General features: G+C 62.5%; 42 protein-coding genes and 1 pseudogene (2 of these 43 running past the window's edge). 30 read left to right on the forward strand and 13 right to left on the reverse strand.

Going from position 1 to position 57671, the window contains the following annotated elements:
• The 4 genes from speA to BFN10_RS22915 all read right to left on the reverse strand — a co-directional run.
• Window positions 1-476: the start of an arginine decarboxylase gene (gene speA / locus BFN10_RS22900; RefSeq protein ID WP_071491593.1), read on the reverse strand. It extends 1438 nt beyond the left edge of the window; the window shows 476 of its 1914 coding nt (coding positions 1-476); it begins with the start codon at window positions 474-476; its stop codon lies beyond the left edge, outside the window.
• Between the two features lie 143 nt (window positions 477-619).
• On the reverse strand, window positions 620-991 hold the full coding sequence (locus BFN10_RS22905) for a translation initiation factor Sui1 (RefSeq protein WP_017849660.1): 372 nt from the start codon (window positions 989-991) through the stop codon (window positions 620-622).
• Between the two features lie 173 nt (window positions 992-1164).
• Complete coding sequence (locus BFN10_RS22910) at window positions 1165-1701, reverse strand: NUDIX hydrolase (RefSeq protein ID WP_071491594.1); 537 nt, start codon at window positions 1699-1701, stop codon at window positions 1165-1167.
• A 2-nt stretch (window positions 1702-1703) separates the two neighbouring features.
• A complete protein-coding gene (locus tag BFN10_RS22915; RefSeq protein WP_371322043.1) occupies window positions 1704-2681 on the reverse strand; it encodes a DUF2333 family protein in 978 nt (325 codons plus the stop codon).
• Between the two features lie 388 nt (window positions 2682-3069).
• Here BFN10_RS22915 and BFN10_RS22920 point away from each other — a divergent pair, with 388 nt between their 5' ends.
• From BFN10_RS22920 to BFN10_RS22980, 13 genes and pseudogenes are all read left to right on the forward strand, one after another.
• A complete protein-coding gene (locus BFN10_RS22920; RefSeq protein WP_071491596.1) occupies window positions 3070-4740 on the forward strand; it encodes a response regulator in 1671 nt (556 codons plus the stop codon).
• Between the two features lie 1499 nt (window positions 4741-6239).
• Window positions 6240-6755 (forward strand): annotated as a pseudogene (locus BFN10_RS30220) (methyl-accepting chemotaxis protein); the annotation flags it as partial.
• A gap of 296 nt (window positions 6756-7051) precedes the next feature.
• Window positions 7052-7507, forward strand: coding sequence for a type II 3-dehydroquinate dehydratase (aroQ, locus tag BFN10_RS22930; protein WP_010213488.1), 456 nt, complete (start codon window positions 7052-7054; stop codon window positions 7505-7507).
• 24 nt (window positions 7508-7531) lie between these two features.
• Window positions 7532-7996, forward strand: coding sequence for an acetyl-CoA carboxylase biotin carboxyl carrier protein (gene accB / locus BFN10_RS22935; RefSeq protein ID WP_010213489.1), 465 nt, complete (start codon window positions 7532-7534; stop codon window positions 7994-7996).
• A gap of 17 nt (window positions 7997-8013) precedes the next feature.
• Window positions 8014-9375, forward strand: a complete 1362-nt coding sequence (gene accC, locus BFN10_RS22940) for an acetyl-CoA carboxylase biotin carboxylase subunit (protein WP_071491598.1) — start codon at window positions 8014-8016, stop codon at window positions 9373-9375.
• 234 nt (window positions 9376-9609) lie between these two features.
• The gene (gene prmA, locus BFN10_RS22945; RefSeq protein ID WP_071491599.1) at window positions 9610-10488 is read left to right on the forward strand and encodes a 50S ribosomal protein L11 methyltransferase; all 879 of its coding nucleotides are present in this window, start codon (window positions 9610-9612) and stop codon (window positions 10486-10488) included.
• Between the two features lie 30 nt (window positions 10489-10518).
• The gene (locus BFN10_RS22950; protein ID WP_071491600.1) at window positions 10519-11721 is read left to right on the forward strand and encodes a DUF3426 domain-containing protein; all 1203 of its coding nucleotides are present in this window, start codon (window positions 10519-10521) and stop codon (window positions 11719-11721) included.
• 185 nt (window positions 11722-11906) lie between these two features.
• Window positions 11907-12920 carry a tRNA dihydrouridine synthase DusB gene (gene dusB / locus BFN10_RS22955; protein ID WP_071491601.1) on the forward strand — a complete coding sequence of 338 codons (1014 nt, stop codon included), beginning with the start codon at window positions 11907-11909 and terminating at the stop codon, window positions 12918-12920.
• Complete coding sequence (gene fis, locus BFN10_RS22960; protein WP_002555375.1) at window positions 12917-13237, forward strand: DNA-binding transcriptional regulator Fis; 321 nt, start codon at window positions 12917-12919, stop codon at window positions 13235-13237. Before dusB ends, fis begins: the two co-directional genes overlap by 4 nt.
• Window positions 13238-13318: 81 nt before the next feature.
• Window positions 13319-14926 carry a bifunctional phosphoribosylaminoimidazolecarboxamide formyltransferase/IMP cyclohydrolase gene (gene purH / locus BFN10_RS22965; RefSeq protein WP_071491602.1) on the forward strand — a complete coding sequence of 536 codons (1608 nt, stop codon included), beginning with the start codon at window positions 13319-13321 and terminating at the stop codon, window positions 14924-14926.
• A 113-nt stretch (window positions 14927-15039) separates the two neighbouring features.
• On the forward strand, window positions 15040-16332 hold the full coding sequence (gene purD / locus BFN10_RS22970; RefSeq protein WP_071491603.1) for a phosphoribosylamine--glycine ligase: 1293 nt from the start codon (window positions 15040-15042) through the stop codon (window positions 16330-16332).
• 100 nt (window positions 16333-16432) lie between these two features.
• Window positions 16433-19204 (forward strand): hybrid sensor histidine kinase/response regulator, encoded by a 2772-nt coding sequence (locus BFN10_RS22975; RefSeq protein ID WP_071491604.1) that lies wholly within the window; start codon window positions 16433-16435, stop codon window positions 19202-19204.
• A gap of 117 nt (window positions 19205-19321) precedes the next feature.
• On the forward strand, window positions 19322-19918 hold the full coding sequence (locus BFN10_RS22980) for a MarC family protein (RefSeq protein ID WP_003171467.1): 597 nt from the start codon (window positions 19322-19324) through the stop codon (window positions 19916-19918).
• On the opposite strand, the gene BFN10_RS22985 is transcribed toward BFN10_RS22980, so the two are convergent.
• The 5 genes from BFN10_RS22985 to cobG form a co-directional block, all read right to left on the reverse strand.
• A complete protein-coding gene (locus tag BFN10_RS22985; RefSeq protein ID WP_071491605.1) occupies window positions 19915-20694 on the reverse strand; it encodes a hypothetical protein in 780 nt (259 codons plus the stop codon). The genes BFN10_RS22980 and BFN10_RS22985 overlap by 4 nt on opposite strands.
• Before the next feature lie 236 nt (window positions 20695-20930).
• Window positions 20931-22568 (reverse strand): precorrin-3B C(17)-methyltransferase, encoded by a 1638-nt coding sequence (gene cobJ / locus BFN10_RS22990; protein WP_071491606.1) that lies wholly within the window; start codon window positions 22566-22568, stop codon window positions 20931-20933.
• Window positions 22568-23299: a precorrin-2 C(20)-methyltransferase gene (locus BFN10_RS22995; protein WP_071491607.1), complete on the reverse strand. Its 732-nt coding sequence runs from the start codon at window positions 23297-23299 to the stop codon at window positions 22568-22570. The genes cobJ and BFN10_RS22995 overlap by 1 nt, the downstream gene beginning before the upstream one ends.
• Window positions 23299-23925, reverse strand: coding sequence for a precorrin-8X methylmutase (locus tag BFN10_RS23000; protein ID WP_071491608.1), 627 nt, complete (start codon window positions 23923-23925; stop codon window positions 23299-23301). Before BFN10_RS23000 ends, BFN10_RS22995 begins: the two co-directional genes overlap by 1 nt.
• Window positions 23918-25264, reverse strand: coding sequence for a precorrin-3B synthase (cobG, locus tag BFN10_RS23005; RefSeq protein WP_071491609.1), 1347 nt, complete (start codon window positions 25262-25264; stop codon window positions 23918-23920). The genes BFN10_RS23000 and cobG overlap by 8 nt, the downstream gene beginning before the upstream one ends.
• Before the next feature lie 38 nt (window positions 25265-25302).
• On the opposite strand from cobG, the gene cbiE reads away from it, so the two are divergent.
• The gene (cbiE, locus tag BFN10_RS23010; protein ID WP_071491610.1) at window positions 25303-26508 is read left to right on the forward strand and encodes a precorrin-6y C5,15-methyltransferase (decarboxylating) subunit CbiE; all 1206 of its coding nucleotides are present in this window, start codon (window positions 25303-25305) and stop codon (window positions 26506-26508) included.
• Window positions 26505-27224, forward strand: coding sequence for a cobalt-precorrin-6A reductase (locus BFN10_RS23015; RefSeq protein WP_071491611.1), 720 nt, complete (start codon window positions 26505-26507; stop codon window positions 27222-27224). Before cbiE ends, BFN10_RS23015 begins: the two co-directional genes overlap by 4 nt.
• A gap of 118 nt (window positions 27225-27342) precedes the next feature.
• Here BFN10_RS23015 and BFN10_RS23020 read toward each other — a convergent pair whose 3' ends face one another.
• Window positions 27343-27549 (reverse strand): DUF6124 family protein, encoded by a 207-nt coding sequence (locus BFN10_RS23020; protein ID WP_071491612.1) that lies wholly within the window; start codon window positions 27547-27549, stop codon window positions 27343-27345.
• 101 nt (window positions 27550-27650) lie between these two features.
• Here BFN10_RS23020 and BFN10_RS23025 point away from each other — a divergent pair, with 101 nt between their 5' ends.
• From BFN10_RS23025 to BFN10_RS23070, 10 genes are all read left to right on the forward strand, one after another.
• Window positions 27651-27944 carry a helix-turn-helix domain-containing protein gene (locus tag BFN10_RS23025; protein WP_071491613.1) on the forward strand — a complete coding sequence of 98 codons (294 nt, stop codon included), beginning with the start codon at window positions 27651-27653 and terminating at the stop codon, window positions 27942-27944.
• A gap of 275 nt (window positions 27945-28219) precedes the next feature.
• Window positions 28220-28615, forward strand: a complete 396-nt coding sequence (locus tag BFN10_RS23030) for a DUF2946 domain-containing protein (protein ID WP_071491614.1) — start codon at window positions 28220-28222, stop codon at window positions 28613-28615.
• A gap of 47 nt (window positions 28616-28662) precedes the next feature.
• Entirely contained in the window at window positions 28663-29145 is a 483-nt protein-coding gene (locus BFN10_RS23035) for a copper chaperone PCu(A)C (protein WP_071491615.1), read from the forward strand.
• A gap of 11 nt (window positions 29146-29156) precedes the next feature.
• Window positions 29157-29546: a DUF2946 domain-containing protein gene (locus tag BFN10_RS23040; protein WP_071491616.1), complete on the forward strand. Its 390-nt coding sequence runs from the start codon at window positions 29157-29159 to the stop codon at window positions 29544-29546.
• 93 nt (window positions 29547-29639) lie between these two features.
• Window positions 29640-31709: a TonB-dependent copper receptor gene (locus BFN10_RS23045; protein ID WP_071491617.1), complete on the forward strand. Its 2070-nt coding sequence runs from the start codon at window positions 29640-29642 to the stop codon at window positions 31707-31709.
• A gap of 123 nt (window positions 31710-31832) precedes the next feature.
• On the forward strand, window positions 31833-33215 hold the full coding sequence (locus tag BFN10_RS23050; protein ID WP_071491618.1) for a PepSY-associated TM helix domain-containing protein: 1383 nt from the start codon (window positions 31833-31835) through the stop codon (window positions 33213-33215).
• Between the two features lie 151 nt (window positions 33216-33366).
• Complete coding sequence (locus BFN10_RS23055) at window positions 33367-35475, forward strand: TonB-dependent receptor (RefSeq protein WP_071491619.1); 2109 nt, start codon at window positions 33367-33369, stop codon at window positions 35473-35475.
• The gene (locus tag BFN10_RS23060) at window positions 35475-36263 is read left to right on the forward strand and encodes an ABC transporter ATP-binding protein (RefSeq protein ID WP_071491672.1); all 789 of its coding nucleotides are present in this window, start codon (window positions 35475-35477) and stop codon (window positions 36261-36263) included. Before BFN10_RS23055 ends, BFN10_RS23060 begins: the two co-directional genes overlap by 1 nt.
• Window positions 36260-37207, forward strand: a complete 948-nt coding sequence (locus BFN10_RS23065) for an ABC transporter substrate-binding protein (protein WP_071491620.1) — start codon at window positions 36260-36262, stop codon at window positions 37205-37207. Before BFN10_RS23060 ends, BFN10_RS23065 begins: the two co-directional genes overlap by 4 nt.
• The gene (locus BFN10_RS23070; protein ID WP_071491621.1) at window positions 37204-38214 is read left to right on the forward strand and encodes a FecCD family ABC transporter permease; all 1011 of its coding nucleotides are present in this window, start codon (window positions 37204-37206) and stop codon (window positions 38212-38214) included. The genes BFN10_RS23065 and BFN10_RS23070 overlap by 4 nt, the downstream gene beginning before the upstream one ends.
• A 5-nt stretch (window positions 38215-38219) precedes the next feature.
• Here BFN10_RS23070 and BFN10_RS23075 read toward each other — a convergent pair whose 3' ends face one another.
• Window positions 38220-42776: a DUF4329 domain-containing protein gene (locus tag BFN10_RS23075; protein ID WP_071491622.1), complete on the reverse strand. Its 4557-nt coding sequence runs from the start codon at window positions 42774-42776 to the stop codon at window positions 38220-38222.
• Window positions 42777-43039: 263 nt separating this feature from the next.
• Between BFN10_RS23075 and urtA the strand changes: the two genes are divergently transcribed.
• From urtA to urtE, 5 genes are all read left to right on the forward strand, one after another.
• Entirely contained in the window at window positions 43040-44305 is a 1266-nt protein-coding gene (gene urtA / locus BFN10_RS23080) for an urea ABC transporter substrate-binding protein (RefSeq protein WP_071491623.1), read from the forward strand.
• A gap of 141 nt (window positions 44306-44446) precedes the next feature.
• Entirely contained in the window at window positions 44447-45949 is a 1503-nt protein-coding gene (urtB, locus tag BFN10_RS23085) for an urea ABC transporter permease subunit UrtB (protein WP_071491624.1), read from the forward strand.
• A complete protein-coding gene (gene urtC, locus BFN10_RS23090; protein WP_071491625.1) occupies window positions 45949-47016 on the forward strand; it encodes an urea ABC transporter permease subunit UrtC in 1068 nt (355 codons plus the stop codon). The genes urtB and urtC overlap by 1 nt, the downstream gene beginning before the upstream one ends.
• Window positions 47013-47846: an urea ABC transporter ATP-binding protein UrtD gene (gene urtD, locus BFN10_RS23095; protein WP_173668599.1), complete on the forward strand. Its 834-nt coding sequence runs from the start codon at window positions 47013-47015 to the stop codon at window positions 47844-47846. Before urtC ends, urtD begins: the two co-directional genes overlap by 4 nt.
• A 149-nt stretch (window positions 47847-47995) precedes the next feature.
• Window positions 47996-48694, forward strand: a complete 699-nt coding sequence (gene urtE / locus BFN10_RS23100) for an urea ABC transporter ATP-binding subunit UrtE (protein ID WP_071491627.1) — start codon at window positions 47996-47998, stop codon at window positions 48692-48694.
• Here urtE and BFN10_RS23105 read toward each other — a convergent pair.
• Together BFN10_RS23105 and BFN10_RS23110 are read right to left on the reverse strand one after the other, a co-directional pair.
• The gene (locus BFN10_RS23105) at window positions 48684-54527 is read right to left on the reverse strand and encodes a DUF4329 domain-containing protein (protein WP_071491628.1); all 5844 of its coding nucleotides are present in this window, start codon (window positions 54525-54527) and stop codon (window positions 48684-48686) included. The two genes, urtE and BFN10_RS23105, sit on opposite strands and share 11 nt — an antisense overlap.
• A 174-nt stretch (window positions 54528-54701) precedes the next feature.
• On the reverse strand, window positions 54702-57671 hold the 3' portion of the coding sequence (locus BFN10_RS23110) for a hypothetical protein (RefSeq protein ID WP_071491629.1). It continues 1602 nt past the right edge of the window; 2970 of the gene's 4572 nt are visible here — the last part of the coding sequence; its start codon lies off the right edge, out of view — the gene reads right to left on this strand; its stop codon occupies window positions 54702-54704.

Raw genomic sequence — 57671 nt, forward strand, 5'->3', positions numbered from 1 at the left:
TCCTTGTAACCGTTGCAGACGATGGTGCCGCCCTTCGGCGCCAGGGCTAGCACGGCCAGCAGCTCGGGCTTGGAGCCGGCTTCCAGGCCGATGGACACGTTCTGGGTGGCGATGATGTTCTCGATCACCGCCTCCTGCTGGTTCACCTTGATCGGGTACAGCGCGGTGTACTTGCTCTGGTATTCCAGGCGTTCGATGTTCGAATCGAAAGCGCCGGTCAGCTGGCGTACACGGTCTTGCAGGATGTCGGGGAAGCGCACCAGCAACGGCAACGACAGGCCGCTCTTGCGCAGCTCGTCGACTTGCTCGTACAGGTCGACGGGCGTGCTGTTCGGGCCGTTCGGACGAACTTCAACGCGACCGGCTTCATTGATCGCGAAATACCCGGCCCCCCAATGGCGGATCCCGTAAACACTGCGGCTGTCCGCAACTGTCCATTGGCTGCCATCGTCTTTGCGTGTGCGTCGTACGGACATCGAAGTCCCCTATAAATGAAGGCGAAAGCGCCGCCTCTGGTTGAGGCTGGCGCAGTCTAAAGAATGAAAATGACGATTTGCCTGCGTGCAAGGTAGGACCCCGCGCGCAGGACAGAGTTTAGACACAGGTTGGGAAGAGGCTTTCAGCCGCCGGACTTCTTGGCCTTGTACCCGAGCTTGATCAGCTCGGCCAACAGCAACTCGACGTGATCGCCCTGGATCTCGATAACGCCGTCTTTCAACGCGCCACCGGTGCCACAGCGCTTTTTCAGCGTGGTGGCGAGCTCCTTCAGCGCGTCTTCGGCCAGCGGCACGCCGGTGATGGTGGTCACCGTCTTGCCGCCACGGCCTTTGCTCTCGCGTCGCACGCGGGCAATACCGTCGCCTTCGGGAATCAGGGTCTGTTTGCAGGTGCAAGCGTCCACGGGCTGACGACAGTCCGGGCAGTGTCGACCTGCGTCGGTGGAAAATACCAGGCCACCAAGGGCGGCGAAGGATGCGGCTTTTTTGGCCACCGGCAATCCTCTTGGGAGGATGAAGACTGATCGATCAGACTGACCGACCGCGAAGCCCCACTCAGGCAGGGGCAGCGCTACCGAACCGCCAAGGCGGTTCGGGTGAAAAGTCGCGCAGTGTAACCACAAAAAGCCGACTTGCTAAGAGCCAAATGGCGCCAATTTATGCAACTTTAGCGACGTGAGGCCAGATAGCGGCGCAAGCCTTCCTGGGCGTCCGGGCAGTACGGCTTTTGCTCAGCCTCCTGCAGGACGGTGTCGATAGGTAAAAAGCGCGCTTCCATGACCTCTTCCGGCTGCAGGCGCAGCGGCCCGTCCCACACGGCTGAGTAGGATTTGCACCAGAGCCGGCTATCGCCATCTTCGAAGTAGAAGTGGTCATGTTCGACCAACACCACCCCACTGACCCCAAGCTCTTCTTCCAGCTCACGGGCTGCCGACACGGCATAGGACTCACCCGCCGCCACCATCCCGCCTGCCGCCGTGTCCCAGTAACCGGGATACAGGGCTTTGCTCAAGGTGCGCCGATGCACACACAACTCACCGGCGCTATTGAAAAGAAAGATAAAGGTGCAACGGCCGATCAGGCCGCGCTGGCGCAGGTCGGACCTGACAAGGTCGCCGAGCAGGTTGTCATGCTCATCGACCCAGCAGATCAGTTCAGCGTCGGAAGCCGCACGGTGGGCGGCCTCCTTTTGAGTAGCGTCCATCATCAACCCTGGTTGAGGAGCTGACGCAAGTCGATCACTGCAGCGTTTGCCCGGGAAATGTAATTGGCCATCACCAGCGAATGGTTCGCCAGCACGCCGAAGCCACTGCCATTAAGAATCATAGGACTCCACACCGGTTCCTGCGAGGCTTCCAGCTCACGAATGATCTGGCGCACGCTGACGGTGGCGTTTTTCTTGGCCAGTACGTCGGCAAAGTCCACTTCGATGGCGCGCAACAGGTGGGACAAGGCCCAGGCCTGGCCACGGGCTTCGTAGAACACGTTGTCGATCTGCATCCATGGAGTTTCCACCACTTCTTCATCGACCTGCGGCACTTCACCCGGCGCCAGCGCTTCGGTTTTCAGCGCAGTGTTCAGCTTCACGCGGCCCACACTGGCCGACAGGCGTTGCGACAGCGAGCCCAGGCGGGTGGCGACATCGCCCAGCCAGTTGTTCAGGTTGTCGGCCCGCGCATAGAACAACGCGCCTTTCTGGTTCGGGTCGGACAGGCGCGCTTCATAGCGGCTCAGGGAGTTGATGCCTTCCTGGTATTCGGACTCGCTGGATGGCAGCACCCAGCTCTTGTTATCGAAGTTGAAGCGCGGCTCGGCCTTGGCCAAGTCGGCGTCTTCGGCCGACTGCGACTGCGAGCGGGCGAAATCCTTACGCAGGGCGCGGGTCAGGTCGCGCACCTGCACCAGCACGCCGTATTCCCAGCTCGGCATGTTGTCCATCCACAGGCCTGGCGGGAAGCGGTCGTTGGAAATGTAGCCACCCGGCTTGTTCAGCAAGGTGCCAACCACCGTCTTGAGGGTTTCGACGGTGGTAAAGCCCACCACCATCTGCTTGCCGTCTTTTTCGGCGGCAATCTGCGCGTTCTGCTGGACCGGGAACAGCGCCGGCTCTTCGCTCCAGTACCAGCCCAAGGCGCCTGTGACCAACAGGTACAGGCCGAGCACACTGAGCACGGCACGGCTCATCAGCAGGGTACGAAAATAGCTGCGGTTGGCCGACTTGGGCTCAGGGGCGGGGCCTTTGGCGCTGCCTGCACGGTTTTTCCAGTCCAGCATGGCGATATCCTTTCAATCACTTGAGTTCATGCACTTGAATTGATGGCGTGCGTTCAAACACTCCGACCACAACCCTAACCCATCGTGCCCGCCCGTGCGGGGCTTTTCGCCAAACTGGCGCACAGAGGGCGTTCGACTATAAAGAATGCACGCTTTTTCCGCCGCGCGACCAGCGGGTCAGCAACTGAATACTCCGCACGCACAGTTTATTGACGTATGACACTCATCCCATGGGAAAGAGGTGCTAGCATAGAGCCATCAGTCGACCTCAGCATGCACCCTCACTAGTAGTCAGGATATGACCGAGCCAGAAGACCCCAGCCGTGAGCGCCTCAAGCAGCATTTTGCCCAGCGGGTAATTCATCAGGCACGTCAAATTCTTGAGATCTGGCAGCGCCTGCAACGCAGCGAGTGGTCCGGCACTGACCTTTCCGAACTCAGCGAGGCCAATCTGCGCCTGCTGCGCTTTGCCGAGCGTTTCGAACAGCCGGAACACAGCCAGTTGGCGCAGCACATCGGCGAATCCCTCAAGGCCGTGGACGAAAACCGCGGGCGCCTGAGCAGCCAACTGATCACCGAACTCAACCGCCTGATGCAACGCCTGTCCCGCACCGGGCTGCGCCAGGGCGACCAGCTTGAGCAAACCTTCCTGCCGCCGATGCGCAAGCCGATCTACGTGATGCTGGCTGATCACGACCGTGCCGAGCGCCTGGCCAAGCAGTTGGAGTTCTTTGGCATGAGCGCCCAGTCCCTGGACAGTGTCGCGGCGTTTCGCGCGTCGATGGCCGAGCGCCTGCCGTCGGCGATTGTGATGGACGTGGACTTCTGCGGTGCCGGCCTGGGCCTCAAGCTCGCCGCCGAGGCCCAGGAAGGCCTGGAGCAGAAGCTGCCACTGCTGTTTTTCAGCCTGCACGAAACCGACACCCCGACCCGCCTGGCCGCCGTGCGCGCCGGAGGCCAGGAATTCCTGACCGGTACGCTGGAAGCCTCCAGCTTGCTGGAAAAGATCGAAGTGCTGACCTGCGTCGCCCAGTACGAGCCGTATAAAGTGCTGATCATCGACGACTCGCGGGCCCAGGCGCTGCACACCGAACGGCTGCTCAACAGCGCCGGTATCGTCACCCGCACCTTGATCGAGCCGATCCAGGCAATGGCCGAGCTGGCGGACTTCCAGCCCGACCTGATCATCCTCGACATGTATATGCCCGCCTGTACCGGCACCGAACTGGCCAAGGTCATCCGCCATAACGACCGTTACGTCAGCGTGCCGATCATTTACCTGTCGGCCGAAGACGACCTGGACAAGCAACTGGACGCCATGAGCGAAGGCGGCGATGACTTCCTCACCAAGCCGATCAAGCCGCGCCACCTGATCACCACCGTGCGCAACCGTGCGGCGCGGGCGCGCAACCTCAAGGCGCGGATGGTGCGCGACAGCCTGACCGGCCTGTACAACCACACCCATATCCTGCAACTGCTCGAAGACTGCAGCTTCCGCGCACGCCGCGAGAACAAGCCGCTGAGCTTCGCCATGCTCGACATCGACCACTTCAAGCGGGTCAACGACAGCCACGGCCACCCCATGGGCGACCGCGTGATCAAGAGCCTGGCGCTGTTTCTCAAGCAGCGCCTGCGCAAGACCGACTACATCGGGCGCTACGGCGGTGAAGAATTCGCCATTGTGATGCCTGACACCGATTTGGAAGCCGCCTGCAAAGTATTGGATGAAATCCGTGGGCGCTTTGCCGAAATCCATTACCCGGCCCAACCCCAGGATTTGTGGTGCACCTTCAGCGCCGGGGTGGTGGAGCTGTGCGACGGCTCCGACAGCCTGATGATGGCCGCCCAGGCCGACGAGGCGCTGTACCGCGCCAAAGACGCCGGACGCAATCGCGTACAACCCGCACGCGCATCAAAGCAAAATGCCATCTTTTCACCGGAATCCACTGAATCCGTCATAACGCTGTAATGGAAACGCAATAACTTCAGGCACTTATCTTTTGCTGTCGGTTGAAACCCCGCATGCGCCTGAAGCTGCTGACCAATCTCAATACCCTTCTTCTGGTGGCCGTGTGCCTGGCGCTGGGGGCGACGTTGTGGTGGTCGCAACGGGCGCTGGAGCGACCCTATTTGCTGATGGAACGCTACCTGGGCCTGTCGCAGACGTTCCAGAATGAAGCCGCACGCAATATCGACGATTACCTGGCCAGCGGCGACGCCCTGCGCTTGAGCAGCGCGGGCCAGAGCCTGGAAAGCCTGTTGCAGCATCTGGACGAGTTGCCTGCGGACCTTGCGCAGAACCTGCGCCCGAGCCTGGTGGACCTGGATGCGTTCAGCAAGACTGAGTTGCTGGCGGCCGGTAAGCTGGCAGGCGACCCGCAAGCCTTGCTGCTACAGGCCGAACGTGAATTGGGCGCGAACCTGGAGCAACTGAGCCAGTACGCCATCGGCGTAAACTCTCCCGAAGCCGCGCGCTATCTGCCGCCGTTGCTGGCCGCCTCCCAGCACCTGGGCAAGTTATCCCTGGCCCGCGACAAACTGGTGAGCAGCGGGCGTGCGGAACTGGCCGACGATGTGGAACGCGAAGTCGGCGCTATCCGCAGCCAGGCCGACCTGTTGGAGCAACTGCCGTTGCTCGGCGTCAAGGCCAGCGCCGAATCCAGCGCCGATGACTTTTCCGCGCTGATGGGGCTGCAGAACAGCGAAAAAACCGAAGCCCAGGACACCGGCGTCGACCTCAAGCGTGAACTCAATAGCCTGCTGACCCGCTACCCCGCCGAACTCAAGCGCACCCGCGACCAGATCCAGCAACGCACCGAACTGGCCGCCAAGACCCACCAGAAAATCAACTCCGTTCAGCAAGCCATCGCCGCACTGGAACCGGTGGTGCGCGCGCAACATGGCCAAATCCAGGGTGAAGTGCGCCTGATGCAAGGGCTGATGATTGGCCTGATCCTGTTGATCGCGCTGCTGATCGACACCTTGCAACGCAAGCTGGCGCGGGTGCTGACCAATCTGGCGCCGGCCCTGTCGACTTGGGCCGAGGGTGACTTCAGCCAGCCGATTGCCCTGGGCAAGACCAACCGCGAACTGCACGATATCGAAGCGTCTCTGAACCGCCTGCGCACCTACCTGGTGGACTTGGTCGGCACCATTCGCGGCAACGCCGAAGAAGTTGCCAGCAGCAGCCGTACCCTCGCCGAACTGAGCAGCGGCCTGCACGACGGCGCCGAACGCCAGGCCGGGGATACTGCGCAAATCCGAGATTCATTGGGTGAACTGGAGGCGACGATCCAGCAAGTCGCCGGTGATGCCAGCCAGGCTGCCGGTGCCAGTCGCAGTGCCGGCCAGGCCGTGGAACAAGGCCAGCGCGTGATCGGCCTGAGCCTCACCGGGCTGCGTGCCCTGGTGGGCGAAGTGCAGCAAAACGCGCAGATGATCGAAAAACTGGCTGAGGAATCCGCCACCATCGGCGGCGTGCTCACGGTGATCCGCTCGATTGCCGACCAGACCAACCTGCTGGCCCTCAACGCTGCCATCGAGGCCGCCCGTGCCGGTGAAGCCGGACGCGGTTTTGCCGTGGTGGCCGACGAGGTGCGCTCGCTGGCCCAACGCACCGCTGGCGCCACCGCAGAAATCCAGACCTTGATCGCCGGGCTGCAGAGCGCCGCCCACCAATCGGTGCAAGGCATGCGGGCCCAGGTCGAACACGCCGAAGCCACCGCCCAGCAAGCCCAGGCGGCGGACGGTGCGCTGGATGAGATTGTCGGCGCGATCCAGACCATATCCGACACCGCCGTGCGCATCGCCGATGTGACCGCGCAGCAGAGTGGTGCCGTCAGCGAGATTCGCGACAACAGTGAGCGGATTCATCAGTTGGGTGAGGACAACTTGCTGCGAATCGGCCAGGGCCGCAGCCAGGGTGAGCACTTGCTGGTGCTAGGTGGGCAGCTCAACACTGCCGTTCAAGCCTTCCGCGTCTGACACGATCTTCAACCTTATAGAGATCAAATGTGGGAGGGGGCTTGCCCCCGATTGCAGTGTGTCAGCCTCAGTGTCTGTAACTGACCCAGCGCTATCGGGGGCAAGCCCCCTCCCACATTTGACCTTCATGGCATTCAGGAGCGTATTACCCATGACCGGATCACCGGCCACAGTCACAAATTTCGCGCTATCCTCGCTAATCGTGCCGCCTACTGCATAGAACTGGACAGTCACAAAGGCTTTGCGGCATAGTCGCCGGGTTCTGCCGTACCCACATCAATAACAAGGAACAGCCGATGGCGACCTTACTGGTTCTTCACGGACCCAACCTGAACCTGCTCGGCACCCGTGAACCGGGCGTCTACGGGGCAGTCACCCTGGACCAGATCAACCTTGATCTCGAACGCAGGGCGCGTGAAGCCGGCCACCATCTGCTCTACCTGCAAAGCAATGCCGAGTACGAATTGATTGATCGCATCCATGCCGCGCGCGGCGAAGGCGTGGATTTTATCCTGATCAATCCCGCCGCTTTTACGCATACAAGTGTTGCATTACGTGACGCGCTGCTGGCGGTGAGCATCCCATTCATCGAAGTGCATTTGTCGAACGTGCACAAACGCGAAGCTTTCCGCCATCACTCCTACTTCTCCGATGTAGCGGTAGGTGTGATCTGCGGCCTTGGCGCCAGCGGTTACCGACTGGCCCTGGAGGCCGCCCTGGAACAACTTGAACAACCGGCCAAGCGCCCCTGACCGACCCTTGGGAGTTGATGATTCATGGATATCCGTAAAGTTAAGAAACTGATCGAACTGCTGGAAGAATCCGGTATCGACGAGCTGGAAATCAAGGAAGGCGAAGAGTCCGTACGGATCAGCCGTCACAGCAAGACCCCGGCCCAGCAGTTCTATGCGCCACAGATGCAAGCGCCGGCTCCGGCCGCTGCTGCTCCGGCCGCCGCGCCTGCTGCCGCCGCTGCACCTGCCGCCCCAGCCGCTCCGGCGCTGAACGGCTTCGTGGTCAAGTCGCCAATGGTCGGTACGTTCTACCGCACCCCGGCACCGACTTCGCCAGCCTTCGTTGAAGTCGGCGCTACCGTGAAAGTGGGCGACACCATCTGCATCGTTGAAGCGATGAAGATGATGAACCACATCACCGCTGAAAAAGCCGGCGTCATCGAATCCATCCTGGTAGAAAACGGTCAGCCGGTTGAGTACGACCAGCCGCTGTTCACCATCGTTTGAACCGCGGAGCGCCTTCGATGTTGAAACCTGCGAAGAAACTGCAAAAAGTCCTGATCGCCAACCGCGGCGAGATCGCGCTGCGTATCCTGCGCGCCTGTAAGGAAGAGGGCATCAAGACCGTCGCTGTTTACTCGACGGCCGATACCGAATTGATGCACGTGAAACTGGCGGACGAAAGCATCTGCATCGGCCCGCCACTGGCCACGAACTCGTACTTGAAAGTCTCGAACATCATCGCGGCCGCGGAAGTGACCGGCGCTGATGGCATCCACCCTGGCTACGGCTTCCTCGCGGAAAACGCCGATTTCGCCGAACAGGTGGAAAAATCCGGGTTTGCCTTCATCGGCCCGAAAGCCGAAACCATTCGCCTGATGGGTGACAAGGTGTCGGCCAAGGACGCCATGATCGCGGCCGGCGTGCCAACCGTTCCAGGCTCCGACGGCCCGCTGCCGGAAGACGAGGAAACCGCGCTGCGCATTGGTCGCGAAGTCGGCTACCCGGTGATCATCAAGGCCGCCGGTGGCGGTGGTGGTCGCGGCATGCGCGTGGTGCACAAGGAAGAAGACCTGATCGAAGCTGCCAAGCAGACTCGCTCCGAAGCGGGCGCCTGGTTCGGCAACCCGATGGTCTACCTGGAGAAGTACCTGACCAACCCACGTCACGTGGAGGTGCAAGTACTGTCCGACGGCCAAGGCCACGCCATCCACCTGGGCGACCGCGACTGCTCGCTGCAACGTCGTCACCAGAAGGTCCTGGAAGAAGCGCCAGCACCAGGCCTGGATGAAAAAGCGCGCCAGGAAGTACTGGCTCGTTGCGTCAAGGCGTGCATCGACATCAACTACCGTGGCGCGGGTACTTTCGAGTTCCTGTACGAGAACGGTCGTTTCTACTTCATCGAGATGAACACTCGTGTGCAGGTAGAGCACCCGGTGTCGGAGATGGTCACCGGTATCGACATCGTCAAGGAGATGCTCAGCATCGCCGCCGGCAACCCGCTGTCCTTCACCCAGGACGACGTGAAGATGCACGGCCACTCCCTGGAGTGCCGCATCAACGCCGAAGACCCGAAAACCTTTATCCCAAGCCCTGGCCTGGTCAAGCATTTCCACGCGCCCGGCGGCAACGGCGTGCGTGTGGATTCGCACCTGTACAGCGGCTACAAGGTGCCGTCCAACTACGACTCGCTGATCGGCAAGCTGATCACCTGGGGCGCTACCCGCGACGAGGCCATGGCCCGTATGCGCAACGCCCTGGACGAAATCGTGGTCGACGGCATCAAGACCAACATCCCGCTGCATCGGGAACTGGTCCGTGATGAAGGCTTCTGCGAAGGTGGTGTGAACATCCACTACCTGGAACACAAGCTGGCCAACCAGTAAGTGCGCCAAACGACACAGCCGCCTCCGGGCGGCTTTGTTGTTTCCGGGCTCCGGATTTCCTGGATGTACAGGGTCCAATGTGGGAGAGGGCTTGCCCCCTCACACAGTTGTCCTGTGTATATTTTGAATACTGCAAATCGCCAGCACAGTCGTCTTCTGACCGCCGCTCGCGTAAACTTGCGCCCTTTCGCAGCCCCACCGCGCTGCACACTCATTTTTTCAAAGGTGCCCGCCATGCCTTGGCTGCAAGTCCGTCTCGCCATCAGCCCAGAACAAGCCGAAACCTATGAAGACGCTTTCCTCGAAGTAGGCGCTGTCTCCGTAACGTTCATGGACGCCGAAGACCAGCCGATCTTCGAACCCGAACTCAACACCACGCCGCTGTGGTCCCACACCCATTTGCTGGCCCTGTTCGAAGACGGCACCGATGCCGCCAGCGTCCTGGCCCATATGGAGCTGCTCACCGGCGGCCCGCTGCCAGAGCACCACAGCGAAGTCATCGAAGACCAGGACTGGGAACGCAGCTGGATGGACAACTTCCAGCCGATGCGTTTTGGCCAGCGCCTGTGGATTGTACCGAGCTGGCATGCCGCGCCCGAGCCCGACGCCGTCAACCTGCTGCTGGATCCGGGCCTGGCGTTCGGCACCGGCACCCACCCGACCACCGCGCTGTGCCTGGAATGGCTGGACGGCCAGGACCTGACCGACAGCCACGTGCTGGACTTCGGCTGCGGCTCGGGGATCCTGGCGATTGCCGCCCTGCTGCTCGGCGCCAAGGAAGCCGTGGGCACCGACATCGACGTGCAAGCCCTGGAAGCCTCTCGCGATAACGCCGGGCGCAACAACATTCCTGAAGGCAAATTCCCACTCTACCTGCCGGAGCAATTGCCCCAGGTACAGGCCGACGTGCTGGTGGCCAACATCCTCGCCGGCCCGCTGGTGTCGTTGGCGCCGCAGTTGTCGAGCCTGGTCAAGCCGGGCGGCCGCCTGGCGCTGTCAGGCATCCTGGCCGAGCAGGGCGAAGACGTCGCCGCTGCCTACGCCAAGGATTTCGAGCTGGACCCGATCGCCAACCGCGATGGCTGGGTACGCATCAGCGGTCGTCGGCGCTAGAATGAGCGCTTGCCTGAATCGGATGGCCGCATGACCGACAGTTTCGTCACCCAGTGCCCGCATTGCCAATCGCGCTTTCGCGTCAACCACGCTCAATTGAGCGTGGCCCGTGGCGTGGTGCGCTGCGGCTCGTGCCTGCAAGTGTTCAATGCGGCTCGCCAGCTGCTGGAGCAACGCGCCCAGGCGCCGGCACCGCAGCCCGAGGCGACTCCCGAGGCGCCGCGCGCCATCAGCCAGAAACAGTGGAGCGCCGAAGAGCTGGACCTGGACAACCTGGACCTGGATGAAGAACTGGCCAAGCTGGAACGCCGCGAGATTCAGCACACGCAGCCTGTTGGCGCGGATCGTCGCCAGCCCGGCACCGACCGCCGCCAAAAGGATGAATCCTTCAGCGCCAGCCGCGACACGGTCAAGGCCGAAGAAGAAAAATGGGCGGCAAGCCTGTTCAGCGAGCCGCCTGAAGAGCGCCTCCACGTCACCGAAGACCAGCCAGAACCTGCGACCAGGCAGCGCACCGAACCGTCCATGTCGTTCCACACCGACGATCGCGACGATGAGCCCCCCCTGCGTTCAACACCAGACGATGACGACATCGACCCACCGTTTACACCGCTGACCAAAGCGGCCGAACCCGACGATCGCCTGCCCCCCCGCCGCAAGCGCCCACGCGCTGAAACCAGCGCCCATGACGACCTGCTGCAGGACCTGGAAGACGATCCGCTGCACCTCTACGCACAAAAACGCCCGACAGGCCTGGGCCGTCGCCTGGTCTGGCTGCTGCTGGTGCTGATCGCCGCCGCCGGCCTCGCAGGCCAATACATCGCCTACCAATTCGACGACCTGGCCCGCCAGGACGCCTATCGCCCGTGGTTCCAGCAACTGTGCCCCACCCTGGGTTGCACCGTGCCATCGCGGGTCGATATTGCCCATATCAAGAGCAGTAACCTGGTAGTGCGCAGCCACCCGGATTTCGCCGGGGCGCTGGTGGTGGATGCGATCATCTACAACCGCGCCACCTTCTCCCAGCCCTTCCCGCTGCTGGAGCTGCGTTTTGCCGACCTGAACGGCAACCTGATTGCCAGCCGTCGCTTCAAACCCGCCGAATACCTCAGCGGTGAGCTGGCCGGCGTTAGCGAAATGCCATCGCAAACCCCGATCCATATCTCCCTGGATATCCTCGATCCGGGCAACAAAGCCGTGAATTACAGCCTGAGCTTCCATTCGCCCGAGTGAATCGGTTCACGCGTTGAAGTTTGACGGCAGGTTATTGACTTTCCCCTGCGTAACCAAACCGCTGGCGATAAAGAAATAACTGTTCAGATTTTATCCAATTCAGCCTTTATCCAGTCATCGAGAGCGGGTATCATGCCAACCCTTTTTCGAACTCTAATGATCCGGCCCCACAACAGGGAAGTCCTATGTCGGCGGTACGCATCGGCCCATACACATTGCAGAACGGCTTGATCCTCGCCCCGATGGCGGGCGTCACCGACCAGCCCTTTCGTCAGCTGTGCAAGCGTTTGGGCGCGGGTCTAGTAGTCTCGGAAATGGTCACCAGCGACATGAGCTTGTGGAACACCCGCAAATCGCGGATGCGCATGATCCACGAAGGTGATCCCGAGCCCCGCTCGGTACAGATCGCCGGTGGAGATGCACAGATGCTGGCGGATGCGGCCCGGGCCAACGTGGAGTTGGGGGCGCAGATCATCGACATCAACATGGGCTGCCCGGCCAGGAAGGTCTGTAACAAGGCCGCCGGTTCGGCCCTGTTGAAAGATGAGCAGTTGGTGGCCGAGATCCTGCAGGCCGTTGTCGCCGCAGTGGATGTGCCGGTTACCCTGAAGATCCGTACCGGTTGGGACCGGGACAACAAGAACGGCCTGACAGTGGCGAAGATCGCTGAACAGGCAGGCATTACAGCGCTGGCGGTGCATGGCCGTACCCGCGCCGACCTTTACACCGGTGAAGCCGAGTACGACACCATCGCTGCGATCAAGCAGGCGGTATCGATGCCGGTATTCGCCAATGGCGACATCGACTCCGCCGAGAAGGCAAGGCGCGTGCTGCACGCCACCGGTGCCGATGGCTTGTTGATTGGCCGGGCCGCCCAGGGGCGTCCGTGGATTTTTCGTGAGATCGATCATTTTCTGCGTACCGGCGAAGTGTTGCCGGCACCGGGGCTGATCGAGGTGGAACGTATTCTGCTAGAGCATCTGGCCGCCCTGCACGCCTTCTATGGGGACGTGATGGGAGTACGCATTGCTCGCAAGCATGTCGGCTGGTATCTCGCAACCCTGCCGGGCGCCAGGGAGTTTCGCGCCCACTTCAATCGTTTGGATGATACGCAAGCACAGGTCGCCACCGTTCGAGAGTACTTCAGCGAGCGTGAAAAGAGCCTGGGGACAGGGGACGGAGAGGGGGTGGCCGCATGACGATGATGACCGAGACTTTAGTGAGTGGAACAACACCCGTGAGCGACAACGTCAATTTGAAACAGCACCTCAACACGCCGAGCGAAGAAGGCCAGACCCTTCGCGGGAGTGTCGAGAAGGCGCTGCACAATTATTTCGCCCACCTTGAGGGCGCTTCCGTCACGGACGTGTACAACCTGGTGCTCTCCGAAGTCGAGGCGCCCTTGCTCGAAAGCGTGATGAACTACGTCAAGGGCAACCAGACCAAAGCCAGTGAGCTGCTGGGCCTCAACCGTGGCACCTTGCGCAAAAAGCTCAAGCAATACGATTTGCTGTAAGCATTCAATCAAACCAGAAAGGCGCCCGCGTAAAACCGGTCGCCTTTTTTGCTGACTCCTTTGCTTTTGATGGAAATTGAAATGACCGACCAGACTACCCGCCTGCCGATCCGCCGCGCCTTGATCAGTGTCTCCGACAAGACCGGGATCCTCGAATTTGCCCGGGAGCTGGAAGCCCTGGGCGTGGAAATCCTCTCCACGGGCGGGACCTTCAAACTGCTGCAGGACAACGGCGTGGCCGCAGTGGAAGTGGCGGACTACACCGGCTTCGCAGAAATGATGGACGGTCGGGTCAAGACCCTGCACCCGAAAATCCACGGCGGTATCCTCGGCCGTCGTGGCACCGACGACGCGATCATGGCCGAGCACGGCATCAAGCCGATCGACCTGGTGGCCGTCAACCTCTACCCATTCGAAGCCACCATCAACAAGCCAGGCTGCGACCTGCCGACCGCCATCGAAAACATCGATATCGGCGGCCCGACCATGGTGCGTTCAGCGGCCAAGAACCACAAAGACGTGGCCATCGTGGTCAACGCCAGTGATTACGCCAACGTATTGGAAAGCCTGAAAGCCGGTGGCCTGACCTACGCCCAGCGTTTCGACCTGATGCTCAAGGCGTTCGAACACACCGCCGCCTACGACGGCATGATCGCCAACTACATGGGCACCGTGAACCAGGCCGCTGAAACCCTCAGCACCGAAGGCCGCAGCCAGTTCCCGCGCACCTTCAACAGCCAGTTCATCAAGGCCCAGGAAATGCGCTACGGCGAGAACCCGCACCAGAGCGCGGCGTTCTACGTGGAAGCCAAGCCTGCCGAAGTGGGCATCGCCACGGCGACCCAGTTGCAAGGCAAGGAGCTGTCCTACAACAACGTGGCCGACACCGACGCCGCGCTGGAATGCGTGAAGAGCTTCGTCAAGCCGGCCTGTGTGATCGTCAAGCACGCCAACCCATGCGGCGTGGCCGTGAGCCCGGACGCTGAAGGCGGTATCCGCCAGGCGTACGAACTGGCCTACGCCACCGATACCGAATCGGCCTTCGGCGGCATCATTGCGTTCAACCGCGAACTGGATGCCGAGACCGCTAAAGCGATCGTCGAGCGTCAGTTCGTTGAAGTGATCATCGCCCCAAGCGTCAGCGAAGAAGCCCGCGCCATCGTGGCAGCCAAAGCCAACGTGCGCCTGCTGGCCTGCGGCGAGTGGTCGGCCGAGCGTGCAGCGGCCTGGGACTACAAGCGCGTCAACGGTGGCTTGCTGGTACAGAGCCGCGACATCGGCATGATCGGCAGCGAAGACCTGAAAGTGGTGACCAAGCGCGCCCCGACCGAGCAGGAGATCAACGACCTGATCTTCGCCTGGAAGGTGGCCAAATACGTTAAATCCAACGCCATCGTCTACGCCAAGAACCGCCAGACCATCGGTGTCGGCGCCGGCCAGATGAGCCGTGTGAACTCGGCGCGTATCGCCGCGATCAAGGCCGAGCACGCCGGTTTGCAGGTGGTGGGTTCGGTGATGGCTTCCGATGCGTTCTTCCCGTTCCGTGACGGCCTGGACAACGCCGCGAAAGCCGGTGTAACCGCCGTGATCCAACCGGGTGGTTCGATGCGTGATGCCGAAGTGATCGCCGCCGCGGATGAAGCTGGCATCGCCATGGTCTTCACCGGCATGCGTCACTTCCGTCACTGATTCAACTCGATCGAAATGTGGGAGCGGACTTGTGTGGCGATCGGGCTTGCCACATGAGTTCGGCTCCACATTGAAGCGCACCCTGAGCGCCTACAGAATTTGAGGTTTTTGACATGAATGTTTTGATCATTGGCAGCGGTGGCCGTGAACACGCCCTGGCCTGGAAAGTTGCCCAGGACCCGCGTGTCCAGAAAGTCTTCGTCGCGCCCGGCAACGCTGGCACCGCCATTGAAGCCAAGTGCGAAAACGTTGCCATCGACGTGCTGGCACTTGAGCAACTGGCGGACTTTGCCGAGAAAAATGTGTCCCTGACCATCGTCGGCCCGGAAGTGCCGCTGGTGGCCGGCGTCGTGGACCTGTTCCGCAGCCGTGGCCTGGACTGCTTCGGCCCCACCGCCGGTGCGGCCCAGTTGGAAGGTTCCAAAGCCTTCACCAAGGATTTCCTGGCCCGCCACAAGATCCCGACTGCCGACTACCAGAACTTCACCGAGATCGAGCCGGCCCTGGCTTACCTGCGCGAAAAAGGTGCGCCAATCGTGATCAAGGCCGATGGCCTCGCTGCTGGTAAAGGCGTGATCGTCGCCATGACCCTGCAGGAAGCCGAAGACGCCGTGCGCGATATGCTCGCTGGCAACGCTTTCGGTGACGCAGGTTCCCGCGTGGTCATCGAGGAGTTCCTCGACGGCGAAGAAGCCAGCTTCATCGTGATGGTCGACGGCAAGAACGTCTTGCCGATGGCCACCAGCCAGGACCACAAACGCGTCGGCGACGGCGACACCGGCCCGAACACCGGTGGCATGGGGGCCTACTCCCCTGCCCCGGTGGTCACGGCCGACGTGCACCAGCGTGTCATGGACCTGGTGATCTGGCCGACCGTGCGCGGCATGGCCGACGAAGGCAATGTGTACACCGGTTTCCTGTATGCCGGCCTGATGATCGACAAAGCCGGTAACCCCAAAGTCATCGAGTTCAACTGCCGCTTCGGCGACCCGGAAACCCAACCGGTGATGCTGCGCCTGCAATCGAGCCTGGTGCTGTTGGTCGAGGCGGCATTGGCCCAGGCCCTGGACAAGGTTGAAGCGCAGTGGGATCCACGTCCGAGCGTCGGCATCGTGCTGGCGGCTGGTGGCTACCCTGCCGACTACGCCAAGGGCGATGTGATTGAAGGCCTGGACGCGGCTGCTACGCTGGAAGGCAAAGTGTTCCATGCGGGCACCGCGCTCAAGGATGGCCAGGTCGTGACGGCCGGTGGCCGTGTGCTATGCGCCACCGCCATGGGCGCCAGCGTCGACGTCGCGCAGCAACAGGCGTACAAGCTGGCCGCGAAGATCGACTGGAAAGGCTGCTTCTACCGCAAGGACATCGGCTATCGCGCCATTGCGCGGGAACGTGGCGAGAACCAGTAAGCAGCTATCCGTTCGGCTAGGCAGGGGCCTCTGGCCCTTGCCGTATGCAGGCCTACCCGCGCATAGTTAACCGTGCATCAACCTACGAAGGGATTTCGCCGTGCGCTGGCTCAGGATCGCCATAGGTTTCACTGTCAGTCTGCTGACACTGCTCTGCTTGTTCCCGGCCCAGGCCGCCGCGCAAGGCAGTGGCTGGGCAGTATTGCTTGATGAACAGGCCGACCTGCAACTGAGCGACATCCGTTCCTCGCGCTACACCAACCAATTCAGCCCCATCGAACTGGACCGCATTACCGCCGCGGAACCGGACGGTGCGTTGTGGGTACGTTTCAAGCTGCAACCCGGCAAGCACGAACAAGTGCTGCGGGTATTCGCCCCGGACCTGTCGCACCTGAGCCTCTACGTGCTGGACGGCGACACCCTGGTGGAACAACAGAGCACCGGCACACGCCAGCCCCAGGCTGAACGGCCGTTGCCCAGCAGTGACTTCATGCTGCCGATGCCCCAGAGCCAGAACCCCCTCGAGGTCTACCTGCGCCTGGTCTCGGAACACGAACTGCGCCCCTACATCACCTTGGAACCGGCCGTGCTCGCCGCCGCCGACCAGACCCAGACGCTGATCTACGGCCTGCTGTTCGGCTGCCTGTTGATGCTGATCCTGCACAACCTCACGCGCTTCGCCTACCACCGCTCGCGCAGCAGCCTGTGGCTGGCGGCCTGCGAAGTGCTGCTGATGCTCAGCCTGGCGCTGCTACTCAACCTGGTGGGCCCATGGCTGCCGAACTGGCATGCGATCCAGACGCCCGGCGCCTACCTGGCGCTATTGCTCACCGCGCCGTGCGGGCTGATGTTTGCCTACCGGTTCTTCATGCCCCTGGGCCCGCACCCGCTGAACAAGCTGTTGATGGCGGACATCCTGTTCATCGTGCTGTGCGGCCTGCTGTTGTTGTTCGTCAACACCCTGCCGCTGAACATCATCACCTACGCCCTGGTGGCCCTGGCCGGCTTGAGCATGTTGTTTGTCTCGGCCTATCACTGGCAGAAAGGCTACCGTCCGGCACGCCTGTTCGTGGTGGCGATGGTGGTGTTCAACATCGGTACGCTGATCATCCTGCCAGCGTTGCTGGGCCTGACGATGGTCTCGCCCCAGGGCCTGATCGTCACGCTGCTGGCGTTTATCTGCCTGAGCGGCCTGCTGATGAGCCTGGCGTTGGGCGAACGCCAGCGTGCGATTGTCGAGGCGCGTTTCAGCCTCAGCCGCGACCTGGCGGCGAGCAATGCCGAAATCGCGGCCAAGGCCGAGTTCCTCGCCAAGATCAGCCACGAAATCCGCACCCCCATGAACGGTGTGCTGGGCATGACCGAACTGCTGTTGGGTACGCCGCTGTCGGTGAAACAGCGCGACTACGTGCAGACCATCCACAGCGCCGGCAACGAACTGCTTACGCTGATCAATGAAATCCTCGATATCTCCAAGCTCGAATCCGGCCAGATCGAACTGGACGATGTGCAATTCGACCTCAATGCGCTGATCGAAGACTGCCTGAGTATCTTCCGCGCCAAGGCCGAGCAGCAGAATGTCGAACTGATCAGCTTTATCCAGCCCCAGGTGCCCCGCGTGATCAGCGGCGACCCGACGCGCCTGCGCCAGGCCATGTTGAGCCTGCTGGAAAACGCCCTGCAAAAGACCGACGAAGGCGAAGTGTTGATCGTGGTGGCCCTGGACGACCGCAGCACCAAGCCACGCCTGCGCATTGCCGTGCAGGACAGCGGCCTGCCCATGGAAGCCTCAGAGCGCGACGCCCTGCTGCACAGTGAGCTGCACAGCAAGAATTTCTTCTCGGCCACCCGGCTGAATGGCCACCTGGGCCTGGTCATCGCCCGCCAGTTGATCCTGTTGATGAACGGCGAGTTCGGCATCAAGAGCGGCAGCCACCAGGGCAGCACCCTGTGGCTGACCCTGCCGCTGGACCCGGAGCGCCTGGAACACCCGACCTCCGACCTCGACGGCCCGCTCAAAGGCGCGCGCGTGCTAGTGGTGGACGACAACGACACCTGCCGCAAAGTGCTGGTGCAACAATGTTCCGCCTGGGGCCTCAACGTCAGCGCCGTGCCCTCGGGCAAGGAAGCCCTGGCGTTGCTGCGCACCAAGGCGCACCTGCGCGACTACTTCGACGTGGTGCTGCTGGACCAGAACATGCCCGGCATGACCGGCATGCAACTGGCGGCGAAGATCAAGGAAGACCCGAGCCTGAACCACGACATCCTGCTGATCATGCTTACCGGCATCAGCAACGCGCCGAGCAAGATCATTGCGCGCAATTGCGGGATCAAGCGCATCCTCGCCAAACCGGTGGCCGGCTATACGCTCAAGACCACCCTGGCCGACGAACTGACCCAGCGCAGCAAAGGCAACGTGCCGCCACGTCCGGTCCTCAGCACTCCGGCCGCCATCACCGTGCCGGCGGATTTCCGCATCCTGGTAGCCGAAGACAACAGCATCTCCACCAAGGTGATCCGCGGCATGCTCGGCAAGCTCAACCTCGACCCGGACACCGCCAGCAACGGCGAGGAAGCGCTGGAGGCGATGAAGGCCCAGCGTTATGACCTGGTGTTGATGGACTGTGAAATGCCGATCCTCGATGGTTTCTCGGCGACCCAGCAACTGCGCGCGTGGGAAGTCAGCCACCAGCGCATCCGCACGCCGGTGGTGGCGTTGACCGCGCACATTCTGTCGGAGCACAAGGAACGTGCGCGCCAGGCCGGGATGGATGGGCATATGGCCAAGCCGGTGGAGTTGTCACAGTTGCGCGAGCTGGTGGAATTCTGGGTCGCCCAGCGGCAACAGCGCCCAGAACACGCACCTTCCTGAACTTGAAATGCAGTCAAATGCGGGAGGGGCGGTGCGACGATTCGACTTGCCCCCTCCCGCATTTGACCTCTTTCGCCTGATAGACTCTCCACACTTTCCTCCTGCGAGCCGCCCCCCATGCTCCACGTGTTATTCAGCGTCTACCTGAAAATGCTGGTGCTCTACAGCCCGTTCTTCGTGCTGTCCTGCTTTATCAGCCTGACTCGTGGTTATTCCAGCAAAGAGCGGCGGCGCCTGGCGTGGAAGGTGGCGCTGGCGACCCTGGTCTCGAGCGTGTTGCTCTACCTGTTCGGCCGGGTGATTTTCAGTGTGTTCGGCATCACCGTCGACGCCTTCCGCATCGGCGCCGGCAGTGTGCTGTTCATTTCCGCCCTGGGCATGGCCCAGGGCAAGTCGGCCGTACAGACCGACAACGTGCAGCAGGATGTGACCATCGTGCCGCTGACCATCCCCCTCACGGTCGGCCCCGGCACCATCGGTGCGCTGCTGGTGATGGGCGTCAGCCAACCGCACTGGGATGACAAGCTCACCGCCATCCTCAGCATCGCCCTGGCCAGCCTCACGGTGGGCGTGGTGCTGTACCTGTCCAACCGTATCGAACGCATCCTCGGTGACCAGGGCTTGCAGATTGTCAGTCGGTTGATGGGATTGTTCGTGTGTGCCCTGGCCGCACAAATCATCTTTACCGGCGTGCGCGGCTACCTGGTGCCCTAGATCCGGTATTTGGCAATTGCCAGTTGTACCTTGTCCCCCGCGCTCTCGCGCATCAGTTGGATCGTCTTTTCATTGATCACCGAGGTATTGAGCACCAGGCACGTCTGCCCGCTGAAGGCCTCGAACGAGGAGCTGTCCCACTCCAGGAAGGGCAAGCCTGTCTGTTTGCTCACGCCGTGAGTGCTGTAGGTCACCAGCACCATCGTCAATTCGCCATCGATTTCGGCACAAGAGGCCAGGCCGAAATCACCGCCCTGGTGCACCGAGCTGTTGCGTTTGAACAATTCAAAAGACGCCGGCGTCTGCTTCAACGCCGCCAATGCATCGGCCGCCAGTTTCGGCAGCATGCCCAGCAGCGGTGCGGACAAGGACGTGGAAGCCAACAGCGTGGCAATAAGATTCAGCGCCGCCAGCTGCACGGTCAGCCCCTTGCCCGAACGTGAGACCCGCTCGAAGCTGCTGCGCACCGGGAGCCATCCCAGGCTGACCATCACCTTGATGAATTCGTCGTACCAGTCCTCGGTACCGCGGTGTATTTTCAATACATCGCTGACGTAACTGCTGGCCAGTAAATAACTCTTACGGACATATTCTCGCTTCAGACCCGACAGGCCTTCGGCAAACGAAATCACGCCGTTGTTGACCACGGCTGCGTTGAAGTCATCTTCGGTGTCCAGCGGTACAGCTGCGTGCTTGCCTGACGCGCCCGGTAATGTGTAGGCGGCAATCAACTTGCGCCTTTTTATAGTGTTGATCCGTCTGTGATGTCGCTCCATTTTGATTCTCCACAAGCACCCCAACGTGGGGCTTGTGTCCACCCTAGTTCACCGGCCGATGGGCTTTCCAGGCGATAAACATCCCTTGGCGCAACGCGTTAAACCGTAACGCCCAGCAATAATGCGGCATGACCGGCTTGCCTCCATATTTCGTTGTAAAAAAAAGAAAAAACGCCGAATAACGCCAGAAAAATCCCTGGGCTATTCGGCGCTTTCAGGCAACCGACAGACCGTTTTCAGGAAGCGGGTTTTTCACCGTACCAGCGAGGTGTGTAGACCCATTCGCCACCACCGGCACGGGGAAATGTGCAGGTGGTAGACGAGCCGATCAACACCATGGTGCGCATGTCCACTTGATCCGGCGTCAGTTGCCCCAGCGTGGTGACACGCAGGGTCTGCCCCGGGCGACCGATATCGCGGCCCAGCACCACCGGCGTTTGCGGCGTGCGATGCAGGGCGATGATTTCCAGGGCACGCCCCAGTTGCCACGGCCGCGCACGCGAGATCGGGTTGTAGAACGCCAAGGCCAGGTCGGCCTGGGACGCGAGGTCCAGGCGTTTTTCGATGATCGACCAGGGTTTGAGGTTATCCGACAGCGACATCACGCAGAAGTCATGGCCCAGCGGTGCGCCCGCCTGGGCGGCAGTGGCCAGGCTGGCCGAGACCCCGGGCAGGATTTCCAGGTCGACCTGATGCCAGGCCGGATCGCTGGATTCGTGCAGCGCCTCGATCACCGCAGCCGCCATAGCGAACACACCCGGGTCACCGGAGGACACCACCACCACCGAGCGACCTTGGGCCGCCAGCTCGAAGGCGTGGCGGGCCCGCTGCATTTCTTCGCGGTTATCGGTGCAGTGTTGCACTTGATCATCGCGGAACGGGCCGGCCATGCGCACATAGGTTTCGTAACCCAGCACATCGGTGCAACGCGCCAACTCAGCCTTCACCGCAGGCACCATCAACTCGGCGGCACCGGGGCCGAGGCCGATCACGGCAAGGCGGCCACGAACACGACCGATCTGCGACAACTCCAGCGGCTGTTCAGCCACGCTGACCACGATATCGGCATCCTGGCAAACGCTGGTAAAACGCAACGGCACACCCAGCGCCAACGCCGCCTCATGCAGCGACGCTTCGGCCATCTGCGTTTCGCTGGCCAGCAGGCACGCCAGGGATTGCACGGCCAGACCCGCTTCATGCAACGCCGTGCGTACACGCTCTGCCAATTGCGCGCCGGGTTTGCAGGTCACACTGACGGTCTTCGGGTAGATCAGCAATTCATTGGCGGTGGGTTGGCGCTCGGCACTGCCGACATGAATCGCCAGGCGCGCTTGTGGGTCCTGCGGCAAGTTGGCTTGGTCCAGCCAAGGCGCTGCGCCTTCGATGCGCACGTTTTCACCGGCCAGCAAGTCGGACACGAAACGCTTGCCCAACTCCAGGTCGGCCAGTTCATAGCCCTGCGGCGGGTTGAGCAGGCAGGTGCCAAAACGCAGTTCGCCACTGGTGGTGATCGCAGCGGCCACATTCAACGCGGCAGCAATTTCGCGCGCCATGACGTTTACACCGCCAAGGCCCCCCAGCAACGGCACTACGGCGCTGCCGTCTTCAGCCACGGCCAGCACGGCCGGCTCTTCGCCTTTTTCCAGCAGCAGCGGCGCCAGGGTGCGGATCACGATACCGGCCGCGCACAGCGCAATCAGCGGCGTGCCTTGCTGGTACAACTGGCGCAGGGTCGTGCCGAACTCGCTATAGGCCTGGTCAGCACCTTCAACGCGTCCGGCAAGACCGTGGATCAGCGCCTCGGGATAAACCTGTTGGATCCTGCGCGCAGTGGCCAGGCTGCCCTGGCCCAGAATGACAATCGCCGGGTTCATCAACCTTGCCACCTTTCACCCGGCACGATGATCAGCGAGAAATAGGGCGAAGACGCCGGGTCGACCTGATCCAGCGGCACGATCTTCTGGTTGGCCATGGTGGCGCGCTCCACATAGAGGGCACGCTCGGCCAGGCCGAGTTCTTCGAGCACCAGGCGCACTTTCGGGAAGTTGCGCCCCAGCTTCATGATCACCGCCGCGTCGGCGTCGGCCAGGCGGCGCTTCAGGTCCTCATGGGGCAACACGCCCGAAAGCACCGACAGGCTCTGGTTGCGATACACCAGCGGCGCCCCCAACACCGAGGCGCCGCCGAGCATCGAGCACACGCCGGGGATGACTTGCGCTTCGTAGCGTTCGGCAAGTCGGTCATGCAGATACATGTAGGAACCGTAAAAGAACGGGTCGCCTTCGCAGATCACCGCCACATCGCGACCGGCATCCAGGTGCGCGGCAACGTCGACACTGGCAGCGTCGTAGAAATCGCTGATCACCTGCTCATAGGACATCGGCGCCGGCAGTACCTCGGTGGTCACCGGGTACACCAGCGGCATCAAGGTCTGTTGCGGCACCAGGTGATCTTCGATGATGCCGAAGGCATTGCCCTTCTTGCCCTTGGCCACGAAGTACGCCACCACCGGCGATTCGCGCAGCAGGCGCAGGGCCTTGAGGGTGATCAGTTCCGGGTCGCCGGGGCCTACGCCCAGGCCGATCAAACGTCCGCGTGCCGGCATTATTCGACCTCCGTGGCCAGGGCATTCACCGCAGCGGCGGCCATCGCACTGCCGCCCAGGCGGCCCTGCATGATCACGAACGGCACGCCACGGCTGTCCGCCGCCAGCATCGCCTTGGATTCGGCGGCGCCGACAAACCCGACCGGGAAGCCAAGGATCAAGGCAGGTTTAGGCGCACCGGCATCGAGCATTTCCAGCAGGTAGAACAACGCGGTCGGCGCATTGCCGATCACTACTACGCTGCCTTCCAGATGCGGGCGCCACAGCTCCAGCGCGGCGGCGGAACGGGTGTTGCCCAGTTCACGCGCCAGCTCCGGCACGCTGTCGTCGCGCAGGGTGCAGATCACCGGGTTATTGGCCGGCAGGCGCGCACGGGTCACACCCTCGGAGACCATCCGCGCATCACACAGGATCGGCGCGCCAGCGGCCAACGCATCGCGCCCGGCCTTGCCCGCGCCTTCGGAAAACTGCAGGCCGTCGATGGCCTCGACCATGCCGCACGCATGAATCACCCGCACCGCGAGTTTCTCCAGGTCGGCCGGAATGCGCTCCAACCTGGCTTCCGCGCGAATAATGGCGAAGGAGTTGCGATAGATCTCCTGACCGTCGCGGATGTAATCAATCATCGGTGTTGCTCCGTGGACGAGCGCGCAAGAGGGCGCCCGCCGCTTCAATGGAAAGGGTGCGCGCGTGCAGCCGGCCGAAACCGGGCTGGGCTGCCTCGCGGAAATAGAGGTCGTAGTGGCCGGGGCTCACCGCCAGCAAGGTGACCGGCGCGACATGCGCGGCGGCACAGGAACGGGGGCAGCCGGACAGGTGCACGTCATGGCCGGGGTTCAGCGCAGCCAGTTGCACGGCGTCAGCCTTGGTGTCGGCCAGGGCCTTGCCGCAACCGCTGGAACCCGTGCAGGCGGTCATGCGCGCCAGGGGTTGGTCGATGGAGCAAAGGAAGCCCAGTTGCGCCAGGCGCTCGGTCACGGCGTGCGGTTTTTCGATGTTGGGCAACAGCACGCCTTGCCAAGGGGTGAAGCGCAAGGTGCCGTCGCCGTACTCACTGGCCAGGTGTGCGGCGCCTTTGAGCATCGTCGCGTCCAGGCGCCCCAAGGGTGCGATGACGGCGACGTAGAACTGATTCCTTTGAACCTGTGGATAAGTGCCGAGGTGCAGCAAAGCCGCGCTGGGCGGGCGTTTGAAGCCTTCAGCCGACAGCAATGGCAGGCGCAGATGCCCCAGCAAGTTATCCACAGCCAAATGCCGCATGCGGGTTTGTTCCGGGCCGGCCAGTTCGAGGAACGCCTCCAGCACGGCCACCACCAGCGCATGACCCTGCTCGAGCGGCACGGCGGCCAGCGGCGCATCCAGCCCCGGGCAACCGGCCAGGCCAAAGGCGAGGAGCGTCTGGCCATTGCGGATAAAGGCCGACAGCCACAGGTCGTGGTGATGTTCGAGCATCGCCAGGGCTTCGCCGCCATCCAGTTGTACGGCGAACTTGGCCGACAGTTCATGGAAACGGGGATGGTTTTGCAGGGTGGCGAGCATCTGCTCAGCCAACGGGCGGGTGTCGAACAGCATCTGCGGGTCGATCCCGGCGCTGGGGCTGAGCATCAGGTTGCGTACATCGTCGCCGGCGGCGTTGTCGGGACCCAGGCCTGCGGCCAGTAGCAGGGCGATCAATGCCTGCTCTTGGGCACCGATCCCGCGAATCTGCAGGTTGGCCCGGTTGGTCGCCTCAATCACCCCGCCCGCATGGGCCTGGGCCGCGTCCGCCACGGCATGGGCTTGTGTAGCGCTGATCGAACCACCGGCCAACTTGATCCGGCAAATGCCGCCGTCCAACGCCTGGACAATGCGCAGCAACCCCGGACAAGCCGAGGGGCGCAAGGTATTCACAGCGGGCGTTGGGTTCACGGGGCTACCGGTTGGTGGGTAAAGGCGCGGTATTATGCCTGCTTTGTCCGGCGGCATGAAAAGCCTGCCCGTCGGATGTCGTTCAAGGAATTCATATGTCGCCCTGGCTGACGGTTGTAGGCATCGGAGAAGACGGCTTCAAGGGACTGGGCAGGAACGCCCGGCATGCCCTGTTGCACGCCACGCGGATTATAGGCGGCCAGCGCCAGTTGGACCTGTTGCCGGTGTGTATCCGAGGCGAGCGCCAGGTGTGGCCGAGCCCGTTTTCCCTGGAACCGGTGCTGGCGCGGCGCGGCGAGCCGGTGTGCGTGCTCGCCAGCGGCGATCCGATGTTCTATGGCGTGGGGGCCAGCCTGGCACGGCAAGTGCCCGCTGAAGAGTTGCTGATTTTACCGGCGCCCTCGTCGGTGTCCCTGGCGGCGGCGCGGTTGGGCTGGCCGTTGCAGGACGTGGTGACGTTGTCCGTGGTGGCCCGACCGTTGGCCGCGATCAACGCGCACCTGGCCAGTGGCGTGCGCTTGTTGGTGCTGAGCAATGACGGTCGCAGTCCTGGCTTGATTGCCTCGTTATTGGCGCAGTCCGGTTTCGGCCAGAGCCGGTTGAGCGTGTTTGAGCACTTGGGCGGCCCGGATGAGCGGCGTGTGGAAGGTATGGCGGATGAGTGGCAGCACGCCTGCGTCGCCGATTTGAATCTGCTCGCCATCGACTGCGTCGCCTCTGGGGCAACACCGCGCCTGTCGCGCCTGGCAGGCCTGCCCGACTCAGCCTTCAAGCACGACGGCCAACTGACCAAGCGCGATGTGCGCGCCATGACCCTCGCCCGCCTGGCCCCCATGCCCGGTGAGTTGCTGTGGGACGTGGGCGCGGGCAGCGGTTCCATCGGTATCGAGTGGATGCGTGCGCACCCGAGCTGCCGCGCGTTGGCGATTGAAGCCGATGAAGGTCGCCAAGGCCTGATCGAACACAACCGCGACGCCCTTGGCGTGCCCGGGCTGCAACTGGTTCGCGGCAAGGCGCCCGAGGCGTTGAGCGGCCTGGAAGCCCCGGACGCCATCTTCATCGGCGGCGGCGTCACCCGCAACGGCGTGCTCGATACCTGCTGGCAACACCTGCGCCCCGGTGGTCGGCTGGTGGCCAATGCCGTGACCCTGCAAAGCGAAATGACCCTGATGAACTGGCGTGCCCAGCATGGCGGCGAACTGACGCGCATCCACGTGGCGCAGGCGCAGCCGTTGGGGGAACTCGATACGTGGCGCCAGGCGTTGCCGATTACCTTGCTGGAAGTGGTCAAGCCGCTATGAAACGCATCCTGCTGTTGGGTGGCGTGACTGAAGCGCTGGCCATTGCTCGTACGCTGGGCCCGGAACCTATCTACAGCCTGGCCGGGGTTGGGCGCGTTCCCACCGACCTGACCTGCCAGGTGCGGGTCGGTGGTTATGGTGGTGCCGAGGGCTTGGCGCGATTTGTTCGGGATGAAGGGATTGGGCTGATTGTCGACGCGACCCATCCATATGCCGCGCAGATCAGCCGCAATGCCGCCGAAGCCGCGCGCGCGTGCGGCGTGCCTTGCTGGGCATTGCGCCGACCGGCGTGGCAGCCGCAAACGGGGGATGACTGGCGTGAGGTCAGTGATTGGGCTTCGTTGATTGAAGCGTTGAAGCCCTTCAAACGCCCGCTGTTTACCTTGGGCCGCGAGCCGTTGCAGCATCTGGATGAAATCCCGCCGGAGCAGTTCTGGACGCTGCGCGCGCTGGATGTGTATCCGGGGAATGCGCGGTGTGAAGTGATTGGCGCGCGCGGGCCGTTTTTGATTGCGGATGAGCGTGCGTTGTTCGAGCGGCGCGGCATTGATGTACTGATCAGCAAGAACAGCGGGAGCACGGCAACGGAGCCGAAGTTGGAGGTGGCACGGGAGCGTGGGGTGCCGGTGCTGGTGTTGAAGCGGCCGGTGTTGGCGATGGTAGATCGAGAATTCACTACTGTGCCTGCGGTACTACAGGCAATCGCCACTCTCTAAACACCATCGATTCAGTGTGGAAGGGGGCTTGCCCCGATTACGGTGTATCAGTCTAAACATCTGTGACGGGTCCATCGCCATCGGGGGCAAGCCCCCTCCCACATTTAGAACGGCATCATCATGCAGCGCTTTTCGTTTGCCCGGCAGCATCGTGTACACGCTCCGCAAGCAACTGCGCCAGCTCAATCAACTGCGCGACGCCGAGCAATGCTTCGCGTGGCGCGCCTTCCGGGTTGAAGGCAATGTCACAACTCAGCGCATTGGCTGAGGCCAGGGTTTCGCTGAGGTTGACCAAAAGGTCTTCACTGCTGATTCCATCGGACACGGTGAAAAGCCGGACGGGCCCATCCCTGAGGGCTCGCCATTACTGACAAGATCTGTAAGCCACCCTCAACTCGACCTGCCGAACAGACGATTAGCGAACACATGATCGCAAATTCCGAGTTTGCGGACGCACTCAGCGTTGAAGCCGAAGCCCTGAAATCGGATGAACCTGAAGTAGCAGCGCGATTAAACCAATGGCTGGAAAAGGCCCAATACCTCCCTGACAGAAAGACAGGATTCACTCGTTTCGACGCCGCTGACTATCTCCTAACGCAAGAAGATATGGATGCTTTCCTCGAAGCCTGCATCGAAGAGGACCCAGGCGATGGTTCTTTGATCAAAATAGGGAGAGACGACATTGCTCGCGCAACCCGCAGGCTCAACACCAAGCGATAGCCGAACACTGGCAAAATGTGGGAGGGGGCTTGCCCCCGATGGCGGTGTGTCAGCCACTGGTTTGTTGGCTGGGCTGGCGCTAGCGGTGGCAAGTGAATCGTTGCACCAGCCCTCCCACATTTGAACTGTGCAGCTTTGAAGATCGGCATCCACTCGATTACCCGTCTATCCTCAAACCCGTCACTGCGACACCAAACCACACCGCCCCTTTTTACTTATCCCTACCGATCAGGCTAAATACCCGCCTGATCGTTTAACCCTACGGATTGTCCGCCATGGCCCGTCAACGCTTTGCAATTGCCTGGATCGCCTGCCTTGCAGTGCTGTTCAACGCCTTTGCCATGCCGATGGCCAGCGCAATGCAACAGTCCAGCGACCCGGTCCGGCAATTGTTGTGGGGCAGTTTCTGCTCGTCCAACGGTGCAAGCCTCAAGACCATCGCCCTGGGCAAGCTGGAGATCCCGGCGCCGCAGCAGGACGATCATTCCACCATGCAGCATTGCTGGTGTTGCTCGGGCTCGGCACCGTTGGTGGCGTTGCCGGGGCATGTGCCGCAGTTGTATCTCACCCAATTCAATACTTCACAGCGCTTGCCGCCGCCCCGGCTGCACAGCCCGCCCCCGCGTCAGCAATGGCCAAGCCTCAACCCCCGCGCCTCTCCAACGGCTTGATCTTCTTCGCAAGTGAACTGCGTTTAGAACCGTTCTGGAGAACTGCCATGCTCAAATCTTCCCTGCTTCTGGCTGCGTTGTTGCTGCCGGTGTTCAGTGCTGCCAATGCCGATGACTACAAGGCCGGCGACCTGCTGGTCAGCGATCCCTGGTCCCAGGAATTGCCACCGAATGCGCCAACCGTCGCGGCGTACTTTGTGATTCACAACACCGGAGAAAGCCCGGACCGCCTGCTCAGTGTCGACACCCCCGTGGCGGACAAGGCCGAGTTGCATGAGCATGTAATGCAGGGCGACCTGATGAAGATGCAGCAGGTGCCCAGCGTCGCCGTACCGGCCAAGGGCGAGCTGACCTTCGCGCCCATGGCGTATCACGTGATGCTGCTGGGCCTCAAGGACCGCAGCCTGCTGGCCGACGGCAAGCAATTCCCGCTGACCCTCACCTTCGAAAAAGCCGGCAAGGTCGAGGTAGAAGTGTCGGTGCAGAAAGTGCCGCCGATGACCACCCACGAGCACAAGCACACCCAATAGGCTGACACTCGATGGGCGCCCCTCGCGCCAGGTTGTCTCCACATTCGCGTATGAAGCGCGGCAGTTGGATCAGCCTGTTCGCCATGCTGATGATCTTTATCGGTCCGCTGATTTCCCAAGCGATGCCGATGGACCATCACGCCGGTATGTCGATGGACATGCCAATGGACCACGGCGCCTCCCATCACCCCAAGGCGCCTGACGAACACCACGCCCTCTGGTCCAAGTGCGGCTATTGCGACCTGCTCTATAGCTGCCCCGCCCTGCCCGGCGGCGTTTCAATCTTCACCCTGAGCAGCCCGCCGCCCGCCAGCGCCCTCACCCCCGCCACACGCCTGGGCCATGCCCGGCAGAGCATCTTCCCCGGCGCCCGCAGCCGCGCGCCGCCCATCGCTTCGTAAGCACTTAACACCGTTACTTCACACCGGCCGACTTTAGACAGACAGCCGCAGGCTGCTGGCCGTGTTGTTTACGATTGCTAGATGGAATGTGTCATGTCCAGGTTTCCTGCTGACTCCCGTATGGGATATACCCCTGTGCTCGCTGCCCTGTGCGGCGCGCTGCTTGCCCCTCACGCTCAGGCCGATGACCACGCCGAACATGAGCTGACGCCCACCGTGATCACGGCGATCGCCCCCAGCTCACCGCTGACCGTTATCACCAACCCCAAAGACCCACGCCAACCGGTGCCCGCCAGCGATGGCGGCGACTACCTCAAGACCATCCCCGGCTTCGCCCTGGTGCGCAATGGCGGCACCAATGGCGACCCGGTGCTGCGCGGGATGTTCGGCTCACGCCTGAACATCCTCACCAACGGCAGCATGATGCTCGGCGCCTGCCCCGGCCGCATGGACGCCCCCACCTCGTACATCTCGCCCGAGACCTACGACAAGCTCACCGTGATCAAAGGCCCGCAAACCGTGCTCTGGGGCCCGGGCGCATCGGCCGGCACCATTCTGTTCGAGCGCGAGCCGGAGCAGTTCGGCGAACTCGGCACACGTCTCAACGCCAGTGTGCTGGCCGGTTCCAACGGGCGCTTCGACAAGGTCATCGACGCTGCTGCCGGCGGGCCGCTGGGCTACGTGCGGGTGATCGGCAACCAGGCCCACGCCGATGACTACAAGGACGGCAACAACGACACCGTCGCCTCGCGCTATGACAAATGGAATGGCGATGTGGCGGTCGGCTTCACCCCCGACGCCGACACCCTGCTGGAACTCACCGCCGGCCGTGGCGATGGCGAGGCGCGTTATGCCGGGCGCGGTATGGACGGTTCGCAGTTCCTGCGCGAGAGCCTGGGGCTGCGCTTTGAAAAGTCCAATATCGGCGAGGTGCTGGATAAGGTCGAGGCCCAGGTCTATTACAACTACGCCGACCACGTGATGGACAACTACAGCCTGCGCACGCCATCCGGCACCGGCATGATGGCGGGGCCCATGGCGTCCAACGTCGACCGGCGCACCCTCGGCGCACGTATCAAGGCCACCTGGCGCTGGGCCGATGTGCAACTGATCGGCGGCCTGGACGCGCAGACCAACGAACACCGCCAGCGCAGCAGCATGGGCATCGACACCTACAAGGACTTGCCCCGGGTCAAGGACGCCAACTTCCACAACTACGGCGTATTCGGCGAACTGACCTGGTACGCCGCCGACCGCGATCGCCTGATCACCGGTGCGCGGCTGGACCGCGCTTCGGCCAAGGATTTGCGCCAGACCAGCGGCTCGGGGATGATGACCCGCCCCAACCCGACCGCCGACGACACCCGCGCCGACACCCTGCCCTCGGGCTTCGTGCGTTATGAACACGACCTGGCCGACAGCCCCACCACCCTCTACGCCGGCCTGGGCCACTCGGAGCGCTTCCCGGATTACTGGGAGCTGTTTTCCCCCAACACCGGCGCGGTCGGTTCGGTGAATGCCTTCGACGGCGTGAAGCCGGAGAAAACCACCCAGCTCGACTTCGGCGCGCAGTACAAAGCCGACGATCTGGAAGCCTGGGCCTCGGGGTACATCGGCCGGGTGCAGGACTTCATCCTGTTCGACTACAGGCCCGGGATGATGGGCACCACCTCCCAGGCGCGCAACGTCGACGCCCGCATCATGGGCGGCGAACTGGGCGCGGCCTACAATCTGACGCGCAACTGGAAAGCCGACGCCACCCTCGCCTACGCCTGGGGCAAGAACAGCAGCGACGGCAAGGCGCTGCCGCAAATGCCACCGCTGGATGCACGCCTGGGCCTGACCTACAGCGAAGACGACTGGAGCGCCGGTGCGTTGTGGCGTGTGGTCGCGGCGCAGAACCGCATCGACCAGAACAAAGGCAATGTGGTCGGCAAGGACTACGACAAGAGCGGCGGCTTTGGCGTGTTCTCGCTGAACGCGGCGTACCGCATCAACAAGCACTTCAAGGTCAGCACCGGCGTCGACAACCTGTTCGGCAAGGCCTATGCCGAACACCTGAACCTGGCCGGCAACGCCGGGTTCGGCTACCCGGCGAGTGACCCGCAAGCCATCAAGGAGCCAGGCCGAACACTCTGGACCAAAGTCGACATGAGCTTCTAAGAGCATCGCGGGCAAGCGCCCTCCCACTTTTGATGTTGTGAACACCATCAAATGTGGGAGGGGGCTTGCCCCCGATGACGGCCGACCAGACACAAAAAACTCAAAGCCTTGCGGAGCCCAATGATGAGCACTCAAAAAATATCCTTCTACAACCTGGCCTGGCGCTGGCACTTCTACGCCGGGCTCTTCGTCGCCCCTTTCATGGTGCTGCTGGCCCTGACCGGCATCATCTACCTGTTCAAACCCCAGCTCGACCCGCTGATGTACGGCGACCTGCTCAAGGTGCAGAGCGCCGCGCACGCCCTGAGCGCCGACGAGCAACTGCAACGCGCCCAGGCGGCCTACCCCAAGGCCGCGATCAGCAAATACCTGCCCCCCGCCGACGCCACCAGCAGCGCGCAATTCGTGACGCATCAGGACGGCCGCGAAGTGACGGTCTTTGTCGACCCCTATCGCGGCACGGTCCTCGGCGAGCAGAATGCCAAATACAACCTGCAAGCCATCGCCCGCGCCCTGCACGGCGAGCTGATGATCGGCACGGTCGGCGACCGTCTTGTAGAACTCGCCGCCGGTTGGGGCGTTATGCTGGTGGTGTCGGGCCTGTACCTGTGGTGGCCGCGCGGCAAGTCATCAGCCGGTGTTCTATGGCCACGCTTCACCACCCGTGGCCGGGTGTTCTGGCGCGACCTGCATGCGGTCACCGGTTTCTGGGGCGCCTCGCTGTTGCTGGTGATGCTGCTCAGCGGCATGACCTGGACCGGCTTCTGGGGCAAGCAGTACGCCGAGCTGTGGAATCGCTTTCCAGCGGCGATGTGGAACAACGTGCCGCAGTCCGACCAGCAGGCGCGCAGCCTCAATACCGCCAGCCAACAGACCGTGCCCTGGGCCATGGAGAACACGCCGATACCGATGTCCGGCGACCACGCCGAGCACATGAACCACGGCGCCATGCACGCCGCTCCCGCAGCACCCAAAGTGCGCCTGCAACAGGTGGTCGACCTGGCCAACGCACGCCACGTCGAGCCCGGCTACAGCATCACCTTCCCCACCACCGCCGAAGGTGTGTTCACCGTCGCAGTGTTCGCCAACGACCCACGCAACGACGCTACCCTGCACGTCGACCAGTACACCGGCAAGGTTCTCGCCGATGTGCGCTGGGAGCATTACAACCTGGTGGCGCGCGCCACCGAGACCGGCGTGATGCTGCACGAAGGCAAGATGTTCGGCTGGGTCAATCAGCTGATCGTGCTGCTGATCTGCCTGATGATCCTGCTGAGCGCGGTCAGCGGCGTGGTGATCTGGTGGAAACGTCGTCCGGTGGGCGGGCTGGGCGTGCCGCCGCTGCGCCACGACCTGCCGAAATGGAAAACCGCGATGGTGATCATGTTCGGGCTGGCGATCATTTTCCCGCTGGTGGGTGCGTCGTTGATCGTGGTGTGGGTGCTGGACCGCCTGGTGTTGGCGCGGCTGTTCGCACAACGTGAATCTGCCTCAGGTTCGACATGAAGTCGGCGAGATGCCCTACATAGAGGCGTTATGTAGTCTTACGCGGGCTTTCGCCCACGCCGCAGAAAGTGTTAACTTATAACACTTTCTGCTTACTCCAGCTCGCCGCGCCCAGCGGCGAGCACTGCCTTCAAGAAGACTTTTTCGTCCGATGAACAAGTACCTCGCGTCCGGCCTGTGCCTGCTCGCCCTGCATACCAGCGCCCAGGCCCTGACTCTGCCCGCCAGCCCCGTCACTGCACCTGCCGTGGACGATGACCACGTCGACCTCAAGACCCCGACCACCGCCGGCTCGCGCCTGAACCTCAGCGCCCTGCAAACCCCCGGCAGCGTCGAGAGCCAGACCGGCGTGCAGATCCGCGAACGCGGCGACGCCAGTGTGCAGGACGCGATTTCCCGCGCCACCGGCATCAGCCGCACCGGCACGCCGGGCGACGGCGGCACCTCGTTGTCGGCCCGGGGTTTTACCGGCCAGGGCTCGGTGATGCAGTTGTATGACGGCAACCGCATGTACATGGGCATGGGCACCTCGACCTTCCCGGTGGACACCTGGTCGGTGGAGCGCGTCGACGTACTGCGCGGCCCGGCCTCGGTGCTGTACGGCGAAGGCGCCACCGGTGCGGTGATCAACACCGTGCCGAAAAAGCCTTTCGAGGGCGAGATCGAAAACCACATCCGCCTCGGCTACGGCTCGTATGATCGCCAGCAACAAGCCGTGGACAGCGGCGGCTCGCTGACCGACACCCTGAGCTACCGTCTGAACCTCAATCGCCTGCGCAGCAACGGCTTTATCGACCGCGGCGACTCCAGCAGCGACTTCGTCAGCGGTGCCCTGCGCTGGCAGGCGGCAGACAACCTGAGCTTCACTTTCGCCAGCGACTACGGCGACCAGCGCCCGCAGAACTACTTCGGCACGCCGCTGATCAACGGCCAGTTGCACAAGGGCCTGCGCGACAAGAACTACAACGTCAGCAACGACACCCAGCACTACAACGACCAGTGGACGCGCCTGACCAGCGAGTGGCAGATCAACGACAGCGTCAGCTCCACCAACGAGCTGTATTACCTGAAAAACCAGCGTCGCTGGCAGAACGCGGAGAACTACAACTTCATCGGCGGCCAACTGACCCGCAGCGGCAACTATGGCATCAAGCACAACCAGGAACAGGTGGGCGACCGCCAGACCTTCACCTTCAAGCACAGCCTGTTCGGCCTCGACAGCCAGACCGTGACCGGCGTGGAATACAACCGTATCCGCTTCCGCCTGGCCAGTAACTCGCCGTTTACCGACACGTTTACCAGCGGCCAACCCATCGACGTGAACCACCCCGCGCCGGGCCAGTTCGCCAGCAACGACCCGTTCAAGCCGCTGTTCGCCAGCACCACCAAAACCGTCGCCGGCTTCGCGGAAAACCGCCTGCAACTCACCGACCAACTATCGCTGATCACCGGCATCCGCCGCGACTACGCGCACATCGACCGTGATGACCTGCGCACCGGCAGCCAGTCCGACAAGACCCTTACCGGCAATAACTGGAAGGCGGGCCTGGTCTACGCGATCACGCCCGACACCTCGGTCTATGGCCAGTACGCCACCAGCACCGACGGCGTCGGTGGCCTGATTTCCCTGAGCCCGGGCCAGCAGCAGTTCGACCTGTCCACGGCCAAGCAGACCGAGATCGGCATCAAACAGGCCTTCTGGGATCAGCGCGGCGAATGGACATTGGCGGCGTATCACATCGTCAAAAAGAAACTGCTCACCGACGTGCCGGGCAATCCGAGCCTGCAGCAGCAAGTCGGCCAACAATCCTCCCGTGGCCTGGAAGCCAGCCTCGACCTGCAACTGCCCCACGCCTGGCAACTGCAAGCCAACGCGGCCATCGTGCATGCGCAGTACGACGACTTCAAACAGGACGTCAACGGCGTGCAAGTGTCCCGCGACGGCAACCGCCCGGTGGACGTACCACGTCGCACCGCCAACCTGTGGCTGAGCAAGGCGGTGACCGACGATATCCGTGCCGGTACCGGTGTGCGTTATGTGGATGCACGTTATGCCGACATGGCCAACCAGAATGAGTTGCCCAGCTACACCGTGGTCGATGCCACCGTATCGTGGAAAGCCCTGCGCAACACCACCCTGGGCCTGCAGTTGAACAACCTGTTCGACCGCACCTACGCCGTCAGCCAATACAACGACGGCCAGCAGTGGATCCTCGGCGAACCACGCTCGTTCTTTGTCACGGCGGACTACACCTTCTGATAACCGCACTCACCCTCAGCGACCTGGCCTGGACCCCGCCGGGGCATGACCATTGTCATCACCAGTTCCACCTGCGTGACGCCAGCCTGCAAGTCGGTGCGGGAGAGTTCGTCGGCCTGATCGGGCCTAACGGCAGCGGCAAGACCAGCCTGTTGCGCTGCGCCTACCGGTTCAGCAAACCGGCGTGCGGCGACGTGTTGCTCGACCATCAGAACGTGTGGAAACAGAGTTCGAAATGGTGCGCGCAACGCATTGCCGTGGTGCTGCAGGAGTTCCCGGATGCGTTCGGCCTGCGCGTCGATGAAGTGGTCGCCATGGGCCGTACGCCGCACAAGGGCCTGTTCGACGGCGACACGCTGCACGACCGGCAGTTGATCCACCAGGTACTGGCGTCAGTCGGCATGCACGGCTTCGAGGATCACGCTTTCGCCACCCTGTCCGGGGGTGAAAAGCAACGTGTGATCCTGGCCCGCGCCCTGGCCCAGCAACCGCAATTGCTGATCCTCGACGAGCCGACCAACCACCTCGACCCGCGCTACCAACTGGAGCTGCTGCGGCTGGTCAAGCGCCTGCACATCGGCACCCTGGCGAGCATTCACGACCTCAACCTGGCCGCCGCCTTCTGCGATCGCCTGTATGTGATCAACCACGGGCGCATCGTCGCCAGCGGCACGCCCCATGAGGTGCTGACCCGCGAACTGCTGCGCGATGTGTTTGGCGTCGAAGCGTTGATCGATCCCCACCCGCTGTCCGGCTACCCCCGAATCACCTGGATAACCCAACCATGATCCTGCGTTCGCTGCTTGCCACTACCTTGTTGTTCAATGCCACCGGGGCACTCGCCGAAGCGACCCACTACCCGGTGACCATCAAGAGCTGCAACCGCGACGTGACCTTCCAGGAAGCGCCGAAACACGCGGTCAGCCACGACATCAACATGACCCAGATGATGCTCGCCCTCGGCCTCAAGCCGAGCATGGCCGGTTACAGCGGCGTTACCGGCTGGAAGTCGGTCACGCCGGAAATGGCCGAGCTGCTCGACGGCCTGCCGGAGCTGGCGAGCAAGTATCCCTCGGTGGAAACCCTGCTCAACGCCAATGTGGATTTCTTCTTCGCCGGCTGGGACTACGGCATGCGCGTGGGCGGCGACCTCACGCCAAACACGCTGCAACCCTTGGGCATCAACGTGTATGAGCTGACCGAATCCTGCGCCTTCGTGATGAAGCGCCCGGCCGCGACCCTGGAAGACACCTATAACGACCTGCGCAACCTGGGCAGGATTTTCGATGTGCAGGAACGCGCCAATGCCTTGATCGCGCAGATGCAGGCGCAGGTCGCCGAGGTGCAACAGGACCTGCCCGCCGACAAGCCCCGGGTGTTCCTCTACGACAGCGGTGAAGACCGCGCCATGACCTCCGGCCGCCTGGGCATGCCCCAGGCGCTGATCGACGCGGCGGGCGGGCGCAACATTCTCGATGACATCGACGCCAGTTGGACCCGCGTCAACTGGGAGACCGTGGTGGAGCGCAACCCGCAGGTGATCGTGATCGTCGACTACAGCGAAGTCACTGCCGAACAGAAAGAGCAATTCCTGCTCAACAACCCGGCGCTGCAAGCGGTGGATGCGATCCGCAACCAGCGCTTTATCGTGATCCCTTACGTGCAGGCCACGCCGGGTATCGACAACGTGCTGGCGGTGGAAACCCTGGCCAAGGGGTTCCACGGCGAATGATCACCCGTCGCTATGGGCTGCTGCTCGCCGCGCTTGGCGCGGTGCTGCTGGTCTCCTGCGTGCTCTCGCTGGGCTTCGGCCCGGCACGGGTGCCAGTGGACGTCGTGTGGCGCATCCTGCTGTACAAAGCGCTCGGCATCGGTGAAGTGAATTGGCCGGCCGGGCAGGAACATATCGTGTGGCTGATCCGTGTACCGCGCATGCTGCTCGGCGCGCTGGTGGGCGCCGGGCTGGCGTTGATCGGCGCAGTGTTGCAGGCGGTCACGCGCAACCCGCTGGCCGATCCGCACCTGCTTGGTGTCACGTCCGGCGCCACCCTGGGCGCGGTGATCGTGGTGCTGCATGTGGGCGAAGTCATAGGCCTGCTGACCTTGCCCATCGCCGCGTTTGTCGGGGCATTGGCGAGCATGCTGGTGGTGTTGGCCGTGGCCAGTCGCAACGGTCGCCTGGAAAGCGATCGTCTGTTGCTGTGCGGTGTGGCGGTGTCCTTTGTGATGATGGCGGCGGCCAATCTGCTGCTGTTCATGGGCGACCATCGCGCCGCCTCGGCGGTGATGTTCTGGATGCTCGGCGGCCTCGGCCTGGCGCGCTGGGAGCTGCTAGCGATTCCGGCGCTGACGGTACTGCTGGGACTTCTGGTGCTGCTGGGCATGGCACGCCCGTTGAACGCGCTGATGGCCGGCGAACAGACCGCCGTGACCCTCGGCCTGAACGCCCGCACCGTGCGGCTGAAGGTGTTCCTGGTGGCCTCATTGATGACCGGTGTGCTGGTCTCCATCAGCGGCTCCATCGGTTTTGTAGGGCTGATGGTGCCGCACATCGCCCGGCGTCTCGTCGGTGCCGAGCATCGCCGCCTGCTGCCGATCTGCGTGCTGCTGGGCAGTCTGTTCCTGGTCTGGGTCGACGTGGCCGCCCGCACGCTGATCGCCCCTGAAGACCTGCCCATTGGTGTCGCCACGGCGGCCATCGGCGGGTTGTTTTTCATCGGCCTGATGCGTCGGCACTGAGGGACTCACAGTTCATTCCGCAATGGACGCTGGGTGGGCCCGCCAGGTAGTTTCAGGTCGCCACGCAGCACACCGCGCTGGGTCCAGAACTCACCGCGGTGCAACACCCGCACCCGCCCCCTGCGCGCCAGCTCACCAATCACTTGGGAGGGTACGGGCGCGGACGCCGTGTAGCCACCCTCAGCGGTCCACTTGCCGGTGGTCGTCAGCAGGCTGTATTCCGCCTGGTCGAAGTGCGGCGTATAGCTGAGTAAGGCACCGTCCCGAGCCGTCAGGTAAAAGCCGTTGATAGCCAGCCCTTGCTGCTTGAGCGTGTGAATGTAGAACGCCAATTCACGAAAACTGACGAAGTATTCGCCATACGAGCGCTCGCCCCCAAGCAGCGGCTGATCCAACCCGGCGTGGAACAGCAGGTGCGCCGCCCAGACTTGCCAGCCCTCGGGCCAAGGCTGCTTCACGAACAACACGGGAGCTACTGCCGATGGAAAACCGCTGTCCGGCGACGCCAGCACCGCTGCGTGCTTGCCCATTGCCCCATTGCTTTCCAGCAACGCGCTGATCGCTTGCTGGCCGGTAAAACGCCCCGCGTGTTGATGCACGAATCCCGCCGCGTCGTCCCCGTGCGCATGAATCGGCCCCAGCGCCCAGCGGCTGCCGAAAGGTTCGGCGCCACGGGAACGCCCCGGTTGCCACAGCGCATCCACTTTACCGGCGCCCGGCCAATTTTCGCTGGGCACCAGGATATGCAAATCGCCCGCTGCCGCCATGCGCCGGATGAAGTCGCGCGGGCTGAGCAGCCGCAGGCGCAACTTGAGGTCATCGCCGTACGCGGTAAAGCGCGGGTCGCGCACCACAAACCGCAGCAGCGCACCGTCCGCGCAAGACAGGTACAGAGGCAGCGCGTCACGGCCTTGCACCGCGTGCACTTGGTACATCGCTTCGATCAGCCGGGACGGCGAGAACAAACCCTGATAGACACTGTCGCCCGCCCGCGACGGACTGCCGGGAGCAACATCGGACGATGACTGCGCACACAGGTAAAGGCCGGCCAATTTGTAGCGATACGGATAACCGGCATCACTGAATACTCGACGGTGGGCCAGGCTGGAGCCCCCGTCCTCGACCGGCAACGTCGCGATGAAATGCCCGTTGCTGGTTGACTCCAGCACATAACCGAACTGGAATTCGGTGCGCGCACCGACAAGCTCGTGGGCGTAGCGTGCGGCGTCATCGGCCTGGGCATGCACCGGGCTGCACGCAGGGTCGTGACGCGCCCTCACATAGGCGTCATCGGTCGACGTCGCCGCTGCATGGGGGCGCCAACTGCGCACCGCGCCTTCGTCGCCCCACAGCGTACTGCCTTGCACGACCTGTAAGTCGAAGGTCATGGCGACACGGTTGACGTATTCGGTGGGGGTCAACCTGCCTTCTCGTACCAGGCGTTCAAGCTTGCCGTTGAACCAGTCATGGAGATTGCGCGGGCGCGTGACCAGGTCGGCCTGAGTCACCAACGGGGCTTTTTCGTCAGGACGGCTTTTCAAGCGCAGCAATGCACCATCGGCGGCCAGCCAGTAGTGAGCCATGCGCGCCCGCTCGGTCAAGAAGGTTTGCGCCAGCGCACGGGTGGAAAACATGTTGCCGTACACCTGTGACTGCTCAGGCGACAGCACGAACGGCCACTGCTCCACCGGCCTCGCGTAGTAACTGGCCACCGGCGACGTACGCAAGGGATGTTCCCCACGGGTGGTCAGCTCATCGGGAAAGATCCATTTCAGATCAAAGCTGTCGTCAGGCACCCCTAACGGTTCGGTGGCGAAGAACCAGCCATCATCGCGCCGCAGGATAAGCCCGCCATAGGGCTGGTCGATGCTGGTCGGCACGCGACGGCGTATATAACGTGCCGCGTCGTCCATCGACAGGAAGGCCGGGCTCAGGCGGCGGCGCACCAAATGTTCGTAGGGTGTCCACAGCCCCGTCACCTGGCCATAGCTGTCCCAGCACGCGCTTGTGCGGATCACGTCCAGACGCCCCGAAGTGGCGACATCACGGGCAAATTGCAGGGGTTCCAGGGTGCCGATAGTGAGCTTGGCCCGCACAGTCGCAGCATCGTCGCCGCTACTGTTGGCCTCGAACAAGCCTTGGTTGGAGGGGGACTGATAACGCAGCAGGGCACCCTCCGGCACTGCGATGTACACCGGCGCGCCGAGGGGCGGGCGCAGCGCATTGACCCGGGCCTGGAAAAGCGCCTCGCTCAAGTCTTCCGGTTCGATGAAAAAGCGTTGCAGCCAGCCGGCGTTGCCGTTGCCAATCCACGGTTTGCTGTAATAGAGGCTATGGCAGTCGAAATCGTCAGGCAGCTCGTCGCCATACAGCTTATTAAGGGCAAACAGCGCCGATTGCCGGGTCACAGGGAATAGCTCACTGCCGACATACTCTTCCCTGAGCCGGTGCTTGAGGATGAATGCAAAATACCGGCTGACATGATCTTCCCCCTGGTAATGGGGCCGGTGTTGATACAGGTAGTCGGCGGCCGCGTCGGCGCTGGCGAAGATCGGCCCATGGCTGACCCTCTGCGGACGCTGGAAGGTCAGCAAGCGCACCCACGGCCCCCAATCCAGTTCGACGGGATCGGCGGGCCCCCAGAGCGCATTGCCGAGCACTATCCGCAGCGTCCCGGACTCGGCCAGTGCGCGGACCACGTCGGCCGGCTTGAGCTTGCCCTGCTCCAGTTTTTGGTTGATCGCGCTTTGCTTGCCCGCCGCCTCGGCGGACCATTGTTGGCGCCATGCCGGGGTGGTGATTGAAGGAGCCAGGGCCAGCAGGCAGTCTTCGGTGCCAGACAAGTAACCCACCTGCCCCGTTGCCAACAGGTCGGCCACATCGTCGGGAAGGAACATCTGGGCGTTCAGCTCGGTTTCCTGGCGGGTCCACTGGCGCTGGGTCGCAATGGCCGGGTCTGTCAGCGACAGGGCGGTCCGCGACCCGTAGCGGCCATGCAACTGGTGGCCGGGATGCAGGATAATCGGCATTTTCTGGCGGTCCAGCGGATAGAGCCCGGTGAAAGCGAACGGACGTGGCCCGGACGGCACCGGCTCGGTCACCACGAAACGGCCATCGGCCCGCTTGAGGATCATCCCGCCATGGACATGCTCACGCTGGCACCCTATCTGCACATGGGCATAGCGCGCAGCGTCGTCCGCGGTCAGGAATGCCGAGCTCAATTCCGGCAACGGGAACCGCGAGTAAGGCGTCCAGGTATCGTCCACCACGCCGCTGCGATCCCATAACACGCTGGTCTTTTCCACCGTCAGCTCACCGGCCCTGGCCACTTGCCGGACAACGTCACGGGTCAGCAGCGTGCCTTCGTGTAACTTGTCCTGGATGCCGTTGTCCGTCACTGTGCCGTCGGCCGCCTGGGTGAACAATTGGGACTCGGCGGCCGAACCCGAGAAGCGATAACGCAGGATCGCTTCGTCGCGCATACGAATGTACAGCGAGCCCCCCAGCGTGGGCTGCGGCCCCCGCCTGTACTGGCGGAATTGCGCGATATGTTGCGCCAACTCCAGGGGGCTGACGAAGTTCTTGTACAGCCAGGCTTCCTGGTCTGGGTACTGCCCCGGCAAAGGCCGGGAGTGGAAGTAGATACCATGCAGGTGACAGCCGGCGGGCAATACGGGCAATGCATCGCCAACCGTGGCCATCAGCTCGGGCTCGCCAGCCAGGTAGCCCTCGTTGCCGTCGCGTTGCAGGATCAACACACGCTGCTTGACCGTCGGCTTGCGCTGGATGCGCGACCAGGCGTGCGCCAGAGCCTGGTCCTTGTCGGCAAACACCGGTCCGCAAGGCAACGGCAGCGGCGGCGCCTTGAATGGCTTGTAGGGTTCCCAGCCCGTGGGAACCTCCCCTACCGAATCCCCCCAGACAGGAATGGACGCCAAAAAGCTCAGGCGCCCAAGCGATGCCAACTTCTTGTAGTAGCCGATCATGTCTCCGGCGTGGGCATGGGGTGAATCAAATCCGCCTTCTCGGTAGCGCAACCAGCGCCCGTACTCGGCACCCGCCGTAGAGTCATCAGGCTCGAACTTGATCAAGGTCCCGTCGGGCCCCGACAGGTAGGCGCTTTTGAACTTATGGCGATCCTGAAAGAGGAAGATGATGTCCGGCTCGGAAAAAAAACCCTGGAAGGCTTTCACTTCGCTCGCCGACCACTTGGGGTTCTGCTGCATTACCCACTCGGTCATGTTCGGGTGGGTATGCCAGCTGCCGACGATGCGCAAACCTTCTGGATCGATGAAGTCCTCGGTGACCGGGTCGCGATCCAGCAACAGGTTGAAATTGAAGACCGTGGGCCGATCGGAGATGGGCTCACTGGCCAGGTAAAGACCGTCGGATAAGCGCTGCAGAATGACGCTGGCGTGCTCCAGCTTCAAGGGTTGGGCGATGCGCCCGTGGATATAACGGACCACATCGTCCGCACTGATAAAGGCCGGCGTCAACGTGCCCAGCTTGGCATGCCCCTGTGGGATAGCTGCACGCTCCGCGCGCGGTGGTTTGTCGTCCATGAGGACACCTCGTAACAGAATCGAAGGATCTACCATCCTCCCTGCGCGCGTTTTGCAGGTGCTAAATAGTTAGCCGGCACCTCGCACCAAAATAACGCCCCGCCTGCACCGCCGGCCCCGTCGAGCGCCGTTTCAGTGCGCATCACTGCACCGGCCCACCGGGATACCGCCCTGGCGCCTGCCCCCTGAGCGACCGGGCACAGCCTTTGCAATCGTCCCTGCATCTGTCCAACAACAACACTTGGGTTCACGGAGATCGCACCATGAAACGTCGCAGCTTGATCAAGGCTTTCACACTGTCGGCATCCATCGCCGCCATGGGCATGAGCTGGACCCTCCAGGCCGCCGAGACCATCAAGGTCGGCATCCTGCATTCGTTGTCCGGCACCATGGCGATTTCCGAGACGTCCCTGAAAGACATGGCGTTGATGACCATCGACGAGATCAACGCCAAGGGCGGCGTGAACGGCAAGATGCTCGAACCGGTGGTGGTCGACCCGGCGTCCAACTGGCCGCTGTTCGCCGAGAAGGGCCGCCAGTTGCTGACCCAGGACAAGGTCGCCGTGGTGTTCGGCTGCTGGACTTCGGTGTCGCGCAAATCGGTGTTGCCGGTGTTCGAAGAACTCAACGGCCTGCTGTTCTACCCGGTGCAATACGAAGGCGAAGAGATGTCGCCGAACGTGTTCTATACCGGCGCGGCGCCCAACCAGCAGGCGATCCCGGCGGTGGAGTACCTGATGAGCGAAGAAGGCGGTGCGGCCAAGCGCTTCTTCCTGCTGGGCACCGACTACGTGTACCCGCGCACCACCAACAAGATCCTGCGCTCGTTCCTGCACTCCAAGGGCGTCGCGGATAAGGACATCGAAGAGGTGTACACCCCGTTCGGGCACAGCGACTACCAGACCATCGTCGCCAACATCAAGAAGTTCTCCGCCGGCGGCAAGACCGCGGTGATCTCTACCGTGAACGGCGACTCCAACGTGCCGTTCTACAAAGAGCTGGCCAACCAGGGCCTGAAAGCCACCGATGTACCGGTGGTGGCGTTCTCGGTGGGCGAAGAAGAATTGCGTGGTATCGACACCAAGCCCCTGGTGGGCAACCTGGCGGCCTGGAACTACTTCCAGTCGGTGGAGAACCCGGTGAACAAGAAGTTCGTGGCCGACTGGAAAGCCTACGCCAAGAAACACAACCTGCCGGGCGCGGATAAAGCCGTGACCAACGACCCGATGGAAGCCACCTACGTGGGCATCCACATGTGGGCGCAGGCTGCCGAGAAAGCCAAGTCCACCGATGTCGACAAAGTGCGCGAAGCCCTGGCCGGCCAGACCTTCGCCGCGCCATCGGGCTTTACCCTGACCATGGACAAGACCAACCACCATCTGCACAAGCCGGTGATGATCGGCGAGATCCAGGCCGATGGGCAGTTCTCGGTGGTGTGGCAGACCCAGGAGCCGATCCGCGCACAACCGTGGAGCCCTTACATCCCCGGCAATGACAAGAAGCCGGACTATGCGGTGAAAAGTAACTAAGCCCCAAGCGCAGATAAAAATGTGGGAGGGGGCTTGCCCCCGATAGCTGAGTGTCAGGCTCTGCATGTGCTGACTGACCCACCGCCATCGGGGGCAAGCCCCCTCCCACATCAAGCTTGCGCGTGATCAGGACATTTTGTTATGCCTACTGCCCTGTACCGCTTCATCCTCACGGCCCTGCTGTTGCTGCCTTTGGCCGCACACGCCAGCGACGCCGAAGACTTCCTGGCCGCCAACCCCACCCAACAAGCCAAACTGCTCCAGGACTGGGCCGCCCAGCCTGACCCGGCGCGCATCGAGCTGGTGGACGCCCTGCAACAAGGTCAGCTCACCGTCAACGGTGAGACCAGGACCGTACGCCTGAACAACCGCCTGCGCGGCCTGATCGATAACGTGCAGGCCAGCCAGCAACTGCTCGCCGCCGACCCCAAGGTGCGTCTGGCCGCCGCGAAGACCTTGCAGAAAAGCGCGCAACCCGCGCAGTTGAAATTCCTCGACCAGCAAGTCGCCACGGAAACCGATGAGCAGGTGCACAGCGCCCTCAGCCTGGCACTGGCCAACCTGCAACTGGTCGACACCGACCCGGCCATTCGCCTGAATGCCGTGCGTTTGCTCGGCAGTACCGGCGATCCGCTGGCCCGCACGCGCCTGGAAGCCCTGCTTGCGCCGGGCGTTGAAAGCGATGCTGCCGTACATACCGCCGCCGAAACCAGCCTGGCCCAGGTCAAGCGCAAATTGATGATCGGCGAACTGCTCGGGCAAGCCTTCAGCGGCATGTCCCTGGGTTCGATCCTGCTGCTCGCGGCCCTGGGCCTGGCGATCACCTTCGGCCTGCTTGGCGTGATCAATATGGCCCACGGCGAGATGCTGATGCTGGGTGCCTACTCCACCTACGTGGTGCAACTGCTGATGCAACGCTACGTACCGGCGGCCATCGAGCTCTACCCATTGGTCGCGCTGCCGGTGGCGTTCTTCGTCACCGCCGCCATCGGCATGGCCCTGGAGCGCACGGTGATCCGTCACCTCTACGGGCGGCCCCTGGAAACCCTGCTGGCGACCTGGGGCATCAGCCTGATGCTGATCCAACTGGTGCGCCTGGTGTTCGGCGCGCAGAACGTCGAGGTGTCCAACCCGGCGTGGTTGTCCGGTGGTATCCAGGTGCTGCCCAACCTGGTGCTGCCGTACAACCGCATCGTGATCATCGCCTTTGCGCTGTGCGTGGTACTGCTGACCTGGCTGCTGCTGAACAAGACCCGCCTGGGCCTCAACGTGCGTGCGGTCACCCAGAACCGCAACATGGCCGCCTGCTGCGGCGTGCCCACCGGGCGCGTGGACATGCTCGCGTTTGGCCTGGGTTCGGGTATTGCAGGTCTGGGCGGGGTCGCTCTGAGCCAGATCGGCAACGTCGGCCCGGACCTGGGCCAGAGCTACATCATCGACTCGTTCCTGGTGGTGGTGCTTGGCGGCGTCGGTCAGTTGGCCGGCAGCGTCACGGCGGCGTTCGGCCTGGGCATCGCCAACAAAATCCTGGAACCGCAGATCGGTGCCGTGCTCGGCAAGATCCTGATCCTCGCGCTGATCATTCTGTTTATCCAGAAACGCCCGCAGGGACTCTTCGCACTGAAAGGACGGGTGATCGACTGATGAACCAGCCATTGATGCTCACGGCCACACAAAAGGCCGGCCCCAAGCTGACGATCGCCCTCGGCGCGGTGATCCTCGCGGCGCTGCTCGCGCTGCCGCTGCTGTCGCTGTTGCCGCCGGACAATCTCTTTCATGTCTCGGCCTATACCTTGACCCTGGTGGGCAAGATCCTCTGCTACGCCATTGTCGCCCTCGCCCTCGACCTGGTGTGGGGCTACGCGGGCATGCTGTCCCTCGGACACGGCCTGTTCTTTGCGCTGGGCGGTTATGCCATGGGCATGTACCTGATGCGCCAGGCCGCCGGCGATGAGTTACCGGCGTTCATGACCTTCCTGTCGTGGACCGAACTGCCGTGGTACTGGGTGGGCACCGAGCACTTCCTCTGGGCCTTGTGCCTGGTGGTGCTCGCGCCAGGGTTGCTGGCGCTGGTGTTCGGCTTCTTCGCCTTCCGTTCGCGGATCAAGGGCGTGTACTTCTCGATCATGACCCAGGCCCTGACCTTCGCCGGCATGCTGCTGTTTTTCCGCAACGAGACCGGCTTTGGCGGCAACAACGGCTTCACCAATTTCCGCAGCATCCTCGGGTTTGGCATTACCGAGCCGGGCACGCGGGCGGTGCTGTTTGTCGCCACCGTCGCCTTGCTGGTGGCCAGCCTGTACATCGGCTGGCGCCTGGCGCAGAGCAAGTTCGGCCGGGTGCTGACCGCGCTGCGCGATGCCGAGAACCGCCTGATGTTCTGCGGCTACGACCCGCGTGGTTTCAAGCTGTTCGTGTGGGTGTTGAGCGCGGTGTTGTGTGGTTTGGCCGGGGCGCTGTATGTGCCGCAGGTGGGCATTATCAACCCCAGCGAAATGTCGCCGACCAACTCCATCGAAGCCGCCGTGTGGGTGGCCCTGGGCGGGCGCGGCACGCTGATCGGCCCATTGCTCGGCGCTGGCGTGGTCAATGGCATGAAGAGCTGGTTCACCGTGGCCTTCCCGGAGTACTGGCTGTTCTTCCTCGGGGCGCTGTTCATCCTCGTCACCCTGTACCTGCCCAAGGGCATTATCGGCCTGTTGAAGAAATGAGGAACGTCATGCTGGAACCCATTTTCGATGCGGGCAGCGGCCGCGACGCCATCGGCCTTGGCCAGGCGGCCGGCAAGGGCCTGAACACCCGCCACGGCACCATCCTGACCCTGGAAGACATCAGCGTGAGCTTTGATGGCTTCAAGGCACTCAACGCCTTGAACCTGTACATCCGCGTCGGCGAACTGCGCTGCATCATCGGCCCCAACGGCGCGGGCAAGACCACGCTGATGGACGTGATCACCGGCAAGACCCGGCCCAGCCACGGCACCGCCTGGTTTGGCGAAAACCTCGACCTGACCGGCATGAGCGAAGTGCAGATCGCCCAGGCCGGCATCGGTCGCAAGTTCCAGAAACCCACGGTGTTCGAGGCCCTGAGCGTGTTCGAGAACCTGGAACTGGCGCAGAAGACCGACAAATCGGTGTGGGCCAGCCTGCGCGCACGCCTGAGTGGCGAGCAGAAAGATCGCATCGATGAAGTACTCGACACCATCCGCCTGACCGCCTGCGCACCGCGCCAGGCCGGGTTGCTGTCCCACGGCCAGAAGCAGTTCCTGGAAATCGGCATGCTGCTGATGCAGGACCCGCAACTGTTGCTGCTGGACGAACCCGTGGCGGGCATGACCGACGCCGAGACCGAATTCACCGCCGAACTGTTCAAGCGCCTGGCGGGCAAGCATTCGCTGATGGTGGTGGAGCACGACATGGGCTTTGTCGGCTCGATTGCCGACCATGTGACGGTGTTGCACCAGGGCAGTGTGCTGGCCGAAGGGTCGCTGGAGCAGGTGCAAGAGAATGAGCGGGTGATCGAGGTTTATCTCGGCCGATAAGGCTGCCACAGACTGGTTTATGTAGGAGCTGGCTTGCCTGCGATGACGACGGATCAGCCAAACAGTTGTCACTGATAGTCCGCTATCGCAGGCAAGCCAGCTCCCACATTTGAATCGGTTCCCACAGGGGGATCGAGGAGGTTTTGGATATGTTGCAAGTCGACAAGCTGCACCAGTACTACGGCGGTAGCCACATTCTGCGCGGGCTGTCCTTTGACGTGAAGGTCGGCGAAGTCACCTGCCTGCTCGGGCGCAACGGCGTGGGCAAGACCACCTTGCTCAAGTGCCTGATGGGCCTGTTGCCGGCCAAGGAAGGCGCGGTGACCTGGGAAGGCCGGGCCATCACGGCGTTCAAGCCGCACCAGCGGGTGCACGCCGGTATCGCCTACGTACCCCAGGGCCGGGAAATCTTTGGCCGGCTGACGGTGGAAGAAAACCTGCTGATGGGGCTGTCGCGTTTTGGCGCGAAGGAGGCCAGGGAGGTGCCGGCCTTTATCTACGAATTGTTCCCGGTGTTGCTGCAAATGAAACACCGGCGCGGCGGCGACCTGTCCGGTGGCCAGCAACAACAATTGGCCATCGGCCGCGCTCTGGCCAGCCGGCCGCGCCTGTTGATCCTCGATGAGCCCACCGAAGGCATCCAGCCTTCGGTGATCAAGGAAATCGGCGCGGTGATCCAGAAGCTCGCCGCACGCGGTGACATGGCGATCCTGCTGGTGGAGCAGTTCTACGATTTCGCCGCCGAGCTGGCCGACCAGTACCTGGTGATGTCCCGGGGCGAGATCGTGCAGCAGGGGCGCGGAGACCAGATGGAAAGCGAGGGTGTGCGTGGCCTCGTCACGATCTGAGTTGAGCCTGCTGCGCTTTACGCAACGCCATCAAAAACCGTGAGGCGACATGCCCCTTGGGCTGCCAGAAACGGTCGGGCTCCAACACATGCAACCGGCCGGAATTGAACAGGACCGTGAGGACTTCGCTGGTCTTGAGCCGGGGTTTGTCCGATACGGGGTCGATCCAGCCAGACAGCAACAGGTCGTGCTCGACGCGCTCGAAACTGGGCGCGTAGACCAACAGGGCGCCATTTCTGGGAGTGAAGTAGTAGCGGGCGCCAGCCACTTTATCCTGCCTTAACATGTCGACCACAAACCGAAACTCCCTCTGTGAGATAAAGTTTTCGGCGATGGCTTGTTCATGTCGGTCACTCAGGCGCTCCAGGCTGACGTCCCATTTATGCAGTTGCTGCACCCCCATGACGTGATAGCCCTCGGGGTATCTGGGGCGCGGTTGAGAGCCTTCAATCAGGTTCATCACCCCGCCAAACAAGTGCCGATAGGCACTCGTATTCATGCGCAGTCCCACATAAACACTGGGACCACTGTCGTCCACCGGCTCACTGGCAAGATAACTGTTGCCCGCAGCATTTTTCAGGATAGCCCCCATGCTGGCCTTGCCTGGAACGGCCGGTGAGCGGCGCCACATATAACGCGCGGCATCGTCCGGGTGAGAAAACAGCGGCCCGAGCACCACCCGCGCATCCGGATCTTCGGCGACCGTAGTGGGTGCACCGTCACTCCAGGACTGTGACACCGGCCCTTGGCCTGCCCAGATTGCCCCCGTCACCAGCACCTCGAGCTGACCGGCCCGGGCGACCTGGCGTATGTAGTCTTGAGGGTTGAAGTTCCCATTCAACATGCGGATGTAGGCCTGCAACTGCGGTTCGGTGTCCCAGTCACTGTCCAGGCGTGAGGCACGGTATTTGAGCAGGGCGCTGTCGGCGCAGGACAGGTACAACGGCAGATAAGGCGCAGCCCCGGCATTTTTTTTCGTACGCACCACCGCTAACGCGGCACGCAGCAGGCTCGGCGGGATGAAGGCGTGATAGACCGGTGATGCCAATAATTCTTCCGGCTGCCGGGCCGGGGCGCACAGGTAGAGTGCCGCCACCGTACAGCCCACCGGCAAATGCCCGCCCAGCAACACCCTGTCATAGGGAAAACGCCGGTTCTCCCCGTCCACCGGTAGGCTGGCCATCCAGTGCCCATTGGCCAATTTGAAGATAAAACCGTAGGTCAGGCGATCTCGCTCTCCAGCACGTTCATGGGCGTTGCGCGCAGCATCATCGATATGGCTGAACACCGGCCCCAAGGCACGATCGGCTGTGGCATGGATGAACCGATCAGGCGTGATAAAACCACGTGCAGGCAGCCATCCGCGGCCCAGCACCTGAGCGTTGCCCCATAGCGCGCTGCCTTGCACTACGGTCATCGAGGCGACCTCGAGCACCCGATTGACAAACTCGACAGGCGTCAGGCTACCGTCGCGCAGCTGTTTCTCGAGGGCATTGCTCAGCGGGTCGTGAGGCGTTTGCTCAGCCGGTGCCAATGCCCGCCGGAGTACATCAAGGTCATTGGCAAGCGGATCTTGCTGCGTCGCGTCCATTGCGCTTTTACAACTGAAACCGATCACCGAGCCATCCACCCCAAACAGGTACTCATGGCTCCACAGGTGCTGGCACGTAAGCGCCGTGCCCAGCACATCGGTGGAAAACATCGCTCGATAGACCGCCTCGCCATCCTCGTCCAGCACAAAGGAGGGCAGTACGTCTTGCCGCGAACGATAGCGCGCCACCAGGGTCATGCCTGGGGCCAACCAGTCCGTACGCACATCTTCATCGGGAAGGATCCATTTGGGATCGAAGTTTTCGGTCGCGACAGGCAGCGGCTCGGTGGCGACAAACAGGCCGTCGACGCGCTTGAGCAACAAGCCGCCGTACACCCTGTCTCGGCGATTGCCCAGGCGCTGGTGGGCGTAGCGCAGCGCATCTGCCTGGTGAAAGAACGCCGGGCTCAATGCCCTGCGACTGAAGTCGGCATAAGGGCCCCAATCGTTCCCTAGCCTGGCGATGTCCTCATCCCAGCATTCGCTGGGCACAAGCACGCTGAGCCAGCTCATGCCGATGACTTTTTTGACAAATTCCTGAGCCGACAACTGGCCACCACTTAGAAGGGTATGCACGTCTTCAAAGAGGCCGGAAGGTTGTTTTTCCGGATCAAACAACCGTGTCGAAACGGCCGTCTGGTATTGGAGTAGTGCAGTGTCCAGGGTTGAAATAAATACAGGCAAGGTCACGCTGCTGCCCTTGTCGCGCCAACGCCTGGCGGCCTGAAAGGCGCTGTACAAGTCCGCAGAAGACAAGAAATACCTGGCCAACCATCGCTGTGGATTTTGCAAATTATCGGGCATCCATCGGCGCACGTAGAACAGACCGTGAAGAGCAAACGCCGACGGGTAAATGAACGTTCCGTCATCCTGGCTACCAAACAAGCTTGCCAGGGTAAACAGCGGGTTGGTGGCATCTGCGGGAACAGCCTCACTCACCACATATTCATCTTTGTGGATGTGCTTGAGGAGAAAGGCAAAAGCCGTCTGCGCCGATTGATAGCTACGTCGCAACCGCATGTGAGCATCTATGACAGCAGATTTGGCAGTGGAAAACACCGCACCGAAGGCCGCCTGTTGCGGTTTTTCAAACGTCGCCGCTGGCGCGTAAGCGCGCCAGGTTGATGAAGCACCGCCAGGTAATCCCCACAAAGGGCTGCCGAGCACAATGCGCAAGCCGATGGCCGACAAGTGCCGCACTCTGGCCTGCGGCTCGCGGGGCGCCGAGGAGGTGTCTGGGTTCAATTCATCCAATTGCTCCTTGGCGCCCGTGAGGTCAAAGGCAATCAGGGCGTCCTCGTCGCAGGAGAGGTAGCCGGTGGAGACCCAATGCCGGTTGCCGATGAGGTTGCGCAGATCAGCATCGCTGAACAGTTGCCAATCGACACTGGCCTGCTCACGTGACCAGCCGTTGCGCTGCATGCGGGCCTTGTCCAGCCGAGCAACCGACCGACATGACGCGTACTGCCCGTAAATCACATAGGGCTCAGGGACCAACAGCACACCGCTGTGGTCAGCAGGAAACACCGTGCCGATCGCAAACCGCTGCTCCTCCATGCACGCCACCGGCAGCGTGGCGACGAAACGCTGGTCGGGTGTCTTGAGGATGCAACCGCAGTATTCACCATAACGATCGGAACCCACCTGTTCATGGGCAAACCGTGCAGCATCATCGGCCTGCAGAAACGGTGGACTGAACTCCGGCATGCGGTAGCGCGCAAAGGGCCGCCAGTTTTGTTCCACGCGGCCTTGGACATCCCACAGCTTGCCAGCCACCAACACCGACAGCTCGCCCGCCGCCGCAACCCGAAGTACATATTCCGTGGGGGTCACGGCCCCAGAGCGCAAGCTCGCCTGATGGCCATTATCGTTGACCTCTCCGGTGGGCGTGACGCTATACAGCTGGCTCTCCAACCCCGTCCCGCTGAAACGGTATTGCAGCTGCGCGCCGTCCCGCGTGCTCAAGTAGAGCGTGCGCAGCGCCCGTTTCGATTCTCGGGCCTGGGCGATTGCAGCCGCCAGGTCCTGCGGCGCGACAAAGCTTTCGTACAACCAGTGTTGAAGCGTTTTCATCCCAAGGTCAGGCAGCGCCTGGTAGCACATCCCATGGACCTCATACCCCTCGGGTATCGCTGGATCGCCCTTGGCATCCTGGGTAAAAACCGACGACGGCGAAAACATCCGGTTACCGACGGGCGCAGGCTGCGTCGAGAAGTACGCTTGGGCCTCGGTAGCTTTCAAAATAAAGGCGACTTGTCGCAGCTGCGGCGTGAGGCCGAACTGCCCGTGTGCCACTTCTGCGGCCTGTTCCGGGAAAGGCACTACCCAGTTGTACGGCGGATCGACAGGAGACATGGAGACAAATGGCTCAAAGGCATTCCATGTCACAGGCAGCCTGCCACGGGAGTCGCCGAAGACAGCATTGGTCTCGATAACATGAAATTCACCCAGGCTTGCCATCTTGCTGACGACTTGCAAGGGCGTACCGCGGAAACCATCTACGCGAGGTTTGAAGACACCGGTGTCGATGATCGCTTTCAGCGCCGTATGAAACTCGCGCTCTTGTGGGCTGCCACTGCGTACATATTTGACCAGCGAACCCGCCGTGCCCGAATAGTAAAGGCAAGGAATGGGCTGACCATCCGCCGTCAGGCTGGCGACGTAGTTCCGATAGGGAATCGTCAGCGTCAACAGCAAACGCTCATCCAGCGAGCGCCCTCCTTCAACATCCGGCTGGGTAGCCAGCATCCGCTTCAATTCTTCAGGGTTGCTGCCCACGGCAACAAAAAAACCGTAATAGCGATAATCCGCAGGCAATGTCAGGACATCAAGAACGCGCCCTTTTGACAGGCCCATACTCACCAGCCGGTTGATGTCAGTAATCAGCCCGGTTGCCACAAACCTGCCGTCATTACGCTGCAGGATGTAGCCAAAATGGGAGATGTCACGCCGCAACACTTGCTGACTGAGGTATCGGGCAGCGTCATCGGGCCGGAGAAAATCCGGGCTGAAATGGGGTCTTAACTCTTCAAACCACGGATGAATCTTTCCTGCATGCGGCCAAATTACTCCGGCCTTCAGAACGACCATCTCGCCCATGCTCGCCAAACGGTCAAAGTAACGGAACACCGTGAGCGCGCCGCTCTCGATCTGCCGCTGTGCGACCGCCCCGCCCTTGCCCAACAACAACGACTCGGCATCCGTTCCCGAGAACCTGTAACTGTTCAAGCCTCCATCGGGGAGCCTTTGCAACAGGGTCGGCGGACGCAGAGGGTCAAGTAGCGCGGGAGCGTCCGCCAGCAACTCGACGAGAGGTGCCAGGTGCGAAGGTAAAAAAGGTGGCTTGGTTTTATCGACCAGACGCATCAAGACGCCCTCGATCAGAAAGCCAGGCGGCAATTGCGTCTGACCGTCGGCACCACGCGGGAATAGTGTGTGCGGCTGGCCCCATTCATCCAAGGTGCCCTCGCCAGGCACATAGACGTATTCATCGAGGTCTGCTGCCTTGAGCAGATACCCCCAGAACGGCTGGTCAAACGCCTGGTCCGTGAAAGCAATCAGCTCTGACAGCTGGGAACGTGCGAAGACAGCGGAAAAGAGCGGTTGCATCCGCTCACGGCCCTTCAAGGGCTTGTTCTTCACCCACTCCTTGAGCACCCAGTCTTTGCTGACCTGCCCGCGCACACCGCCCCAGGCAGCGTTGGGCACCAGCACCCACAGTGCGCCGGCCTCGGCCACCTGCGGTACATAGTCCTTGAAAAAGTCGATCTCCGGGTTGCGGGCGGGGTCAAGCAAGGTAACGAACGCCTGCAATTTTGCCTGGGTCCGCACGACGAATTTCAACAAGGTGCCATCTGGCCCAGACAGATAATGCGCCGGGACGTGGCCGCTCAAGCGCAAGATGACCTGCATGTCGGGGTACGAAAACAAGCCTCGCAGAATTGAACGCTGCCTGGCCGGAAACGTCCTTGAGGGAAAATCATCATCGGTATCAGGGTGGGAATGGTAAAACCCGGAGCAGGTGTAATCCGCCGGTAGAACCGGCTTGCCATCTCTGATCGGGATCACACTGTCGAGCGCTATCTGCTTGGTGGCACCCTGCTTTGGCACTGTCGCGAAGTACTGGCCGGCGTGCTTGAGAATCGCACCGCCGTACTCGCGATCGCGCTTGCTGCCTATCTGGGTGTGGGCCCAATACGCCGCATCATCGGCGCTGATAAAGGGTGGGCTGAGGGCGGGCATGTGCCGATCTGTTATGGGGGTTTGCCGAACACTATCGGGTTGTGGCAGGTCATGGATGTCCATCATGCAGCACCTTCGAGAAGGGTCGAGGAAGAAGCGCCCATCTAACGCTCCCGCCATTCCCGAAGGGGACTAACTATGTCTGGTCACGCACGCCGCTCGCGATGACCCGACTCAGAACTCATCCTTCGCCGGGCGCTGCGGTTGCATGGAAACGGACGGTTGCTCTTCACCGTCGTGCTTTGGCCAATCCACATGCAGTACACCTCTGCGTGTCCAGTAACCGTCCGGCTCCAGCACCTGCAAACGTCCATCGGTGGCCAGTCGCGACAGCCATTCGCCAGGCAGGAAGTCGACCGGGCCAAAAAATAATTGCCCGGTAAACAGATCCTCTTCCGGCGGGGTAAACCTGGGCTGGTACTTGAGCAGCGCACCGTGGCGTGTGCTCAGGTAACAGAACGCCCCCTTGACCCCGCCGACCCTCAACAGGTTGCGGTAGAAACCCAGTTCATCACGCCCGACAAAATGCTCGCGCAGTTTGTCATTGCCGGCCGCCTCACCCATGGTCTTGAAAAACAGGTGGCAGGCTTGCAGTTGGTAACCTGCGGGGTAGGCGGGAACCGGCGGATCGGGAAACAGCAGGGTGCTTTCATACAGAAACAAGCGTTGCGGCACTGAGGACTCGATACCACGGTCATTAAGGGGTTGCGCTGCGATGAACGCGCCTTTTGCCGTGTCGACCAGAATCGCCCCAAGCCACTCTCGCCCCTCAAACCTGCCGAGGCGTTGTGCGCAAGCGCGTGCCGCATCGTCGGGATGGGAAAACATCGGCCCGAACAACAACCCGCGATCGGGCTGGGAGCCGCCAGCCCCTGCGTTGGCAACCCAGCCGGAGCTGACTTTGCCCGGCTGGCTCCAGACGCTGCTGGTGTGTTCCACCTGTATATCCAAGGCACTCGCTAGCTGGCGAATGTACTCCAACGCGGTCAGACGGCCCGCCTTCAACTGTGCCCAGGTCTTTGCCGCAGGCAAGCCAGGAGCGAACGGTGTCGCGCTGACGGGGGTCAGTCTGAGCCAGGCGCCGTCCACGCAGGAGACGTGCACAGGCAGGTAGGCGTGATGGGTCGGCGTACTGGCTCCCCAGGCCCGCTCCAGGTCTTGTGGCGCAACAAAATTGCGGTACAGCGGATCGTCCACGAGGATATCCGGCTTCGCCGGCGGGCACAGGTACCACCCCAACAACTCATAGTCCTGCGGTGGCTTGCCCTCGAGCATCACCCGGTCCAGGCCCAAGGCGCCTGTGGTACCGGCAAGCGGTACACTGGCCACATAACGCTCAAGTTTTTTCGCCTTGAACAGCAGGCCGAACTGCAAGCGCGTGCGGGAATCGGCCAAGTGATGCAGATAAAACTGCAGGTCGGCCCGTTGCACAAACACCGGTGTCAGCCCTGTATCGGCGGCCACAGGCAGGGCCTCGGGCACAGAGGCATTCGGCAGCCACTGCGAAAGCACACGCGCCGGCCCCCACAGCGCACTGCCCTCGACTACCCGCAACTGCCCGGTCCGTGCGACCCGGTTGACGAACTCACTGGGGGTCACGGAACCCTCACGAAACCGGCGTTCGACTTCACTGCGCTCCGGGTGCGCCTTGTCGCGGCCACGCACCGTTACCAGGCCTTGCAGGCTCTGTTCGAGGGCGCTATGGCTGGCGGTGTAGCACAACAAGGCGCCGTCGGCACACAACAGGTATTCGCGGCCGGGAGAGTACCGGGCCGGCACGGTGGACGGGCTGAGCATCGCCGCCAGAAACGCGGTGGAAAACATGTTCTGGTAAACCGCACGCTCTTGCTCGGTGAGGGCAAAGGGCACCTCCCCCGCTACCCGCGAGTGGTAACGCGCCACGCACGTGCTGGCGCTGAGGAACATCGCTTGCGTCACCAGTTCATCCAGGCGAATCCAGCTCGGGGCGAAGTCTTCGACCTGTACCGGCAAAGGTTCGGTTGCGGTAAACAAGCCATCGGCTCGTCGCAGGATCAGCCCGCCGTACACCTGGTCACGCCGTGTGCCCAGGCGCTGCAAGGCATAGCGGGCGGCATCATCGGCGCAACTGAACACCGGGCCCAATTGCCGGCGGCTGATGTGCGCGAATCCGATCCAGTCAGCCCCAACCGGCCCCGGCACGTCCCAGCACTCACTGGTGACCCGCACCAGCAATTGGCCGCTGGCCGCCACCTGGCGAACATAGCTGCGCGGCGTCAAGGTGAGCGCCAGTTTGGCGGGCAGTACGTGCGGGTCGACTTCACCGGACTCGTCGCGAAACAAGGCAAACGGATCTTGCCGGGTGTGGTACTCCAGCAGCGCGCCGTCAAGCGTGGAACAGTACAGCGGCAATGGCGACAAAAACCCACCGCGCCTGACCCGCTGCTCATCGTAGAGGGCGTGATAGAACGACTGCGCGTCGATGAAATGGCGGGCCAGCCAGGCGTCCTGCCCTGTCAGGCCCGGTGCGATGCGCTGGCAGGCGTAGTACACGGCGTGCACCCGGAAATCGTCGACCAGTGCAGGCGCACCGAATTCGCTGGCATGGTAGAGACGATCCAGCAAGTGCCCTGGCAGCAGTTGTGTTGCACAAAATTCGTCGCGTACCGTGTGTTTGATCACCAACCCCAGGCCACTGGCACTGATGGCGTAGCGCGTGCGCCCACGGGCACAGGCCTCCGCCACGGCATCGCGGGCCGTGGCGAACACCGGTCCAAACTGTGGTTGCGACGCCACCCGGGGCTCATCCATCTCGAACGGCCCCGACCAGTCGCTCTGCACCTGGCCCTCAGGCCCCCAGACCGGATTGCCCACCACCACGCGCAAACGCCCGCCCAAGAGCATTTCGCGTACAAGGTCGCCGGGCTGCAGTATGCCGTCGCGCAATTCATGCTGAATCTGGCTGCCACCGGCGCCAGGGGCGACGCGGGCGCGCAGGTCATGGGCCATGCCCGGCGCAAATGGCTCATAGCACAGCAGGCTGTCCGCCGAGCCCGACAGGTAGGCCAGCGGGATGTCCGGTTGTAGTCCGAAAATCCCATGCAGGTCCGTGTCCATGAACATCTGTGCCGCAATCGCGGCCTCTTCGTCCGGCCACGTCAAACC

Source organism: Pseudomonas extremorientalis, assembly GCF_001870465.1.
GTDB lineage: Bacteria > Pseudomonadota > Gammaproteobacteria > Pseudomonadales > Pseudomonadaceae > Aquipseudomonas > Aquipseudomonas extremorientalis.

Excerpts from the sequence above, each read along its gene's own strand:
- purH (WP_071491602.1), top strand. The coding sequence starts at position 13,319 with ATGACCGACCAGACTACCCGCCTGCCGATCCGCCGCGCCTTGATCAGT.
- cbiE (WP_071491610.1), top strand. The coding sequence starts at position 25,303 with ATGTCGCCCTGGCTGACGGTTGTAGGCATCGGAGAAGACGGCTTCAAG.
- BFN10_RS23025 (WP_071491613.1), top strand. The coding sequence starts at position 27,651 with ATGATCGCAAATTCCGAGTTTGCGGACGCACTCAGCGTTGAAGCCGAA.
- cobG (WP_071491609.1), bottom strand. The coding sequence starts at position 25,264 with ATGCCGCCGGACAAAGCAGGCATAATACCGCGCCTTTACCCACCAACC.
- fis (WP_002555375.1), top strand. The coding sequence starts at position 12,917 with ATGACGATGATGACCGAGACTTTAGTGAGTGGAACAACACCCGTGAGC.
- BFN10_RS23105 (WP_071491628.1), bottom strand. The coding sequence starts at position 54,527 with ATGCCCGCCCTCAGCCCACCCTTTATCAGCGCCGATGATGCGGCGTAT.
- BFN10_RS23055 (WP_071491619.1), top strand. The coding sequence starts at position 33,367 with ATGAACAAGTACCTCGCGTCCGGCCTGTGCCTGCTCGCCCTGCATACC.
- BFN10_RS23015 (WP_071491611.1), top strand. The coding sequence starts at position 26,505 with ATGAAACGCATCCTGCTGTTGGGTGGCGTGACTGAAGCGCTGGCCATT.
- BFN10_RS23030 (WP_071491614.1), top strand. The coding sequence starts at position 28,220 with ATGGCCCGTCAACGCTTTGCAATTGCCTGGATCGCCTGCCTTGCAGTG.
- BFN10_RS23035 (WP_071491615.1), top strand. The coding sequence starts at position 28,663 with ATGCTCAAATCTTCCCTGCTTCTGGCTGCGTTGTTGCTGCCGGTGTTC.
- BFN10_RS22995 (WP_071491607.1), bottom strand. The coding sequence starts at position 23,299 with ATGCCGGCACGCGGACGTTTGATCGGCCTGGGCGTAGGCCCCGGCGAC.
- BFN10_RS23075 (WP_071491622.1), bottom strand. The coding sequence starts at position 42,776 with ATGGACGACAAACCACCGCGCGCGGAGCGTGCAGCTATCCCACAGGGG.
- prmA (WP_071491599.1), top strand. The coding sequence starts at position 9,610 with ATGCCTTGGCTGCAAGTCCGTCTCGCCATCAGCCCAGAACAAGCCGAA.
- BFN10_RS23050 (WP_071491618.1), top strand. The coding sequence starts at position 31,833 with ATGAGCACTCAAAAAATATCCTTCTACAACCTGGCCTGGCGCTGGCAC.
- BFN10_RS23065 (WP_071491620.1), top strand. The coding sequence starts at position 36,260 with ATGATCCTGCGTTCGCTGCTTGCCACTACCTTGTTGTTCAATGCCACC.
- BFN10_RS22980 (WP_003171467.1), top strand. The coding sequence starts at position 19,322 with ATGCTCCACGTGTTATTCAGCGTCTACCTGAAAATGCTGGTGCTCTAC.
- accB (WP_010213489.1), top strand. The coding sequence starts at position 7,532 with ATGGATATCCGTAAAGTTAAGAAACTGATCGAACTGCTGGAAGAATCC.
- urtD (WP_173668599.1), top strand. The coding sequence starts at position 47,013 with ATGAGGAACGTCATGCTGGAACCCATTTTCGATGCGGGCAGCGGCCGC.
- BFN10_RS22915 (WP_371322043.1), bottom strand. The coding sequence starts at position 2,681 with ATGAGCCGTGCCGTGCTCAGTGTGCTCGGCCTGTACCTGTTGGTCACA.
- dusB (WP_071491601.1), top strand. The coding sequence starts at position 11,907 with ATGTCGGCGGTACGCATCGGCCCATACACATTGCAGAACGGCTTGATC.
- urtB (WP_071491624.1), top strand. The coding sequence starts at position 44,447 with ATGCCTACTGCCCTGTACCGCTTCATCCTCACGGCCCTGCTGTTGCTG.
- BFN10_RS22985 (WP_071491605.1), bottom strand. The coding sequence starts at position 20,694 with ATGGAGCGACATCACAGACGGATCAACACTATAAAAAGGCGCAAGTTG.
- urtA (WP_071491623.1), top strand. The coding sequence starts at position 43,040 with ATGAAACGTCGCAGCTTGATCAAGGCTTTCACACTGTCGGCATCCATC.
- BFN10_RS22950 (WP_071491600.1), top strand. The coding sequence starts at position 10,519 with ATGACCGACAGTTTCGTCACCCAGTGCCCGCATTGCCAATCGCGCTTT.
- BFN10_RS23070 (WP_071491621.1), top strand. The coding sequence starts at position 37,204 with ATGATCACCCGTCGCTATGGGCTGCTGCTCGCCGCGCTTGGCGCGGTG.
- BFN10_RS23000 (WP_071491608.1), bottom strand. The coding sequence starts at position 23,925 with ATGATTGATTACATCCGCGACGGTCAGGAGATCTATCGCAACTCCTTC.
- aroQ (WP_010213488.1), top strand. The coding sequence starts at position 7,052 with ATGGCGACCTTACTGGTTCTTCACGGACCCAACCTGAACCTGCTCGGC.
- BFN10_RS23040 (WP_071491616.1), top strand. The coding sequence starts at position 29,157 with ATGGGCGCCCCTCGCGCCAGGTTGTCTCCACATTCGCGTATGAAGCGC.
- BFN10_RS22910 (WP_071491594.1), bottom strand. The coding sequence starts at position 1,701 with ATGGACGCTACTCAAAAGGAGGCCGCCCACCGTGCGGCTTCCGACGCT.
- accC (WP_071491598.1), top strand. The coding sequence starts at position 8,014 with ATGTTGAAACCTGCGAAGAAACTGCAAAAAGTCCTGATCGCCAACCGC.
- BFN10_RS22920 (WP_071491596.1), top strand. The coding sequence starts at position 3,070 with ATGACCGAGCCAGAAGACCCCAGCCGTGAGCGCCTCAAGCAGCATTTT.
- urtE (WP_071491627.1), top strand. The coding sequence starts at position 47,996 with ATGTTGCAAGTCGACAAGCTGCACCAGTACTACGGCGGTAGCCACATT.
- cobJ (WP_071491606.1), bottom strand. The coding sequence starts at position 22,568 with ATGAACCCGGCGATTGTCATTCTGGGCCAGGGCAGCCTGGCCACTGCG.
- urtC (WP_071491625.1), top strand. The coding sequence starts at position 45,949 with ATGAACCAGCCATTGATGCTCACGGCCACACAAAAGGCCGGCCCCAAG.
- purD (WP_071491603.1), top strand. The coding sequence starts at position 15,040 with ATGAATGTTTTGATCATTGGCAGCGGTGGCCGTGAACACGCCCTGGCC.
- BFN10_RS23045 (WP_071491617.1), top strand. The coding sequence starts at position 29,640 with ATGTCCAGGTTTCCTGCTGACTCCCGTATGGGATATACCCCTGTGCTC.